55 protein-coding genes and 2 tRNA genes are annotated in these 48,761 nt (G+C 33.3%); 26 read left to right on the top strand and 31 right to left on the bottom strand.

All coding sequences use genetic code 11. The features are described from left to right. Positions 1-275 (bottom strand): hypothetical protein (locus tag HPY60_05965; GenBank protein ID NPV50726.1); only part of this gene is annotated, 275 nt, incomplete at its 3' end. 73 nt (positions 276-348) lie between these two features. Here HPY60_05965 and HPY60_05960 point away from each other — a divergent pair. From HPY60_05960 to truD, 3 genes are read left to right on the top strand one after another with little or no spacing between them, the layout of a single operon-like run. Continuing rightward, positions 349-1,191: a hypothetical protein gene (locus tag HPY60_05960; GenBank protein ID NPV50725.1), complete on the top strand. Its 843-nt coding sequence runs from the start codon at positions 349-351 to the stop codon at positions 1,189-1,191. An 8-nt stretch (positions 1,192-1,199) separates the two neighbouring features. Further along, a complete protein-coding gene (locus HPY60_05955; GenBank protein ID NPV50724.1) occupies positions 1,200-1,853 on the top strand; it encodes a hypothetical protein in 654 nt (217 codons plus the stop codon). A gap of 12 nt (positions 1,854-1,865) precedes the next feature. Continuing rightward, entirely contained in the window at positions 1,866-3,011 is a 1,146-nt protein-coding gene (gene truD, locus HPY60_05950; GenBank protein ID NPV50723.1) for a tRNA pseudouridine(13) synthase TruD, read from the top strand. Here the strand turns inward: truD and HPY60_05945 are convergent. After that, positions 2,992-3,483, bottom strand: a complete 492-nt coding sequence (locus HPY60_05945) for a TIGR00270 family protein (protein NPV50722.1) — start codon at positions 3,481-3,483, stop codon at positions 2,992-2,994. The genes truD and HPY60_05945 overlap by 20 nt on opposite strands. Before the next feature lie 173 nt (positions 3,484-3,656). Between HPY60_05945 and pan the strand changes: the two genes are divergently transcribed. From pan to surE, 3 genes are all read left to right on the top strand, one after another. Continuing rightward, a complete protein-coding gene (pan, locus tag HPY60_05940) occupies positions 3,657-4,865 on the top strand; it encodes a proteasome-activating nucleotidase (protein ID NPV50721.1) in 1,209 nt (402 codons plus the stop codon). A gap of 730 nt (positions 4,866-5,595) precedes the next feature. Continuing rightward, complete coding sequence (locus HPY60_05935) at positions 5,596-6,723, top strand: ORC1-type DNA replication protein (GenBank protein ID NPV50720.1); 1,128 nt, start codon at positions 5,596-5,598, stop codon at positions 6,721-6,723. Between the two features lie 34 nt (positions 6,724-6,757). Beyond that, a complete protein-coding gene (surE, locus tag HPY60_05930) occupies positions 6,758-7,543 on the top strand; it encodes a 5'/3'-nucleotidase SurE (GenBank protein NPV50719.1) in 786 nt (261 codons plus the stop codon). Here surE and mtxX read toward each other — a convergent pair. Further along, the gene (gene mtxX / locus HPY60_05925) at positions 7,537-8,274 is read right to left on the bottom strand and encodes a methanogenesis marker protein Mmp4/MtxX (GenBank protein ID NPV50718.1); all 738 of its coding nucleotides are present in this window, start codon (positions 8,272-8,274) and stop codon (positions 7,537-7,539) included. The two genes, surE and mtxX, sit on opposite strands and share 7 nt — an antisense overlap. Positions 8,275-8,413: 139 nt before the next feature. Here mtxX and HPY60_05920 point away from each other — a divergent pair, with 139 nt between their 5' ends. The 10 genes from HPY60_05920 (at position 8,414) to HPY60_05875 (ending at position 13,832) form a co-directional block, all read left to right on the top strand. Continuing rightward, the gene (locus tag HPY60_05920) at positions 8,414-8,608 is read left to right on the top strand and encodes a 30S ribosomal protein S17e (protein NPV50717.1); all 195 of its coding nucleotides are present in this window, start codon (positions 8,414-8,416) and stop codon (positions 8,606-8,608) included. Between the two features lie 109 nt (positions 8,609-8,717). Beyond that, on the top strand, positions 8,718-9,848 hold the full coding sequence (locus tag HPY60_05915) for an alanine--glyoxylate aminotransferase family protein (protein ID NPV50716.1): 1,131 nt from the start codon (positions 8,718-8,720) through the stop codon (positions 9,846-9,848). A gap of 131 nt (positions 9,849-9,979) precedes the next feature. Further along, positions 9,980-10,339 carry a 50S ribosomal protein L18e gene (locus HPY60_05910; GenBank protein NPV50715.1) on the top strand — a complete coding sequence of 120 codons (360 nt, stop codon included), beginning with the start codon at positions 9,980-9,982 and terminating at the stop codon, positions 10,337-10,339. Between the two features lie 4 nt (positions 10,340-10,343). Continuing rightward, positions 10,344-10,769, top strand: a complete 426-nt coding sequence (locus HPY60_05905) for a 50S ribosomal protein L13 (protein NPV50714.1) — start codon at positions 10,344-10,346, stop codon at positions 10,767-10,769. Further along, on the top strand, positions 10,766-11,170 hold the full coding sequence (locus HPY60_05900) for a 30S ribosomal protein S9 (GenBank protein NPV50713.1): 405 nt from the start codon (positions 10,766-10,768) through the stop codon (positions 11,168-11,170). The genes HPY60_05905 and HPY60_05900 overlap by 4 nt, the downstream gene beginning before the upstream one ends. Positions 11,171-11,174: 4 nt before the next feature. Continuing rightward, the gene (locus tag HPY60_05895; protein NPV50712.1) at positions 11,175-11,369 is read left to right on the top strand and encodes a DNA-directed RNA polymerase subunit N; all 195 of its coding nucleotides are present in this window, start codon (positions 11,175-11,177) and stop codon (positions 11,367-11,369) included. A 35-nt stretch (positions 11,370-11,404) separates the two neighbouring features. Further along, positions 11,405-11,482: transfer RNA gene (locus HPY60_05890), tRNA-Pro, on the top strand. Positions 11,483-11,508: 26 nt separating this feature from the next. Beyond that, positions 11,509-12,108 carry a hypothetical protein gene (locus HPY60_05885; GenBank protein ID NPV50711.1) on the top strand — a complete coding sequence of 200 codons (600 nt, stop codon included), beginning with the start codon at positions 11,509-11,511 and terminating at the stop codon, positions 12,106-12,108. Continuing rightward, entirely contained in the window at positions 12,108-12,716 is a 609-nt protein-coding gene (locus HPY60_05880; protein ID NPV50710.1) for a 30S ribosomal protein S2, read from the top strand. Before HPY60_05885 ends, HPY60_05880 begins: the two co-directional genes overlap by 1 nt. Further along, positions 12,717-13,832 carry a fructose 1,6-bisphosphatase gene (locus HPY60_05875; GenBank protein ID NPV50709.1) on the top strand — a complete coding sequence of 372 codons (1,116 nt, stop codon included), beginning with the start codon at positions 12,717-12,719 and terminating at the stop codon, positions 13,830-13,832. 23 nt (positions 13,833-13,855) lie between these two features. On the opposite strand, the gene HPY60_05870 is transcribed toward HPY60_05875, so the two are convergent. The 5 genes from HPY60_05870 to HPY60_05850 all read right to left on the bottom strand — a co-directional run bounded on the left by HPY60_05870 (position 13,856) and on the right by HPY60_05850 (position 17,943). Beyond that, the gene (locus HPY60_05870) at positions 13,856-14,473 is read right to left on the bottom strand and encodes a thymidylate kinase (GenBank protein NPV50708.1); all 618 of its coding nucleotides are present in this window, start codon (positions 14,471-14,473) and stop codon (positions 13,856-13,858) included. Then, positions 14,470-15,150 carry a phosphatidate cytidylyltransferase gene (locus HPY60_05865; GenBank protein ID NPV50707.1) on the bottom strand — a complete coding sequence of 227 codons (681 nt, stop codon included), beginning with the start codon at positions 15,148-15,150 and terminating at the stop codon, positions 14,470-14,472. The genes HPY60_05870 and HPY60_05865 overlap by 4 nt, the downstream gene beginning before the upstream one ends. A gap of 117 nt (positions 15,151-15,267) precedes the next feature. Next, positions 15,268-15,429: a hypothetical protein gene (locus HPY60_05860; protein ID NPV50706.1), complete on the bottom strand. Its 162-nt coding sequence runs from the start codon at positions 15,427-15,429 to the stop codon at positions 15,268-15,270. An 85-nt stretch (positions 15,430-15,514) separates the two neighbouring features. Continuing rightward, positions 15,515-17,722, bottom strand: coding sequence for a DEAD/DEAH box helicase family protein (locus tag HPY60_05855; GenBank protein NPV50705.1), 2,208 nt, complete (start codon positions 17,720-17,722; stop codon positions 15,515-15,517). Beyond that, the gene (locus HPY60_05850; GenBank protein NPV50704.1) at positions 17,722-17,943 is read right to left on the bottom strand and encodes an ArsR family transcriptional regulator; all 222 of its coding nucleotides are present in this window, start codon (positions 17,941-17,943) and stop codon (positions 17,722-17,724) included. The genes HPY60_05855 and HPY60_05850 overlap by 1 nt, the downstream gene beginning before the upstream one ends. Before the next feature lie 149 nt (positions 17,944-18,092). Here HPY60_05850 and HPY60_05845 point away from each other — a divergent pair, with 149 nt between their 5' ends. After that, positions 18,093-18,821 (top strand): lipoate--protein ligase family protein, encoded by a 729-nt coding sequence (locus tag HPY60_05845; protein NPV50703.1) that lies wholly within the window; start codon positions 18,093-18,095, stop codon positions 18,819-18,821. A 25-nt stretch (positions 18,822-18,846) separates the two neighbouring features. Here HPY60_05845 and HPY60_05840 read toward each other — a convergent pair whose 3' ends face one another. The 3 genes from HPY60_05840 to HPY60_05830 are packed head-to-tail and all read right to left on the bottom strand — an operon-like array spanning position 18,847 to position 21,012. After that, positions 18,847-19,224, bottom strand: coding sequence for a hypothetical protein (locus HPY60_05840; protein NPV50702.1), 378 nt, complete (start codon positions 19,222-19,224; stop codon positions 18,847-18,849). Further along, complete coding sequence (gene fliE / locus HPY60_05835; protein NPV50701.1) at positions 19,214-19,741, bottom strand: flagellar hook-basal body complex protein FliE; 528 nt, start codon at positions 19,739-19,741, stop codon at positions 19,214-19,216. The genes HPY60_05840 and fliE overlap by 11 nt, the downstream gene beginning before the upstream one ends. Further along, positions 19,738-21,012 (bottom strand): TldD/PmbA family protein, encoded by a 1,275-nt coding sequence (locus HPY60_05830; GenBank protein NPV50700.1) that lies wholly within the window; start codon positions 21,010-21,012, stop codon positions 19,738-19,740. The genes fliE and HPY60_05830 overlap by 4 nt, the downstream gene beginning before the upstream one ends. A 115-nt stretch (positions 21,013-21,127) precedes the next feature. Here HPY60_05830 and scpB point away from each other — a divergent pair, with 115 nt between their 5' ends. From scpB to HPY60_05815, 3 genes are read left to right on the top strand one after another with little or no spacing between them, the layout of a single operon-like run. Further along, positions 21,128-21,640 (top strand): SMC-Scp complex subunit ScpB, encoded by a 513-nt coding sequence (gene scpB, locus HPY60_05825; GenBank protein NPV50699.1) that lies wholly within the window; start codon positions 21,128-21,130, stop codon positions 21,638-21,640. Positions 21,641-21,672: 32 nt separating this feature from the next. Then, the gene (locus tag HPY60_05820) at positions 21,673-22,644 is read left to right on the top strand and encodes a methanogenesis marker 2 protein (protein ID NPV50698.1); all 972 of its coding nucleotides are present in this window, start codon (positions 21,673-21,675) and stop codon (positions 22,642-22,644) included. A gap of 35 nt (positions 22,645-22,679) precedes the next feature. Then, positions 22,680-23,276 (top strand): DUF1847 domain-containing protein, encoded by a 597-nt coding sequence (locus HPY60_05815; protein NPV50697.1) that lies wholly within the window; start codon positions 22,680-22,682, stop codon positions 23,274-23,276. 4 nt (positions 23,277-23,280) lie between these two features. Here the strand turns inward: HPY60_05815 and HPY60_05810 are convergent, their stop codons facing one another. Both HPY60_05810 and HPY60_05805 read right to left on the bottom strand, forming a co-directional pair. Then, positions 23,281-23,646 (bottom strand): NifB/NifX family molybdenum-iron cluster-binding protein, encoded by a 366-nt coding sequence (locus HPY60_05810; GenBank protein NPV50696.1) that lies wholly within the window; start codon positions 23,644-23,646, stop codon positions 23,281-23,283. 39 nt (positions 23,647-23,685) lie between these two features. Continuing rightward, on the bottom strand, positions 23,686-24,135 hold the full coding sequence (locus HPY60_05805) for a DUF134 domain-containing protein (protein NPV50695.1): 450 nt from the start codon (positions 24,133-24,135) through the stop codon (positions 23,686-23,688). 81 nt (positions 24,136-24,216) lie between these two features. On the opposite strand from HPY60_05805, the gene HPY60_05800 reads away from it, so the two are divergent. Beyond that, positions 24,217-25,215: a potassium channel protein gene (locus tag HPY60_05800; GenBank protein ID NPV50694.1), complete on the top strand. Its 999-nt coding sequence runs from the start codon at positions 24,217-24,219 to the stop codon at positions 25,213-25,215. Between the two features lie 4 nt (positions 25,216-25,219). Here HPY60_05800 and HPY60_05795 read toward each other — a convergent pair whose 3' ends face one another. From HPY60_05795 to HPY60_05775, 5 genes are all read right to left on the bottom strand, one after another. Next, on the bottom strand, positions 25,220-25,801 hold the full coding sequence (locus tag HPY60_05795) for a class I SAM-dependent methyltransferase (GenBank protein ID NPV50693.1): 582 nt from the start codon (positions 25,799-25,801) through the stop codon (positions 25,220-25,222). A gap of 91 nt (positions 25,802-25,892) precedes the next feature. Next, positions 25,893-26,165 carry a hypothetical protein gene (locus tag HPY60_05790; protein NPV50692.1) on the bottom strand — a complete coding sequence of 91 codons (273 nt, stop codon included), beginning with the start codon at positions 26,163-26,165 and terminating at the stop codon, positions 25,893-25,895. A gap of 4 nt (positions 26,166-26,169) precedes the next feature. Next, on the bottom strand, positions 26,170-26,931 hold the full coding sequence (locus HPY60_05785; GenBank protein NPV50691.1) for a slipin family protein: 762 nt from the start codon (positions 26,929-26,931) through the stop codon (positions 26,170-26,172). A gap of 91 nt (positions 26,932-27,022) precedes the next feature. Beyond that, on the bottom strand, positions 27,023-27,535 hold the full coding sequence (locus HPY60_05780; GenBank protein ID NPV50690.1) for a universal stress protein: 513 nt from the start codon (positions 27,533-27,535) through the stop codon (positions 27,023-27,025). 117 nt (positions 27,536-27,652) lie between these two features. After that, positions 27,653-28,072: an archease gene (locus HPY60_05775; GenBank protein ID NPV50689.1), complete on the bottom strand. Its 420-nt coding sequence runs from the start codon at positions 28,070-28,072 to the stop codon at positions 27,653-27,655. 53 nt (positions 28,073-28,125) lie between these two features. On the opposite strand from HPY60_05775, the gene HPY60_05770 reads away from it, so the two are divergent. Further along, positions 28,126-29,067, top strand: a complete 942-nt coding sequence (locus HPY60_05770) for a hypothetical protein (GenBank protein ID NPV50688.1) — start codon at positions 28,126-28,128, stop codon at positions 29,065-29,067. Here the strand turns inward: HPY60_05770 and pyk are convergent. Both pyk and HPY60_05760 read right to left on the bottom strand, forming a co-directional pair. Next, positions 29,056-30,456 (bottom strand): pyruvate kinase, encoded by a 1,401-nt coding sequence (gene pyk, locus HPY60_05765; protein ID NPV50687.1) that lies wholly within the window; start codon positions 30,454-30,456, stop codon positions 29,056-29,058. The two genes, HPY60_05770 and pyk, sit on opposite strands and share 12 nt — an antisense overlap. Positions 30,457-30,458: 2 nt before the next feature. Then, on the bottom strand, positions 30,459-30,959 hold the full coding sequence (locus tag HPY60_05760; protein NPV50686.1) for a hypothetical protein: 501 nt from the start codon (positions 30,957-30,959) through the stop codon (positions 30,459-30,461). A gap of 122 nt (positions 30,960-31,081) precedes the next feature. Between HPY60_05760 and HPY60_05755 the strand changes: the two genes are divergently transcribed. Together HPY60_05755 and HPY60_05750 are read left to right on the top strand one after the other, a co-directional pair. Continuing rightward, positions 31,082-31,166: transfer RNA gene (locus HPY60_05755), tRNA-Leu, on the top strand. 285 nt (positions 31,167-31,451) lie between these two features. Further along, a complete protein-coding gene (locus tag HPY60_05750; GenBank protein NPV50685.1) occupies positions 31,452-34,358 on the top strand; it encodes a hypothetical protein in 2,907 nt (968 codons plus the stop codon). Positions 34,359-34,593: 235 nt separating this feature from the next. On the opposite strand, the gene HPY60_05745 is transcribed toward HPY60_05750, so the two are convergent. The 7 genes from HPY60_05745 to HPY60_05715 form a co-directional block, all read right to left on the bottom strand. Then, a complete protein-coding gene (locus tag HPY60_05745; GenBank protein NPV50684.1) occupies positions 34,594-36,186 on the bottom strand; it encodes a hypothetical protein in 1,593 nt (530 codons plus the stop codon). A gap of 118 nt (positions 36,187-36,304) precedes the next feature. Beyond that, a complete protein-coding gene (locus tag HPY60_05740) occupies positions 36,305-36,511 on the bottom strand; it encodes a hypothetical protein (protein NPV50683.1) in 207 nt (68 codons plus the stop codon). 120 nt (positions 36,512-36,631) lie between these two features. Then, positions 36,632-36,898: a M48 family metallopeptidase gene (locus tag HPY60_05735; GenBank protein ID NPV50682.1), complete on the bottom strand. Its 267-nt coding sequence runs from the start codon at positions 36,896-36,898 to the stop codon at positions 36,632-36,634. Continuing rightward, complete coding sequence (locus HPY60_05730) at positions 36,885-39,791, bottom strand: HsdR family type I site-specific deoxyribonuclease (GenBank protein ID NPV50681.1); 2,907 nt, start codon at positions 39,789-39,791, stop codon at positions 36,885-36,887. Before HPY60_05730 ends, HPY60_05735 begins: the two co-directional genes overlap by 14 nt. Beyond that, positions 39,788-41,071 (bottom strand): hypothetical protein, encoded by a 1,284-nt coding sequence (locus HPY60_05725; GenBank protein NPV50680.1) that lies wholly within the window; start codon positions 41,069-41,071, stop codon positions 39,788-39,790. Before HPY60_05725 ends, HPY60_05730 begins: the two co-directional genes overlap by 4 nt. Continuing rightward, positions 41,072-42,583: an SAM-dependent DNA methyltransferase gene (locus HPY60_05720; protein ID NPV50679.1), complete on the bottom strand. Its 1,512-nt coding sequence runs from the start codon at positions 42,581-42,583 to the stop codon at positions 41,072-41,074. A gap of 35 nt (positions 42,584-42,618) precedes the next feature. Next, a complete protein-coding gene (locus tag HPY60_05715) occupies positions 42,619-43,557 on the bottom strand; it encodes a hypothetical protein (protein ID NPV50678.1) in 939 nt (312 codons plus the stop codon). A 144-nt stretch (positions 43,558-43,701) separates the two neighbouring features. Between HPY60_05715 and HPY60_05710 the strand changes: the two genes are divergently transcribed. Together HPY60_05710 and HPY60_05705 are read left to right on the top strand one after the other, a co-directional pair. Beyond that, entirely contained in the window at positions 43,702-44,124 is a 423-nt protein-coding gene (locus HPY60_05710; GenBank protein NPV50677.1) for a hypothetical protein, read from the top strand. Between the two features lie 49 nt (positions 44,125-44,173). Further along, a complete protein-coding gene (locus HPY60_05705) occupies positions 44,174-44,566 on the top strand; it encodes a hypothetical protein (protein ID NPV50676.1) in 393 nt (130 codons plus the stop codon). Positions 44,567-44,620: 54 nt separating this feature from the next. Here HPY60_05705 and HPY60_05700 read toward each other — a convergent pair whose 3' ends face one another. From HPY60_05700 to HPY60_05685, 4 genes are all read right to left on the bottom strand, one after another. Next, a complete protein-coding gene (locus HPY60_05700; protein ID NPV50675.1) occupies positions 44,621-45,892 on the bottom strand; it encodes a hypothetical protein in 1,272 nt (423 codons plus the stop codon). Further along, positions 45,885-46,805: an AAA domain-containing protein gene (locus HPY60_05695; GenBank protein NPV50674.1), complete on the bottom strand. Its 921-nt coding sequence runs from the start codon at positions 46,803-46,805 to the stop codon at positions 45,885-45,887. Before HPY60_05695 ends, HPY60_05700 begins: the two co-directional genes overlap by 8 nt. 28 nt (positions 46,806-46,833) lie before the next feature. Beyond that, on the bottom strand, positions 46,834-47,637 hold the full coding sequence (locus HPY60_05690; protein ID NPV50673.1) for a hypothetical protein: 804 nt from the start codon (positions 47,635-47,637) through the stop codon (positions 46,834-46,836). 41 nt (positions 47,638-47,678) lie between these two features. Continuing rightward, positions 47,679-48,761 (bottom strand): EVE domain-containing protein (locus HPY60_05685; protein NPV50672.1); only part of this gene is annotated, 1,083 nt, incomplete at its 5' end.

Below are 48,761 nucleotides of genomic sequence, written 5' to 3'. Positions count from 1 at the left end.
ATACCTTCTTCAAGACACCTCTTACAAACAAGCCTTGAATAATTCCAACATGAAGAGCATGCTTTTTGTCCACAAACAGGGCACCTTCTTTTGTTTTTGGAAGATTTTATTACCTTTTCACATATTGAACATTTTTCAATAAGATTTGGTGTTATATGTGGAAAATCCTTCTTTGTAGGCATCTTTATTTTAATTCTACAGTTTGAGCAAAGTAAATATTTTTCATCACCTTTGAAGAGTATTGTGGCCCTACAGTTGGGGCAAAGTATCTTCATAGTATTAATTTAATAGGTAATTTTAAATATTTTTAGGAATAAATAGTAGATAGGAACTTATTGGTGAGAAAATATGGCAAAAAATAACGATACAAAAGCCAAAAATCAAAAAAAAGATTCAAAGAAAAAATCAGTAGGATGGAAATGGCCTATAATTATCGTCCTATTAGTGGTGCTTCTATTTGCAGGTGTATTTTATGACGTTTATAGATTGGGAAATGATAATACTCTATTTCTTTTCGTAGATGAAGAGAAAGGTAATCCCGGAACGGTAGAAGTTTCTTCCATCATTATTTTCTCTAATTTGAGGCCAAAGGGAAGTAGTGTAGATATAGATCCATTATCAACAAATTCCGCCCTTAATTCTCTTGGAATAAATATAAACAATTCTTTGATAAAGGCATCTGATATACGAACTGGGGTGGACTACACAAAGCAAATTTCTAAAGGTCAGTCTGAAATTGACATTACAAGAGTAGTTGTTATAGATTCTGACACTTTAAAAGAATTAGTAGATGTTGTTGGATACGTGCCTATTGATTTTAAACAACAGATTGAGATACTAGGTCAAGAGAGAGATATTGTAGCAAAAGGTAATGTCAATGGACTAATGGCTAAACAGATTCTCCAGGGGAAAGCTTTTCCCATAGTTGATCCAAATACCATTAAAGATGTGCCAGAAACAAGTCTTTGGAGAGTCAAGAGCAAAATAATCGGTGAAATATCTCTAAATATGCTTGATTTGGCGGAATATGATAAACAAACAAGAAGAGATATATCTTATAAGATACTAGAATTATATAGGGAAGATAAAATAAAGGTATATAATAAAAATATTACGCTCATCCTGATTGATATCTTACCAGAAGGATTTGGGAGGATGATTATAGATTTTGCCGTTGATATAATAAGTTAGGAGGTTTTATGAAAAAAGAAGTATTTGTTGTAGCGACATTTGTTTTGGCAGTAGGTCTTGCAATAGCTGTTTATAATATTGGCCTTTTGAACAATCAGAATGCAGAGTTAACTCAAACTATAAATTCTCTAAATCAAGAAATAACAAAGCTTCAGGGGCAGCAGACAATTCTTGAAAACAGGCTAGTTGTATTAGAAACTGAAAAAGCTCAATATGATTCAGTTGTTAGAAACTATACCTTACAAATTCAAGATTTATTAAAGAAAAATGAAGTTTTACAGCTTCAATTAGAATCTTGGGATATCCCTGTAATATGGGTTACATCTGAAGTCCAATGGACATCTTCCACTTTTCATCCAAGTGACAATGTAAGGCTATCCTTCACTCTTACAAATACAAGTAATGAAACTGCCGAAAATATTAGGATATCCGTTCCTGAATCCTATATGAGGGGATTCCAATTAGTAAGGGTATCTGATCCAAGGGCTAGACTGATAAGCAATGAGATTACAGTGGATTCTCTCTCCCCCAGACAATCTATCAGCTTTGATGTCATATTAAGGACTCAATCGCCTGGCCTTTACAGCGGACCTTTGAGAATTAGATGGACTGGAGTAGGGGATTTCTTTAATTTGACAGAAATAAGCACTCGTGTTAGCTAGTGGGCTGTTTTGATGGAAATAAAAAAGTATCCAGAAGATTTTCAAGTAGAGGAAGTCATAAATACTAAAAATGGCAAATACCTTATTTTCAAAGTAAAAAAAATAAACAGGGACACTATTGATGTCATCCATGAACTTGCAAGAAAGACAGGTATACCTTTTGGAAAATTTGGTTATGCAGGACTTAAGGATCGGCATGCTATTACGATACAGAGTTTTTCTGTTGATAGAATCTACAACGATGCGATAAAGTCCTTAGAGCTAAAAGATGTTGAACTATTCGATTTCTCAGAAGGTCAAAAGATCGATATTGGTGACTTAATTGGAAACAAATTTAACATTTTAGTTAGAGACATTCCTGAAAATTTTGAGGAAGTTATAAAGCATAACATCCAACAGATAGAGAGCGACTCGGGATTTCCAAATCTTTTTGGCGAGCAGAGATTCGGAGGAAATGAAGAGGTTGGTTTGCATATTCTAAAAGGGGACTTCAAGGAAGCTATTGAAAAACTGTTGCTAAAAGAAAATCTTAGTAAAGAATTAGTTGATTTGATTAAAGATGGAAAATATGGGGAAGCAAATGAATCATATCCAAGATTGAGAAATGAAAGGCAAATTTTAGAGTATTTATCAAAATCTCCAGACTATTCGAATGCTTTTGTTGTTCTACCTCCTTCTACCTCTTCTCTTTTTGTTCACGCTTACCAGGCAAAGATATTCAATGAGGCCGTTTTGGAAAGAATAAAAGAAATACCATTAAATGAGGCAGAAATTGGGGACCTAGTGTCCATGGAAAGGGAAGGCCATTACTATAGGACACAAGTAAATAATTCTAATCTCACTCGAGTTAAAGAGGGCATAAAAAAAGGAAATATTAAAGTTATAGCTCCGTTAATTGGTTATGGATCCTTAATCCCTAAATCCCTTTTAGGAAAAATATCGATGGAACTTTTAGAAAAAGACGGAATAATAAAAGAGAGTTTTCGTGTCAACGAAGCACCATTTTTGGGATCTAACGGTGCTTATAGAAACATATTGGGCGACTACAGAGATCTTTCTTTTAGTATTGAAAAAGATGGAGCAAGATTCAAATTCTTCCTTTACAAAGGAGAATATGCAACAGTTTTCTTAAGATACCTTACTTCTTCTTTATCTTGATTATGTCGCCGATTGTTGTTTCCTTTAAACTTTGTTTTGATTTAGATATGTCAATTCCTTCGTCTGCTTTTTCTTTGAGTTTTATATTTAGGACTTTTTCTAGCTTCATTATAAGTTCATTTGATAGGGCAAAACCTTCTGTTTCAATATGGTGGATTATTGACTCTTTTTCATTCATTTTTCTAGCAAGGTCTTTTTGTGACCAACCTTTTGTTTCTCTAGCATCCTTTATAACAAGATGGTAGTCTTCTACTAATGTATAATCTTCCTTAGATTTTGGAGCTATTCCTGTCCTTGACCTTGAAGGCAACACTACGCCATCTGAACCCATGGCCCCTTTCCCAAACTTTGACCAACTCTGGCGGTCTGTTCCAAATCTAGAACATTTATCACAAACCTTTACACTGGCACCTTCAACTCTTATATTGAAAACTTTCCCTTGTATAGTCTTGCCACATATTTCACATATCATCTTATCAAAAGTTTTTCAAATTCAATATTTATAAGGGTTTTGAGTTTTTGATTACTATTAAAAATGATAATCACTATTGTAAGATTTTTTTAAAACAATTCTTACATTAATGACACTCAATGTAGAAACATTTATAAAGATGTGAAATCTAATACATCTTGTTTGGGGTGCTAATGGTGGACAGTAGTATTAAGTATCGGACAAAAAGACTTGACGAAGAAGATGTTTATGAAAATGATGTTCAATATAATGATAAGATAATAGAACGATTGAAACTTCTTGAGATACAAAATAGAAGTTTCATAACGGAAAAAATCCGATTGGAAAAAGAAAATGAAGGCCTCAAAAAAGAATTGGAAAGATTAAATGCACCCCCCTTAATAACAGGAGTTGTAGTTGAGGCTATAGATTCTTCTAAGGTTATAATAAAAAGTTCTAGTGGACCAAAATTTGTCGTTAGTGCATGTTCTAATGTTGATTTAAAAGATCTTATACCTGGAGCCTTAGTAGCGTGTAATCAAAGAAATCTTTCAATAATGGAAGTTTTACCCTCCTCAAAAGATCCTGAAGTTTGTGGGATGGAAGTAATGTCTAAAACAGGGGTAACTTACTTTGAAATTGGAGGTCTTAGGGATCAGATAAATAAAATTAAAGAAACAGTTGAACTACCCCTAAAAAGGCCTGAACTCTTTGATAAAGTAGGGATAGAGCCTCCGCATGGGGTCTTGTTACACGGACCACCAGGAAATGGGAAAACCCTAATTGTTAAAGCAGTTGCAAATGAAACAGATTCTACTTTCATTAGAGTTGTTGGATCAGAATTCGTTAGAAAATATATTGGAGAGGGAGCTAGAATGGTAAGGGAAGTTTTTAATCTTGCCAGAGAAAAAGCCCCTTCAATTCTATTTATTGATGAGATTGATGCTATTGGGGCAAGGCGTGTCGATACAGGCATAAGCGGCGATAGGGAAGTTGCTAGAACTATGATGCAGCTTTTAGCAGAGCTTGATGGCTTTGATCCAAGAGGGCAGGTAAAGATTATTGGAGCTACAAACAGAGTAGATATGCTAGACCCTGCACTTTTAAGGCCTGGCAGATTTGACAGATTAATTGAAATACCGCCCCCCACAAGGGAAGAGTGTCTTGATATCTTTAAGATTCACTCTAGAAACATGAATATCAAAAATCTTGATTATTCAGAAATTATTGGGCTAATAGATGGTTTATCTGGGGCAGAGATTAGATCTCTATGTACTGAAGCGGGAATGGCAGCCATCAGAGAAGAAAGGGACTATGTAACTTCCGAAGACTTTAAATGCTCAGTATCAAGAATTACATCATCAGAGTATCAGAATAATTCCCTAATTGGAATGTATGGATGAGGAAACCGACAGCGTCTGACTGATGATGAGAGATGGGCGGTCTGACATATTTTTTATTTTTTACTTATTTCTTATAGTAAACTTTATTTACCTTGGATTCTATTATATTAAGGGGATTATTTGAAAGGAGAGGAAATCGTAGATTTAATATTTGGGTATACTATATTTGTTCTTAGCATAGCCGCAGTATTTTTCTGCTATTATTTTGAAAATTTTGGTTAATTATATCTCAAATAATATTTTATTTTTATATTCTAAATACTATCTAAAAAAGAAAAATATCTGGAGAGATGATAGAAGTAACATTCCACAAACTATAATGGTCATAACTATAATCATCAGTTTCTTTCTTTCGTCAGATTTCATGAATTGATTAGTATATTTGGGATTAAATAGCTTTCTATTAACTATTCTAAAATTAATTATTTCTTAGAATTAGATAAAACCCTTTATTATCTAATTTTATGTAATTTTGAGCTATTTGCAGACTATAAATTAATAAAAAATAAAATATCTCACTAAGGCTTACTTTATATTGGGGCCATACATAAATTAATTGGTGATTATATGCAGGAATACAAAACTTCAAAAAAAGTTCCTTTTCCATTATTAATTGAAAAGGCAATAGAACATGCAAATGCTGAAAAAAGCGATAAGAATTTTGTCTTATCAAATATTTTCATGGAAGTAGCTAAAGTATAAAAACCTAAAATAATTTTTTTATTTAGTTATGTCAAGCAAAATAAAAGATATCTTGATGTGGGACGAATCCTTATTCAGAGCCCCAGAAGTTTTTGACCTTAGTTATATCCCCGATGTTTTTAAGTTCAGGGATAATGAAATTGAGGCAATTTCGCACAATGTAAAACCTCTAATCAAAGGAGACCTTCCAACAAATACAATCATACTTGGACCAACAGGTACTGGGAAGACAACGTCAGTTAAACTGCTATTTAAGGAGATTACCGAAGTCTCAAATGATGTCATACCGGTGTATATCAACTGCCAGTTCCACTATCGGGAATTCTCTATAATGTCACAAATTTTTAGAGGTATTTTTGGCTATCCTCCTGTAGAAACGGGTAAACCTTTAACGACTCTTTATGAGTATACTATGGGGGAATTACAAAAAAAAGGTAAAAGATTACTTGTTGCATTGGATGATGTTGATTTCTTGTTTCATGTAAATATTGCAGAAAATATTCTTTATAAAATTCTAAGGGCCCATGAGATCTTTCCAGGTGTCAAGACCGGGATTATTGGAATTGTTACAGACAATGCTTTTTCATTTAAAGTTTCAGAAAAGATTAGGACAGTATTCATGCCAAATGAAGTCCACTTTAAACCTTATTCTCAGTCTACAATAAAAGATATCCTTAGGTATCGTTGTGATATTGGATTATATCCTGGAGTAATGGAAGATGAAGTTCTAGATAAAATCTCCGAAATAACTTTTGATAAAGGTGACTTAAGACTAGGTATAAGGGGAATAAAAGAAGCAGGAATGTTGGCAGAAATCCAAGCAAGAAGAAAAATTAATACTGAGGACATTGAAAAAGCAATAGAACGTATTAGCTCTTCTCTACATGTTGAAAATGTTTTCGACGGCTTGTCTAAAACTGATAAAAAAGTCCTGAAAGTTATAGCAGAAAATTCGGGCAAGTTTACAAAAGCTAACGATTTCTTCAATATCTTGGCGGATGAAATGTCATACGAACTCTTTAGAAAAGCAACAACAAAACTTGAGAATCTTAAAATCGTTGATATTCAAAGGGCACAATCAAGAGGCCGAGGAAAGCAAAATCTGATCCACTTAAGAGTGCCTAAAGAGGCAATACTGGATATTATTAAGGAATAACCTTTAAAAGTAACTTATAGCCTCTTTAGTTCAAATGAAAATACTTGTAACTAATGATGATGGCTACGGAAGAGAAGGATTAAAAAAACTGACAGAAGTCGCAGAATCTCTGGGTGAAGTAGTTGTCATAGCACCAAAAGAAAATTGCAGCGGGATCGGACACAGTTATTCTATATTTAAAAAAATTGAAGTCGAAGGGTTGTATTTAGAAGACAAAAAAAGAACGGATTACATAGTTTCTGGAACGCCTGTAGACTGTGTAGCTCTTGCAATAAGACATTTCATGAGGGAAAAAATTGACCTAATCCTTTCGGGAATAAACCATGGGGAGAACATCTCTTATGATATCTACTATTCCGGAACTGTATCTGCAGCAAGAGAAGGAATTATAAATGGGATCCCCTCAATAGCAATCTCATCATCTGATTATTTTAATCCGATGTTCGATACGGCGACAAAATTTTTAGAAATACTATTTGACTCTTGGAATTTTAATAAATTGCCAACTGATACTCTTCTAAACATAAACGTTCCTTCTGTTCCTTTCAATGAATTAAAAGGCGTTGAGGTAACAAGGCTAGGAAGAAGGGTTTACTATGACGAACCTTTTGAAACAGACAAAGAAGAAGGCAAAATGTATTTTAAAGTATTTGGTAAACCCCCTGGAGGCTTTGTTGAAGAAGGCACAGATTATTCAACAATAAAACAAAACAAAGTATCATTAACCCCAATACATCTTGATGCAACTAATCACAATGAAATGAGATCTTGGAATAATGTGGTAAACATAGATAAGATAATTAATTCATTTAATCAGTAATTCTTAATAGCGTTTGCAAGAGCTATTGAAGAAATATACTCTTCTTTTGGTGCAGCTCTTGATGTATCGACAATTATTATGTCATCAACAGCTAAAGGATAGTATAACGCTCCGTGAGAACTTCCTCCCCCGAGGTGTATTAATGTCCTATAAACTAAATTACCTGAAATCCCGTCTGGAGCTAGTATAAAATTAGACGATGTTATTGCATTTTCAATTAAGATTTGAGCGTGATCTATACCGTATTTTTCTGCCAAAGCCTCAGCTTCTAGAATGCTTTTGTCAACCCTTTCAGACCTTCCTAAATCCTTAGTTCGCCCTCCAGATAGGGCGGATATTTTTGGTTCAACTTTAAATCTTTTTAACAAATCTTTAGCATATTCAACAAACATTTCTTTTTCTTTTAGATCCTCTCCTTCATCAATACCAAGAGGTGCAAAAAAGAAATATTTTTTGTCATAGGTTCCCAATAGGCCGATTCTATATATTTTATCTATCCCAAAATTACCCTTCACTTCTTTTAAAAACTCAGAACTTTGAAGAGTTCCCCTAACTATGGCGTCTATTTCACCTTTTTTAAGAGATGAAATAATTTTTGAAGAATCATCGAATACTTCAACATTACAAAAATCAACACTTTTTACTGCATCTTCAATTTTATCTGGATTTTCATAGGCCCCAATACCAATTGTAAGATTTGGATTAATTAGGTTATTTATAGTGTTGAGCATGAACGTTTAATATTTCTATTACTTAAATATTTTCTGTAATTCCTTAGATAAATGGGCCATACCTACTGGAAAAACTAGTATCTTGACGATAATTTTAAAAAGCATACTATGCCATTTCATTTAAAATGGAGGTGTAATGTTGGGAAGAATCAGACCATCATTCATTAAAAGAATTTCAAGACAGTTAGTCGAAAAGCACAGAAACGAGCTTACAAAAGATTTTGAAGAGAACAAGTTAATTATTAAAGACTTAATCGATGTACCTACACATAAACTTTTGAACAGGATAGCTGGCTACACAACAAGACTAATGACTCACAAAGAAATAATGTAATTTTGTTTTAATATTCTTGAGATTTATTCTATTCTAACACTTTTTAATTTACGGTTAGATAAGATAATCTTATATATGTTTATTTTGGTTAAAATAGTGTCGTGATTATATGAATGAAGACTTTTTACTCATGATACCTGGCCCAATACCAGTACATCCTAGGGTATTCAGGGCTATGTCAATGAAAATCATGCCCCATAGGGGCGAAGAATTTAACAAACTCTTCATGGAACAATCAGAGAGAATGAAAAAGATCTTTAAAACTAAAAACGATGTTTTCATAATAGCTGGTTCTGGAACAGCTGCAATGGACGCTGCAATAGCCAATGTCGTTCAACCAGGGGATAAGGTATTATGCATTACATCTGGCAAGTTTGGAGAGAGGTTTAGAGATATAGTAAAGGCTTACAAAGGTGCGGTAATAGAATTAAAGTACGAATGGGGAATGCCAATAAATACAAATGACGTCAAAGAAGCCTTAGAAAAAGATCCTTCTATCAAAGCAGTAACAATGGTGCACAATGAAACATCTACAGGAGTTAGAAATCCAGTAGCAGAAATTGGTAAAATAGTTAAGAATACTAAAGCTCTTTTAGTTGTTGACACTATTTCTTCTCTTGGAGGGGACAATATTGAAGTTGACAACTGGGGAGTTGATATATGTGCATCAGGTAGCCAAAAATGTATTGGATTACCTCCCGGGATGTGTTTTATTTCAGTTAGTCAGAAAGCATGGGATGTAATTGAAAAAACAGATGGAACATGTTATTATCTTAATTTAAAGAAGTATAAGAATAACAAATACAAAGCACCATATACCCAACCTGTATCAATGACTTACGGTTTAAAAGAAGCTTTAGACATTATCGATGAATACGGATTTGAGAACTGGATTAAGAAACATGAAAAATTGGCAAAGGCAACAAGAGATGCTGCAAAATCAATAGGCCTTACACTTTTCCCAAAAGATGAAAAGACATGCTCAAATACCGTTACCTCAATAATGGCTCCAGAAGGTATAGACGGCCAAGAGTTAGTCAAAGTAATGAGAGAAAAACATGGGATAGTCATAGCGGGAGGACAGGACCATCTTAAAGGAAAAATAATCAGGATTGGCCACATGGGAAGCGTTTCTGAAAAAGAAATAATATTGACCATGGCATGTTTACAGATGGCTCTAAAAGAACTTGGATATAAAACAGAACTTCCATCTATTCTAGCTCCAATGTCGAAAATATAAATTAATAATTTTTTAATATTTTTAAAATTATATCTTTATTCTAAAAATCATCGAAACGTTTAAATAGGGTATTAAAATATCAATGTTAATCTCAGGCGAGCGTAAGCGTAAGAGTTTGAGAGGTGAAACTAATGAAAAAACTAAATAAAACAAATCCAAATATATTGAGTCTTATAGATTTTTTTATAGACAAAGGCTATTCAGAAAAAACACCCTTGTGGATTGATCTTTCGAAGAGATTTAAAAGACCTACAAGGCATTTACCCCAAGTGAACTTATCGAAAATCAATAGATATTCACAAGATGGGGATACCGTAATTATTCCTGGAAAAGTATTAGGCAGCGGAGAGCTAGATCATAAAGTTACCGTTTCTGCATTTAAGTTTTCTAAATCCGCCATGGAGAAGATAAACAAAAATGGAAGGGCAATAACTCTTTATGAACTTTACAAAGAAAATCCAAGAGGTAGCGGTGTAAAAATAATGGAGTGATCTCATGATAATCGATGGAAAAGATCAGATTCTAGGCAGAATGGCATCAGTTGCTGCTAAAAAACTTTTAGAAGGGGAAGAAGTTTTTATAGTTAATGCTGAAGAAGTTATAATTACAGGAAATAGAGAATATTTCTTTGACCTTTACAAGAAAAGAGCACAGTTTAAAGACATAGCAAATCCTTTGAGAGGTTCATTTTTCCCAAAAAGATCTGACAGAATAGTCAGAAGAGCTGTGAGGGGAATGTTACCTTGGAAGAAAGACAAAGGAAGACAAGCATATAAGAAATTAAAGGTCTATGTTGGCATACCTGAAGACTTAACAGGTAAAGAATTTGTTAGATTTAATGAAGCAGATGTTTCAAAACTTAGAACAAAAAAATACTTTAAGGTAAAAGAAATATCAAGCTTCCTTGGGGGACGCGTATGAAAGTTATTCAGTCAGTTGGTAAAAGAAAAAAAGCAGTTGCAAGAGCGACTGTTAAGGAAGGTAAGGGGAGAGTAAGAATTAACAGCAAACCACTTCCAATAGTTGAACCAGAATTGGTAAGATTAAAAATGTTTGAACCAATTCTTCTTGCTGGAGACACAGCCAATACAGTTGATATTGATATTGATGTCCGTGGTGGAGGTATTATGGGACAAGCCGATGCATGCAGAATTGCAATAGCCAGAGGCATTGTCGAATTTACCCAGGACAACTCTTTGAAAGAAGCTTATTTAGGATATGACAGAATCCTATTGAGAGGAGATTCAAGGAGAACAGAAGAGCACAAGCCAAGTAAGTCTTCTAAAGGACCAAGAGCAAGAAGACAGAAATCCTACAGGTGATCTTTTGATAATCCCTGTAAGATGTTTTACTTGTGGTAAAGTTATTGGACATCTTTATGAGCCTTATTTAGAAAGGCTAAGCAAAGGGGAAGAAACAGAAAAAATATTAGATGACATGGGGCTAACAAGATATTGTTGCAGAAGAATGCTTCTAACTCATGTTGATCTAATAGACGAACTGCTCGACTATAAAATATAATTTTATATTTTAATAGTTTATAGTCGATTTCACATGGGACCGTGGGGTAGCTTGGACTAGCCTCTCACCTTGGGGTGGTGGAAACTCGGGTTCAAATCCCGACGGTCCCACCATTGGAAATGGAAAAGGAGAGGAAAGATTGACCGTAATAGAGGATATAAGAGCAAGGACGGTTTACAACAGTAATAGAGAGAAAAATATTGTAGAGATAGATATCTATACATCTTCAAGTTTTGGAAGGGCTTCTGTACCTTTTGAGGAAGATATTTCTGAAATTGAAGAAGTTGTATTGCCTGAGCTTGCAGGTTTGGATGCGATTGAACAGAAATCACTAGATGAATTACTTTGTGAAATAACGCCATATACTAAAATAAGATTTGCTTTGTCTTTGGCATCTGCCAAAGCAGCATCTTCTTTTTATTCGTTGCCTCTTTTTAGATACCTTGGAGGTATATACGAAGGAAAAATGCCTTTATTGAATATTGGGGGAAAAATATTCGATATGGATCTAAAAGAAATAAAGGCCAATCAAAAACCCAAAAGAATAGAGTTAGATACAATATCTCAGATATATGCGGCATCAAATGAGGATAAGAACTGTATTATCCATGCAGTTGATGAAGGCGTATGCCACATAGCTTTGGCATTTAATCTTAGGTATTTGGAAGCAATGGAAGATAATATCCAGATAATAAATGAACTAATAAGAATTAAAGAATATTTAGGAGAGGAGATTTAATGAGTGATGAAATGTTAGTACCCCTTGATTTGTACCTTGCATCTGGAATACACATTGGAACGACCCAAAAAACAAGGGACATGGAAAGGTACATATTTAGGATAAGACAAGATGGTCTTTATATCCTTGATATAAATGAAACAAATAAAAAGATTGAAAAAGTTGGAAAGTTTCTTGCCAAATTTGAACCTGAAAAAATTCTTGTTGTATCATCAAGAATTTATGGATTCAAGCCAGTATTAGCGTTTGGTCAGAAAACAGGCGCAAAAACAATCACAAAAAGATTCATTCCAGGATCTTTAACAAATCCAAACTGTGAGGATTTCATTGAGCCTGAGGTAGTCATATTGACAGATCCAAGAGCAGACTATCAAATATTAAGGGAAGCTGGACTTGCAAAAATACCCGTAGTCGCCTTATGCGACTCAGAAAACTATCTTTCAAACGTTGATTTAGTTGTGCCAACAAACAACAAAGGTAAAAAAGCCTTAGCACTTGTTTACTATCTTATTGCTAGGGAAATGATGAAAGCTAAAGGGCAAATAAAAGATGGTGAGGAGCCTCCATTCTCAATTGATGATTTTAAATCAAAGGATGAGGAGGATTAAATGGGAGAAAAAACAACAGTTTCTCTTATTAAAGCAGATGTTGGTGGATGGCCAGGCCATGCTTTGGTCCATCCAGATTTAATTCAAACAGCTAAAAAAGAATTAGAAAAAGAAAAAGGTAAGCTTCTAATTGATTTCCACGTAACAAACTGTGGTGACGACTTAGAATTAATAATGACGCACAGAAAAGGTGTAGATTGCGAAGAAGTCCATCATCTTGCATGGGATACCTTTGAAAAAGCAACAAAAGTTGCTAAAGAATTGAAACTTTACGGCGCAGGTCAAGATCTCTTAGCTGAAGCATTTAGCGGAAATGTGAGAGGGATGGGACCAGGAATTGCAGAGTTAGAATTTGAAGAAAGAAAGGCAGAGCCATTAATTGCGTTTATGATGGATAAAACTGACCCCGGAGCTTTTAATTTACCAATGTATAAAATATTTGCTGATCCATTTAACACAATAGGATTGGTCATAGATCCGAATGCAACTTCAGGATTTAGATTTGAGATATGGGATATCTTAGAAAGCAAAAGAGTATTCATGGACTGCCCTGAAGAACTTTACAAAATGCTTGCATTAGTCGGTGCTAAATCTAGGTATGTAATAAAAAGAGTATATCCCAAGAAGGGTGGAAAATTATCTTCAGATGAAGCTGTAGCAACTGTAAGCACTGAAAAACTTTATCAAATAGCGGGGGAATATGTAGGAAAAGACGACCCTGTAGCTTTAGTCAGAGCTCAGTCTGGTCTTCCTGCAGTAGGTGAAGTGTTAGAACCTTTCGCATTTCCACACCTTGTTGCTGGCTGGATGAGAGGATCCCACAATGGGCCATTGATGCCTGTAAGCCAAAAAAATGCGGTTTGTACTAGATTCGACGGGCCTCCAAGAGTAATTGCACTGGGATTCCAGATTGCTAATGGAAGGTTAATCGGGCCTGTAGACTTATTTGATGACCCAGCATACGACCTTGCTAGAAGAAAAGCACAAAGAGTTGCCGATTATATGAGGCGCCACGGTCCATTTGAACCACACAGATTGCCCTGTGAAGATATGGAATATACAACTCTTCCAAAAGTTCTTAGAGAATTAGAAAAGAGATTTGAAAAATTAGATTAAAAAAATAATCTAATTTATTTTTATTAATTTTGCATTTGTTTTGAAGTATCTAAAAAATTGGATTTATCTTTCCCATTGTCTAAAGTATCTAGAATAACTTCTATTTGTTTCTGGACTTCTTCTATAGAATAGCAAGTATTTATTATATTCCAATTACTTGCTAAATTTAATGCCTTTTCTCTTACTTTAACAAGATCGTCAAGATTCTCAAACATCTCTTTTTCATTTCTTTTGGCAAGTCTTTTTAGAGATTCCTGCGGTTCAACATCCAAAAAGAACATATAATTTGAAGTGGGGAGAATTGTAGCAAAAAATTTGTATAATAATTTGGCCAAAGGTAAAGGCAAATAAGCTACGCCCATAAGGTAACGTACAACAATCAAAGTGTCATCACCTTTTCCATAATATTTCCTGACTGATCTAATAACGTCAAAAGCATAGTAGATGGAAGCTTTAATATAATTTAATTTACCTTTACCTAAAAGTGAACTCTTAGCTTTTATTCCAAAATTATTGTCGTCTTCTGGATGAGAACGTAGTATTACTTTATCTCCTTTGTTCAAATACCTATTACGAATTAAATTAGCATGGGTATCTTTTCCTGCCCCATCTAATCCGTCAATTATAATAAATCTCATTATACCACCATCGCCAGTAAGTAATAAAGAATAGTTGCAGAAAAACAAGCCGTCAAATTATCGAGGCCTTTAGGTGTAACAGCTTCAAAGAAAGTTGCAACAAAAGGAACAAAAATTAAAATAACATAATTCATTGGGACTATTGTTACACTTGAAAACAAGTAATTGTAGAATTTTAATGCAATCCACAAAACAGAAACTAGTGTAACAAACATTGCAATTGATCCTTCGATACTTTTTGTTTCACCAAAGAAATGATATTTCCTTTTGCCAAATCTAGTTCCAATTAAGGATGCCATTCCATCCCCATATGACATCGCAGCTATACCTACAGCAATAATCCAAGGTTTATCGAAGAATAAAAATGCAAGAATTGTCCAAGAAATAGCGTAGTACACTAAGCCAAGCCCATGTCCAGATGAAGAAATTCTATCCTTGATATTTAGCGGTGAGTAGGGGCTCATTAAAAAAGTCAGAGGTATAAAAGGTGCCGCTGCTAGAAAAGTAATTGCAAATCTAGTTTCAAAGATGGGCAATATAAACATTATATTCCCAACCATTATATGGAGAAATTTACGACTGAGTACTTTATATTTATATAAAATTTTTTCAGAGATAAAGAGTAAAACAGCCACATAGCCATAGACTATTATTAGGCCTAGTATATCGCCGGATAACATTGTTTAGATTTTATAGATTTTATATATAAGGCTATTGTATAATACGATTACGCTGATTTTCGAATTTTAATTAACTAATAGATTGATTAGAAAAGTATACAAAATTAAAAATAAAATTTAGAGAAACTTACTTCCTTCTTCAAGAAGTCTGTTTGCGACATCTATTTCAATAGATGCTAGAAAGAAATTTCTCTTTTTTATATTTACTTCAGCCCTATCTTTCATTCTTTTTGCCTGTTTAAAGAATTTTCTTGCTTCATCATCGTTTTTTCCTCTCATAACTAATCACCTATTACTGCTAATATAAATTATTGCTTTTTAATATTTAAATCTTTTGGTTAATTATTGATTAGCAATAAAGAAATTAAATTTCTTCATACTGAGAATCTATAACATCTCTTATCTTCTTAGCCTTAATTTCTCCAACGCCTTCAACGTCCTTGAGTTCTATTTCATCAGCGTTGAAAACTCCAAGAACGCTGCCAAACCTTCTCAAAAGCCTCCTTGAAAGAACTGAAGATACCTCTGGAAGGCCTTCTACTATAAATAGCTGTTTTTCTTTTAAACTCATTACTTTTTTTTCACCCCTAATTGCGGGCAGTCTATCTTTTTCTTTCTGCTCCCTTAATGATATCTCTACAAGATAATTTGCTGTTTCTTCCGGGGTATTAGTAAAAATAACTCTAACTCTGAGATCAACCATGGCGGATATAATTGCCCCACGTATGGATTTTTTATCCATATTTCTTACTGAATAGACATCTTCTCCTTCAACTATTAATAAGGGAACTTCATAAGCGTTTGATAGAGATAAAATTTGTGGGAAAAGAGTTCCTTTGATAAGAGATTCTATAAAATCATGAGAAGATTTTCTTTCAACCCCTATTCTATTAGATAAGATATAGTCGCCTACGTCTAAACGATTTACCTTAATCCTTGCAATCTCTGATAGTATTTTTACCACTCTTTTGTCTTCTCTGTCGTCCACTATTATTTCTGGCATCACCAAAAAATCCTTTAATTTACTCTGACCCTTCTCAGCCATAGACACCCCTTCATTTTTAGTAAAATCTCGTTTTAGTTCCATTACAGTATGTTTCATCTGTCTTTCTTTCTTTTTACTTGCCCAATAATATCCTTCGTCTCTTGTTTTTTCCGCCATAAGAATTACGACTTCTCCACTTCTTCTTCTAGCAGTTCTACCTCTTCTTTGAATTGATCTTATCTCTGAAGGAACAGGTTCAAATAATATCACCATGTCTACCTCTGGTATATCAAGCCCCTCTTCTGCAACGGAGGTGGCAACAAGGACATTAAATTCTCCTAATCTAAATCTTTCAATTATCTCTTTTTGCTTTTTCTGAGATAGGCCTTCATCCCCTTTTTTTGAAGCTTGACCAACAAATCTTTCAACATTCACGCCTTCAAATTTACTTAACTCTTTCACGATTCTCATAGTAGTATCTCTATAATGTGAAAAAATTATTATGTTCTTGCCTTTTTTTACTTCATTGACTACAATTTCATATAATTTTGAAAGCTTTGGATGTTCAATACCTCGTTGACTAAGATTATCGGCCATTGTCAATATCTTCATTATATTTTTTTCAGAAAGTAATTCAATAGAAGAACGACTTTTGCCTTCTCTCATTCTTTTAAAATAGGATATCAAGGGAGATATCCCTTGAGTTTCTAGTAGCTCCAGAGCGTGATGTATCTTTAGGGCCTTTGCTTGAGATTTGAGAGCCCCATAATAAACTGATTTTTCTTTTAATGGCACTTCTTTAATTTTATTGTTTATTTTTGGTACTGTAGCAAGTATTTCTTTCTTTGTCACTTCTAACGATGAAAAAAATCCTAGATCTTTTAGATCTTTAATTTCCTTTTTTAGTAAAATTTCGAGTAACTTTTTAATTTCTAGAAATTCTTCTGGAAGTTTTACAGAAATCCATGAAATATCTAATTCTTGAACATATGATTTTACATCAGGCGAATTTTCATTTCTAATTTCAATATTTTCTATTCCAAGATTTTTGATTATATCCTGCATCTTTTCTTTGTCAGATGCAGGGGATGCAGTTAATCCTAATATTCTTATATCTTTTGAGATTGCCTTTTCCGCTATGTATGTATAAGCATAATCCCCCGTTGCACGGTGCGCCTCATCAAAAATTATAAGTCCAAATTCATCTAGGTCTATTTTTCCAGTTAGAATGTCGTTTTCTATCACCTGTGGAGTCGCTATAATAACTAATGATTCTGTATAAAGATCCTCCCTTTTTATAGGGGATACAGTTCCAGTTAGAAGAGAAAAACTTTCTTTTTCAATATTTAATATCTCTGAAAATGATTTTAAATGTTGTTCCGCTAGTGGTTTAGTAGGTGCAAGGACTAAAACTTTTTTTTCTTTAGATTGAAGGGTATACGCCGTAAGTAGAATTGCTATGTATGTTTTTCCAAGCCCAGTTGGCAAAATAACTAAAGTGTTTTTATCTTTACTTTTTACAAAAATAGTTTCTTGATAGGCTCTAGGTGAAATCTCCCCTTTGAGTAAGGGGTGAGACAAAGGCATTATCTTACCATCTTTTCATACTTCTTTTCAGTATCATCCTTTTTCTTTATTTGCCAGACTATCATATCGTCTTTTTTTGTACTTTCAACTTTTCCTTCTTCCTGTAATCTCAACAAAAGAGATTTTGTTTTCATTAAACTTTCCTTAGTTTTTTCACTTATGGCCTCAGCAGAAAGAGGAGATTCTTCATTCTCAAGCAGTTTTAAAATTTTTTGATACATAAGATGCCTCCTAAAGCCCTTAACGAGGGAAGGGAAATCTAGCACTAGAGGTGAAAAAATATGAGAGGATTCTAAATTTTTCCTCCATTTCCCTTCCCAATCAACAAGATTGCGTAAACATATAAATACTTTTCTATAGTAACTTCTTTGTGAGATATTTAAAATATAGGGAAGAAGATGGATTTCTTTCAATGGGATTGGATGAGGCTCTATTATCACTAAGGGCAAAAGATAAAATAATCGATACATTCAGATTCTATTCCTTCTTTCCTTCGTGTGTGTCAATAGGTTACTTCCAAAGATTAGAATCTTCAATTGATCTTGATTACTGCAATAAAAATAATATTGACTATGTCAGAAGAATAACGGGTGGAGGAAATGTTTTCCACGATTCAGAAGGCGAGATAACCTACTCAGTTGTTATGTCAGAGAAAAATGCTCCAGAAAATATTTTAGATTCATTTCATTATATATACGGGGGAGTCATCAAAGGATTAAATACTCTCGGAATAAATGTAGAATTCAAACCTCTAAATGATCTTACATTGAATTCAAAAAAACTTTCTGGCTCTGCTCAAACGAGAAGATTGGGAGTTATTTTACAACATGGAACCCTAATGTACAATACAGATCTAGAGTTAATGGAAAGAGTTCTTAGGATATCTGATAAGAAAATTGAAATAAAGAAAAGAGTTACAAATCTTTCCATTGAAGGGTACAGTTTGAATAAAAAAGAATTACTTAAATGTTTAAAAGAAGGATTTGAAGAAACTTTTGGGAAAGCTAAAGAAGACAATATTTCTAAAGAGGAATTAAGCATTGCGAGAAAATTGTCCTTAGATAAATATCAATCAGACGAGTGGAATCAAAAAAGATAGTTACTAATGTCTTTATTATATTATCTCAAATTGTTTTAGGCACTATCTTATCGATAAATTCGTAAGGGTCTTCTGCGTAGATTTTAACTTTAAGTGCTCCCAGAGGCGAAACTTTTGATAGATTAACCCTACCTGCAAATGCAGCTTGTTTATTCATAGAAAAAGAAATCTTAGTCCCACGAGTACCTTCCCTTAAGACCATATTGACACTATCTCTAATAGCTTCAGAGTATACTAATTCGATGAATCTTGAAATAACATTTTCTTCTTCAGAATAACCAATAATTTCATTATCTTTTTCTTCTAGAGTGATATCCGGGAATATATTTAATATTGACATTTTTACCTTTTCGACATCTTCTGTTGGTTTTACTTCAGCAAATACTTTCAATTTAAAGCCCATATTTTTTAATCACCTTGTCAATATTTATCCTGAATTCTTCTATGCTGCCATTGTTATCAATAATAATATCTGATAACGCTAGAGCTTCGCCTAACCCCCATGAAAGCTCTCTTAAATCTCTTTTATGAAATTCTTCAAAAGTTTCAGGATCATCTTCCCTTTCTCTATTTTTCAATCGTTCGAATCTTAATCTAGGCGATGTATGTATGCCCACCAAGAAAAAGTCAATTTCATCCCTAAATCTTTCAATTTCCATTATTCCTCTTATGCCTTCAATCAAAAATTTATCATCATGAGTTTCTCTTATTTTGTCCAAAGTCAGAATTGCAATTGCATCAAGACCTTCTTTATCTCTAAGCATCTGTGCAACTTTTCCACTTTCTTCGAGTGGGTACCCTCTTTTTACAGTTTCTTCCCTTACTATATCGCCCATAGATATGAATCTGTATCCAAAATTCAAAGCAATGTTAACAAATTCACTTTTTCCCGAACCTGGCATCCCAACTACTGCTATCAACCAACCACCTTTGCTTCCGATATAATTGATGGAGTTATAATTCCTCCGGTATTTTTAGCCTGCCCACAAACACCTTTAACTTTGTTTAGAAATTCGAAAACATTACCCGCTATCATACCATGTTTGATTGGATATTTTTTTTCTCCATTTTCAACGTAAAAACCACTAGATATTTCAACTGAGAAATCCCCCGAAATGGGATTTGCTGTGTGTGCACCTCTCAATTCATTGATAATAAATCCATTTTGGATATTCTCTATATTTTCCCCTTCTATAATGAAATTGGAAATTCCAATAGAAGGCAGAGATTTATAATCCCTTTCAGAATTGCCGGTAGATTCGACATCAAACTTTTTTGCGTAAAAATCATCGAAAAGATAACCTTTTAATATTCCTTTTTCTAAAACTACGGTTCTTTTTGTGGGATTACCATCACCATCGAAATTTCCAGAAGCCACCCCATAATCAAGAGTTCCATCGTCTATAATTGTGAGATTTGTTATTTTTTCACCTATCTTTCCCTTTAGAAAACTTCGATTTTTATCAACACTTTCGGCAAAAAGATGGGATATAAATGTATTAGAAAGTAAAGAAGAAACAGCTTCAGGTTCTAATATAACATCACAATACATTGATTGTATTTTTTTTGCATTACTCGTTTCTTTTGCTTTAATTGCAGCATTTTCTCCAATCTTATTAAAATCAAACTTATTTCTCATAATAGTATAATCAAAGCCGTTGGACACATCTTCAGTTTTATATAATGCCGATATGTATCCAAAAAGAGTTGCATATTTTTGGTAAAGAGAAATGCCAGTTGAAGTTGAAATTGCTTCTTCGTAGAATGTAATATTTACGCTCCCAGAAGAGGGAATTCCATGATTATCTTCACATCCCTTGATCATGTCTATTGAGAATCTCATTAAATCCTCAGAAGTTATATTATACAATGATTTGTTCACGAGATCTTTACTTCTTATTTCCTTTGGGGCGGGTAGACTTACAAAGTCTTCTCTCGGCCTTGATACTTTGAGAACTTTATATGCAGTCTTAATGCAGTCTTCTAAATTATTTAAATTGTTTGTAAAGGAAAATCCTTGTTTCTTACCTTCAACAACCCTTGCTCCAACACCTATTGTTTCTTTTTCTTCACCAATCTCCACATTATTTTTTTCTATATCGTAAGAAATTACTTTAATTTTCTGAGCAAAAACTTCCCCATCAGAATTAATAAATCCCATTGTTTTATGGGCAATTTCTTCTAAATTCATCTTTACACCTAATTAATCAAAGTTTAGTTCATTAAAAAAGTTTCTTATAATATTTATTTATTTTTCTTATTAATAAACCTGTAAACCATTTAAATATAATCATTAATATTAACTTATGGACATATTAAAGGACAAGGCTTCTGTAGAAGCAATTCTTTTCATTTCAGGTGAACCTGTTCCAATTTCTAAATTACAAAAAAAACTTGGCATGAAAGATAGGGAGTATGTAGAAAGCTTAATTGAAAACCTTTCTAAAGACTATCGAGAAAGAGGTAGTTCAATAGAGGTTGTTAGGGCCGTAGAAGATAGATATACCATGCAAGTAAAAAATGAGTATTCCTTATTAACTGCTGATTTTGCTCCCAAGTCTGAAATAAGGGGGGCAGTGCTGAAAACTTTAGCTATTATAGCATACAAACAACCTCTAAAAAAATCAGATTTAGTCAAATATAGGGGGAGTCAGTGTTACGAACATGTTAAGATCTTAGTTGAAGCAGGTTTATTAGATGCCGAGCCTTGTGGTAAAACAAAGATACTTAAAACAACACCCAAATTTTCAGAAATATACGGACTTGAGTCTTCAACCCCTACCGAGATTAGGAAGTTTATGGAAAGTATTTTGAAATAAAAACTTTTATAAATACCTTATCCTTTAACCGCATGTTGAAAAACATGGCAGACCTAAATAGAATTGTTCAAGAAATCAGGAATTATGAGGGTGTTAAAAGAAAAAATCCAATTAAACACCTTATAAATCAATTCAAACCCTTTTCTAATTATGGTAATACTGTTATTGATTTTGGCGATGATGCTGCTGTTTTAAAAGGGGATTGTAATTATTTACTTTTTGCTGCCGATGGAATTTGGGCAAATCTCTTAAATGATCTTTTTTGGGCAGGGTACTGTGCTGTACTTGTAAACGTAAATGATATCTATGCAATGGGGGGTAAACCCATCGCTATGGTCAATATTATGTCTTTAAAAAAGACTGATAACTGTAAGGATTTACTTGAAGGAATTAAGACCGGGTGTGACAAATTTAAAGTCCCAATGGTAGGGGGACACCTCCATCCGGATACTGAAACAACAACAGTATCTGTTTCAATAATGGGCAATGCATCAAAGATACTTTCAAGTTTCTCTGCAAAAGAAGGAGAAGATATAATACTAGCAATGGATATGGACGGTCGACGTTACAATAATTTTCTTAACTGGGACACAACTCTAAAAAAATCTTCTGAAGAATGTCTATCAAAGCTTAGCATAATGAATGAAATTGCTGAAAAAGAACTTTCATTTGCAGCTAAAGACATCTCTAATCCAGGAATATTGGGAACAATCGGAATGCTTCTTGAAACTTCCAGAAAAGGCGCAATTATCAATGTTGATGAGATACAAAGACCTGAAAATATGGAATTTATAGACTGGTTAAAGATTTACCCCGGATATGGATTCACTTTGACTTCAGCCCCTGAAAATACAGACAAAATTTTAAATCTTTTTAAACAGCAAAAAATTGAAGCCAGAGTTATAGGAAAAGTTACAAATGACAATATAATGAGCTTAGTTGATAAAAATCAAAAAAAGACTTTATTCGATTTTAAAACAGATATAATTACGGGCATAAAATAAGTAACTTTTTTAAATTAGTTTTTTTATCTCTTTTCATGAGATGTAACGATTGTGAAGACTCATTTTGTATGGATGGCATCAACTGCTATGATAAAGAAATAAGAGACTATGCCGAAAAAGAAATAAGAAAAGAAGAAAATCTCAATTTTTACATAACTTCAACTGAACTTGAAGTCGATGCATATATGAAATTACCTCGAGTACTGGAATTAATTGAATTTTCTAAAAGAATGAACTACAAAAAACTTGGCATAGCTTCATGCGTAGGATTAAAAAATGAATCTCAGGTTCTTACGGATTTACTCGAAGAAAAAGGATTTGAAGTTTCTCTTGCTATATGTAAAACATGTGGTATTGGCAAGGGCGAATTTGGAGTTACTAAAACTTTATCTGGAGAGCTAAGTGAATCTTCTTGCAATCCTGTGGGCCAAGCTAAATTATTGGAAAAAGAAGAGACTGAATTTAATATAGTCATGGGGCTTTGCGTAGGTCACGATTCATTGTTTATCAAATATTCAAAAGCACCAACCACAGTTCTTATTGTAAAGGATAGGGTCTTAGCACATAATCCTGTGGGCGCAATTTATTCAAACTATTGGATTAAAAAGATAAAGAACTACAAACTGGAATAATTATTTATGATTTACTACAGGATGTGCTTTCACTAGAAAATCTTTCTAATTGACCTTTAATAAAATTGTCAACAACATCCTGAACTTTTTCTCTTTTTGTAAAAAACATGTCAAATCCTTGACATTTAAGAACTTCCATTGCTCGAGGTCCAAGATTGGAACAAATTACAATTCCAACATTTTCTTTAAGAAGTAAGTCTACAGGGCTTTCAGATCCTCCAAAATGATCGCTAGTATTATCAATTATTTTTACATTTCCAATTCTGTTTTCGATTATCTCAATAACCGTGTAAGTTGGGGCCATACCAAAATGATTAAACACTATATCTGAAAGACCACCTTTCGAATCAGTCGGTATTGCAATTTTCATATACTTTACCTTTTAAGCCAAAATTATCCTTAATTAATTCTAAAGCTCATTCATATTATTTCTTTTGCAGATGTGGATTTTACTATTAATATTTTTGACATTAGTTCCATTACATTTTGGGCATCTCACTGTATTTTCTTCAGAATTAATATTAATTTCCCATAAATGATTACAATTTAGACATTTATATTCATCTTTTCCCATTTCATAGTCTCCACCAAAAATCTCTATCGCTTTAGAATTAACTAAAGCGTCAGAAACTTTATTCCTTGCTTCTTTAAGAATTCTATGAAATGTTGGTTGAGATACGCCCATTTTTTCAGAAGCTTCCGTCTGCTCTATTCCAATTAAATCTTTGAGTCTAATAGCCTCAAGCTCTTCAAATGTAAGTCGAATAATGTCAAGTTGTTCAAGGGGTACACCCCTTGGCTTAAAATAACGTGCATTTGTGTCCACATAAATGCATCTTTTTTTTCTCGCTCTTGGCATAGTATGTAAATATTTTTTTCAATTAAAAAACTTATCCCTTATTCATAATAAATTTAAATATATGAATATAAACATAATATCATGAATAAAAAGTTTATTTTTGTTTTAATTGGACCAATATTTTTAATTGTCTTAGGGACGATAGGTTTTCATTATTTTGAAGGTCTGTCTTTTGTAGATTCCCTTTATTTAACAGGTTCTACAATTACAACAGTTGGTTATGGTGATATTCATCCTCAGTCTAGTTTAGGCAAGATATTCAGTCTCTTTATCATGTTTGGTGGAATAGGAATAGTATTGTACACATTAACTTTCATTGTAAATTTTATCGTAGAAGGAGAATTAAAAAATATTTATGGGGGGCGAAAAATGGGATCATCATTGAAAAAAATGAAAAATCATTATATTATTTGCGGATATGGAAATGTCGGCGAAAGAATTGCTAAAAGATTAAAAGAATCTAAAAAATTTGACATAGTAGTCATCGAAAAAAATAAGGAAACTTGTGATAAAATAAAAATTGCCAACATACCTTATATCGGCGGTGATGCAACAGACGAAAAGGTGCTAATTGGAGCGGGAATTACTAATGCTAAAGGGCTTGTAACGACTGTTTTAGATGATGCTGAAAATGTATATATTGTTATAACTGCAAGATCTTTGAATCCTAATTTACATATTGTTGCCAGGGGATCTTCAGATAAAGTACGAGAAAAACTATATCGAATTGGGGCAAATAGAGTAATAATGCCAGATGACATCGGTGCACGTATAATGGCAGAATCTCTAACAAGACCGTTTATAATTGACTTTATGGATTCAATGACCGAAGAAGGGGACATTAGTACGGAGTTTATCAGCGTTAAAATAGAGAAAGATTCAAAAGTTAAAGATCTTACTATAAAGGAAACAAAACTGGGTGAAACTTTCGGAGCATTTATACTATATGTAAAAAGGGGAGATAAATATCTAAACTCACCTAGGGCAGATACAAAGATTGAAGAAGGGGATGTTTTAACTATGCGTATATCCAAAGATTATGAAAAAGAAATATTTGAATATCTTGGAACTAAGATCTAAAAATCTATTTTATTTCCAATTCATATATTACTGGTTTAAATACTAAATATTTATTTAGAAATCTAACATTTAAAATTTTTAATCCAAGATTATTAAATAAAATTCTCCATTCTGAATCTTTTCTGTTCGAATTGATTCCATTTAATTCAAGATTGATTAAACCATCTACAAATTTAGTTATTAATTTATCAATTCTATTAGTATATATATCTTCTAAAATTATTATTCTATTCTTAGTTACCCTCATTACTTCCTTAATTAATTCTTTTTGATGATTAGTATGATGCAAGACTGTTAATATCATACTAAGCTCAAAGGTATTGTCAGCAAAAGGCATTTTTTTACCATCATATACCACAGGCGTAATCCCTTCTACAATACTAGTATTTTTAATATCTAGGGCCACAACATTGAAATCCCTTTCTTCAAGAATCTCTAATACATTACAACTACCACAACCAACATCTAAAATTATTTCTTCTTTCTTAAGAAATTCTTCAAGAGAAAGGTATAGTATTTCTGCTCTTTTTCTTGCAAACTTGTATATGATTTTTTTTAGGAATTGATTTTTGTTATAATATTTCATTGCCTCTCAATGATTCTTTATCATTTCTTATTTTTAAATATTAGTGTCTCAAAAAATGAATCTTTTGCTAACCCAAAAAATAAAAAATAAATTAAATAATTTTTTTAAAGAATTCCGTCTTTGCTCCACCAAATTGGTTTGGCCAAAATACACCTTCATTCTGGCCTATTCCAAATATATCGTATGAAACGTCGCATCCTGGGAAATCCTTCTTCCCTTTATATTCTACAACTTCCCCTAACTTCAATTCTTTAGTGATTGTCTTAAATTCTGACACGCAATTAGTTTCTGTCCAGGATATTGAACTGCCTTCTTTGATAATAAGGTATTTCATTCCAACTTCAAATTCCATTGAAATCGACATTAGATTATTTTTTCTGTTCTTTTTTATTTTGTAGGAATTCCATCATTTCTTCAGGGAACGGAAAGACTATTGTAGAGTTTTTCTCAGAAGCTATTTCCGCTAAAGTTTGATACAATCTTAACTTTAATGCGGCTGGTGATTTGTCTATTATGTCTCCCGCATTTGCCAATCTTTGTGCAGCCTGTTCTTCCGCTTCTGCGAGAATTATTCTTGCCCTTCTATCTCTTTCAGCTTCTGCTTGGTGTGCCATCGCCCTTTTCATATTGTCTGGAAGTTCTATATCTTTTATTTTTACATCAGTTACCTTTATTCCCCAGGGATCTGTTTCAATATCAACAATTGTTCTTATTTTTTCACCAATTTCTTCTCTCTTGGCAAGGATTGTATCTAAATCTGATTTTCCTGCCATATCTCTTAGGGCAGATTGTGAAAGCTGAGAAATGGCAAATTTGTACTGTTCGACTTCTAGTATGGCTTTGTCGGCATTTGTTACTTTAAAGAATACTACTCCATTTACCTTCATTGGAACATTGTCCTTAGATATTACTTCTTGAGCGGGGATATCAACTGTAACTACCCTTAGATCCACTTTCTCTATTCTATCTACTATTGGAATTATCCATTTTAACCCAGGTTGAAGGATTCCAACAAATTTCCCTAATCTAAATTTCACAGCCCTTTCGTACTGTTTTATCACGCGTATACCTGCTAAAATATATAGCAATATAGCAGCTACTGGAGCTAATAATATTGGATTAATCATCATAATTAATTAGACTTTCAAATATATAATTTTAACTGAAATAATTTATATATATTTTTAAATAAAAAAGATATTTATAAAAAATAAACTTATTCTAAGGAACAACAGTAACTCTGCAATGGGCGTATCTTGCCACATCTTCTGCAACATGCCCAATAAGTAATCTCCTTAATCCTGTCAGCCCGGTTTTACCGACAACTATGACATCTGCTTTATCATCTTCAGCTTCTTGGACTATAGTATCTACAACTTTCCCCATTTTCATAACTGTCTTTGGTTTAATTCCTTTGCCTTCAGCGTATTTTGCCATCTCTTTCAGTACGTTGCTTCCCCTCTTACACAGTGGTTCATCCATCCTACAGGCAAGCTGTTCTTCAAAGAATGGAGAGTATCTTTTTATATCTTCTGTACCTTTTATTTTGTCTTCCCATTCGGGTAAGTAATGATCCATAGCTTCATATGTTAGGCCTAATTGTTCTACGTCTACTACATAGAGTAGTGTGACCTGTGCTCCAAACTTGTTTGCTATCCAACTTGCATACTCTAAAGCTTTTTCCGCAGCTTTAGACCCATCTACGGGAACTAATATTTTATTTATTTCAGACATAATATCGCCATTTATTTATTGTTTTTCTTCTATATAAATATTTCGATTATTTTAAAATTTCTAATAATCTTTTCCAAAATCAATATACAAATTATTAAATTATGTATGATATTATTGTCATATATCAAGAACAAATTGTGAATAGAAATCTCCATTTATTTTTTCTAACTTAAACAAAGAATATGTGATAGCTTTTACGTCCATTTCTAAATTTTTCCCAATGAAATGGTCCCCAAAGACCCTTGCATTAAGTGATTTCCCTTCCTTGGAAATTTCAACTTCAAAAGATGAAAAAAGAATTCCCTCACTATCTCTTATTATTAGTAGCTCAGTAAGCCAATTAATTAATAAGGATGGTAGATCGTTCCCTGTGACAATGAGTTTTTTTTCTATTATTTTTTTCATTAAATTAGGATTTATCATTAAGCTCGTAACTGCAATGGCGGCATTTTCAAATAATTCATCAATGTCTTTACCCCAAACTCTAACGCCAATATCTGCCGTAACTTCAAAGAAATCAAATTTATAGCCATTCATCATATAACTTATAAGAATAAAGCTTTTAAAATATCCTATTAACTATTTATTATATGAGAAAACTCTATGCCATAGTATTTATAAGTTTTTTAACATTTGGCGTTTTTTCACTCAATGGCATAACTGCGCCAAATGAGAAAATGAAAATCTATTTTGAGAAAGAACCTTCATTTTATGCAGGAGATAGTGGGGAATTTACTCTAGTTTTTGACAACACAAGTAACAGCATTCTAAAAAACGTAAATATTTATGTAAAAGATGAATATTTTGAATTTGTTAAAAATAAATTTATTTATTGTGAAATACAACCAGGCGAAAAGAAAGTTGAAAAAATTCAGTATACTGTAAGAGCAATAGACCCTGGAACATACCCCTTAAAAGTAACAACACAATACTCCTATCAAGTTTTCTGTTCTGGATTACAGTGTGACTATACCTCTGAAGGATTCTTACAAGAAGTTCCATTTAAAGTTGATGGAGTAAGGACTCCAATTATTGATTTAAAAGTAAGAAGTTTTGAGATAAAGGAAACGCCTTATACTTTACCAATCTTCATTGTTAATAGGGGGGCAGCGGTGAAGAGTTCCTCTATGATATTAGAATATGATAAATCAAAATTTAGTTTTGAGTATACTGAGGATGTTGGGGCAATTACATCCTTAACAAAAAAAGACGTTATAGTAACTAAAATACCAGAAGTTCCAGGAGATTATTCAATCTATCTAAATTTAGAAATAAAAGATATAAATAATAAATCAGCATATCTTAAGTTTCCAATAAAATTAGCAGTGAAGAATGTAGAAGTTGTCGAATTGGATAATACTCCAAATGAAATAATAACTGAAACTAATACTACGGAAGTTATGACTGAACAAACAACTTCAACTCAAAAATCCCAAAAGTCTTTTTATATGATGGTGCAGGAAACTGTATTAGTCTTGGCTTTATTTGGTTTGATAGCAACTTTTTCCTTGATGTTATTATCAAGAAGATAGGACTTCTCCTATTTCCCTTATTTCTAATAAGTTAGTCCTTTGTTTTTTTGTATTACTAACACCAGCAGTAAAAATAAAAAGGTCATTATCTTTTAATCCTTCATTTTTCAAATATTTGGCAGCATGAAAAACGGCTTCTGAAATTCCACCCTTTTCCCTGTCTATGTAAACTTCATTTATCCCCCATACTACTGAAAGCTTTCTAGCAGTAGCTGCATTGTTTGTCATACCGTAAGTTGGAACTGATAGTTTATGTCGAGACACCATACATGCAGTATAGCCAGATCTTGTTGAAGTAACGATTGCCTTGACATCTGATAATAATACGGCTTTAGCGACAAGGGAAGATATTACATCTGCAACCCTTTTAGAAGGGCCATATTCTGATCTCGGTTTAAGTTCCTTTTCAGTTTCAATTGCTACCTTAACCATCATTTCTACACTTTCTATAGGATATTTCCCAATAGCAGTTTCACCTGATAACATAACTGCGTCCGCTCCACTATAAATTGCACTTGCTATGTCCTCTACTTCAGCTCTCGTCGGCCTTGGATTTTCTATCATTGAGTTTAGCATCTGGGTTGCAACAATCACCGGTCTGCCTTTTATATTGCATTTCTCGATTATAGATCTTTGTACGCTTGGAATTTTAGAAAGATCAATTTCAACCCCTAAATCCCCTCTTGCAACCATTATGCCTTCTGAATATTCAATTAACTCATCTATATTCTTGATTCCAAAGCTAGACTCTATTTTAGAGATTATCCACTGTTCACCATCATTTTCTTTTATTATCTCTCTTGCCTTGATTATGTCCTCTTTAGTCGATGCAAATGATAACGCTATGAAATCAACTTCATTTTTAACCCCAAATTTGATGTCAACTAATTCATTTTGAGTAACAGCAGAAGGGCAATATTCATCTCCTGGAATATTTATACTTACTTTTTGTCTTAGATTGCCTTCATTTAAAGCTTTAAGATGAATATCTTTTTCTTCAATCCCAACAACTGAAAAAATCAAAGTACCATCATCAACTAGAACTTTATCGTTAGGTTTTAAGAATTTAGATATATCGTTCTGTAATGGAATTATGTCCTTTCCATGATTAATAGAAAAGATATATTCTTGTCCAGTGTTGATGTGAATTGTGTTATTAAATTCCCCCACCCTTATATCTGGACCTTTGGTATCTAATAAGATCCCAATTTTTTTGTTAGTATCTTCAGATACCTCTTTTAATGTCTTGATTACTTTTAGATGTTCAGAGTGGGTACCGTGAGAGAAGTTTAATCTTGCTACATCCATTCCTGAAGCAATAAGATTGTTTATCATCTCATAGTTTGAAACGCTGGGGCCTATTGTGCATACAATCTTCGTTTTCTTCAAATTCAGAATTCCTCCCAAGCAATGTCGAATTCGATTTCTAGATTCATTATTTTATCAATAACTGACTTCAGTGTCATATCCTTTGATTCGTCAGAAATATTCATTAAAAATCCTAAATTTCCTTTATTAATAAGAATTGGAGTTATTTTATCGATACTAATCTTTTTACCAAGAATATCTTTTTCAGGAAAACTATCGGGATCAATTTTAATTTTTGTTATCAATATTGAACCTTTGTCCTCTGTTATGCCTTTGATTTTTTCTTTTAATCTTTTTTCTATTTCGGATATTGATATATTCCTATGTTGCCTACAATAGTGAACTGAATGGATTGTATATATATTTTTTTCACCAGTATATTCTAAAAAACCAATACTACTATCACCAATATCACTGCCCTTGTGTCCTGGAAAACTACAATTCTTTGCTTCAAGTGGATCGATAGAGAATACTTTCATTACTCCAAGAATATCTTTTGCCCTATCGGCCATTAAATGTTCCATTTGTTACACCTTAAAAATAATTATTAAATTAGTATAAAAGTTTCACTGTATTTGATTGACGTATGGATTATCGTTACATTTATAAGGGATTTCAAAATATATGGCTTGGATTTAATAAATAAGCGGGGGTTGCCGAGCCTGGTCAAAGGTGCAGGGCTTAGGACCCTGTGATGTAGGTCTTCCTGGGTTCAAATCCCAGCTCCCGCACTTCTTTATAAAACAAATGCGTATTGATATTAGGCCATTTTTACCATATTTTAATTAATAGGATAGATTTTCTAAAATAAAGTCTAATTATAATCTATTTGGCCTTAAAATTAGGGCCAAATTCCATAATAAGGATATTTTTAATATAATTATTATTTGAAATACAACTATGCCGAGATAAGGATAATCAAAGGCTCAAAAATATTTTAGCCATGTTTTCAACGGATACTAATTTTAGGGCCAAACTCCTAATAATCACTAAGGCCTCGGGTAAGGTGGCCTGATATGTTACTGTTCTCTTATTGGGAGAAGAGTGGAACTGTTAAGCATGAAGATATAATTCATGATATCTACTATGATGACACAGACATCCAAGAATATCTAGAGTACACAAGTAATTATCCAGTTTCTCATACTTGTTTAGACTATCCCATGATAACTAATGAAGATAGAGAAAAAAAATTTCTTGAAGATCTTAGGGCGTGTGCAAAGGATAAGCGTTTTCAATATCTTGACCTAAACAATGCCGTACTTGTATATGAGAATCTAGATGCCCTAAATTTAGGGCCAAAAACACCGATGGAAAGATTATTCTTTCTTAAGGGATTTCACTTGGCCATGCTAGAAAGTTTTGATATAGCTTCAAACGGGCAGCAGCCAACTTCTATCGAACTAGTCACTTTAGATTGGGAGATAAATCAGCTTGCAAGAGTAAGTATTATCCTCTTAGAACTAATCTACGAAAAAATATTCACGCCGGTACTAAAGATTGTACACAAAGATGGAGATGGGTGGCATCATGTCCATAGGACAATTTCAAAAGATAAGGCCGTTGATTTTTTGTTCAGGAATTCTCCAATAATTTATAGAAATCAGAAAGTACCAAAAACTATCCTGACCCTATCACTTAGGTTAAACTATCCTCTAATTGATGAACTGGCCCAAAAAATATATCTTAAGGAAGTTGTATTCTTGAAGGATGCACCTAGCTTTTATGGAGATGATCTAAAAGTTTATGGACCTTATAAACAAGGAGATATTGGAAAGATACCAAAAAGAACCTACGAGATTCTTATCGAAAATGCAGTCGTAAAAGATGCAGTTTCCGGTCCAAAGACACTAATGGATTGGGCTTTGACCTATTATGATGCAGGATTAAACATTTTGCCTCTAGTGCCCCGTGATAAATTCCCAATTATCAAATGGGAAAGGTATGAGAAAGAGAGGGCAAGAAGGGAGGATGTCATTTCTTGGTGGACAAAACAACCTGAAGCAAATATTGGGATTATAACTGGAGAAATAAATGATTTAGTAGTAGTCGATGTGGACGGAGAGCAGGGTAAAAGATCATTAGAAATACTGTACAACAAGGAAATGCCATTAACAGCAGTAACAAAGTCAACAAGAGGAAAACACTACTATTTTAAAAACACAGACAGATGGGGCAGTCATATTGGGATATATCCTGATATCGACATAAGAGGCGAAGGGGGCCTTATAGTAGCACCCCCAAGCATACACCCTAGCGGAAAAGAGTATAGGTGGATTAATCACATACTTGAAACAGAAATAGCTGAGATGCCTAATGAGCTAGTTGAAGCCTTCAAGGAGAAGCTTAGAAGTAAGCCAAATATATTCGAAGGCAAGATAAAGCAGGGTGAGAGAAACAAGGCTTTAACATCAATATCTGGAAGTTTAAGAAACATCGGCCTTGATCCAGAGCATGTCAGAGCTACACTCCTAGCAATAAACCAAGTTAGAATGCAAGAGCCTTTGCCAGAAAAAGAGGTATCGAAAATAACTACAGATTTTCAAAAGAGTTTTTTCACTTTGAGTGATATGGGAAATGCAGAGCGCATGGTGAAATATTATGGCGAAACTATAAGGTATTGCAGCCCTCTTGGACGATGGTACATATGGAACGGGGAGAGATGGGAAGAAGACTCCATAAAAAAGATTAAGCTCATAGCTATGGAAGTTGCAAGATTTATTTTTTCTGAGGCTTCTATGGAGCCGTACCTAGAAAATCAGAGAAAGTTATCCAACTGGGCGTTGACATCTCAGATGGAGCCAAGATTAAATGCAATGGTAAACGCTACAATGGCTATGGTGCCTATAACTCCAGATGATCTTGATAAAGATCTGTTTCTTCTAAATGTTCGAAATGGAACAATCAATCTAAAGACAATGGAGTTTGATGAAACACATTCTAAAGATAGCTATATCACAAAAATTGTCGATGTAGTCTATGATTCTGAGGCAAAATGTCCTTTGTGGGAGAATTTCCTTCATGAAATTTTTGAAGGAGATATGGAACTAATTTCTTACATCCAGGAGCTAGTTGGATACAGCCTCACAGGAGATACAAGTGAGCAAATACTTATCTTTCTTTATGGTGGGGGCCAAAACGGGAAATCTACCTTTATGAATGTTCTAAAAGGCTTACTTGATGATTATGCAAAGCAGACTGACTTTTCAACTTTTACAGTTAGAAAGAACGATTCTGGTCCTAGAAATGACCTTGCAAGGCTCAAAGGATCTAGGCTTGTGAGCACGATAGAAATTGAGGAGGGAAAGCAGCTTGCAGAAAGCCTTGTTAAACAGGTAACTGGTGAGGATACGATTAAGGCCAGATTCTTGTATTCCGAAGATTTTGAGTTTCTGCCAAACTTCAAGGTCTGGCTAGTTGCCAATAATAAGCCGATAATCAAGGGTGGTGACTATGCGATATGGAGGAGGATTAGACTCATACCGTTTAATGTTAAAATTCCTGAAGAAAAGAAGGACAAGGAACTTGGTAAAAAACTAAAGGCGGAGCTCCCAGGCATTTTGAACTGGGCACTTGAAGGATGCAGAAGATGGCAATCTGAAGGACTAAAAACTCCAAAGTCAGTAGAACTTGCAACAAAAGAATATGAGGAAGAGATGGATCCAATAAAGGAGTTTTTGGAAGATATTTGCACAACAGAAACTCTAGGAAAAACAAAGACTGGAGAGCTTTACCAGATCTATGAAGAGTATTGCGGCTTTGTAAAAATAAATCCAATTCCAAACAGAGTATTTGGAAGAAGACTTGCCCAGATAGGAATCAAAAGATCAAGAGATCACAACGGCAGATACTATGATGGAATTGAAATTGATAATGATAAACTTGAAAGGATGAGGGATAGCTTTAGGCCAAATTTATATTAATCAAATAAAGTGACATATGTGACATCAATGACACTATTTTCAGGAAACTTTTATTATTCGCCCTATTATAGGGGCTTTTATTGTTTTTAATATTTGGATGACACGTTTGACACGGAATATGATGAACGTATTTTTGATATTGATTTTCCTATTGTATTAAAAATCATTATTTTCAAATATATTAAGATATAGAATAAACTAAATATATTGAGATATTTAAAATATACTGAAAAAATCATTCAAAATCTTGTGTACGCCTAGAATAATGAGTTATGGAGTCTAAGACCTCTTTGATTTCTTTTTTATTTTTGGATAAATTCATTAATTTCACACAACAATCAGTCAGTATTATTTTTATCTCAGGATTATTGCCCAAATGCTCTTTAGCAATCATTTTTAGTTCATCAATGTATATTTCATGTCCCTTTTCTACCGACATAATAAGAGAATCACAATATTTTTTGATTATAATTGGTAATATGTCGTTAATATCTACTTTTATTCCTCTAAACAAGTATGAAGGACCGTGAGGTGCTTTATAGAAATAAAAAAATCCTAAGTTCATGTTATTTTTTAAACATTCTATATGGATAATCCTTAAACTATCTATTATTTTTTCTACTAAATCTATTCTCAAATCGCCTTTTTTATTCGTAATAACACTGCGAAGTAATTCTGTTAAATTAGATTTAGCCATTATAATTATTTCCATTTTGTTATCATCTGAGGATCTAATGGACAAGTTTTCATAATGTTTCAATAAATCTATAAATATATCATAAATTTCTTTTTGTCTAAAAAGAGCTTCACTTTGGGGCATTTTATCAATATTTTTTAATAAATTAATCATATATTTTCTTAGAAAAACATCGTATCGATTAATAAGATATAATCCTTCTTTTATTATTTTAAAACCTGCATCTTTGAAATTATCGGTAAATGAAAAAATTAGAGTGGTATATTTTTCCGTTAGTTTTATTTTCAAGATTTGTTGAAAACACGAGTTTATTTCTCCTAGGTAAACCATAATCATATGGTCATTATTATTTTTCTTTACTTCTGCCCAAATTAAACGATCAATTTTGATAAAATAAGTATCAAAGTCATTCATTTTTTGAAATCTATCGATACTATCTGAATCATCACATATCTCAATTTTGTCTATGGATTCTATTATATCTCTATATTTAGCATATAGACATTCTATTGATTTTTCAAATGCTTTTAAATCATTATTATCTACAGCTTTAAGTATGATTTCTTCAAGTTCATTGAATATATCGTTTTTAATTATCTCGTTGGTATATTTTGTAGGAATTTTATTAGAAACCCAGTTTACCACATCTGTAATTCTAAAGTTATTTGTCATAAAAAATAAATATGAAACTACATAAACTAAAGACCACAGTAGTGCTAGGAAGGATATATAATAAGTAAATTTACTATTTGATAGGTCGGTCATTGAAAAAATCGTTATTCCTAAGATAGAAATACAATATGTTAATAAAAGACCAACAATGTAACTTCGTCTAATGTATGATTTTATTATTAGTGGGGTTATATATTTCGAGATGTTTTGCACTAGAAGGATAGTCAAGGATATTGAAATTGCAAAAATAGTTGCTAATATCTGGACTATTGTATTTAGAATTTCTTTGTTAGTATTAATATTTAAAAGTAGATTTAGAAAAAAAACTGGTAAAATCATTATTAAAATTGAACCTATAAACAATATTCCATACTCTAACTTATCTCTAAATAAGTAATCAATAAATCTCTTAAAAAAAGAAATATCTTCTTTATTATTAGTATTATTTGAAGTAGACATAAATATCTTAAAAAATCTTATTATATAATTTTTATGGGCATAAACTTAATTTATCATTTTTCTCTTATAAATAAGGCAATTAATTTCTGAGATTATGATAATAGTTTGTAATAATCTGTTATAGGCCTAAATATCTTCTAAAATTATAGAATAGCCACACAGGTATACCTATTCCTAAACAAAGATAAGAATATGGTCTAAAAAAATCTGCTACTCCATATTGGCCCAATCCAATGGCGGCTCCAGATAGAATAACTAATAGAAATCCTACCCCTATTATTAATCCTAATATACTATTCGGTGTCCAATTAATTCTTAATGGCATTATATTATTATGCCCTTTTCCCTATATATAAGAATATGGAAAAAAATAGGGAAAATAGGGAAAAGATAGTGTAAACATGGAAAATAATAAGTGTAAAGGTACGATATAAAGTATTTATTGCTACTCTTTCTTCTTATAGGCCTTTAATGTTGTCTTAAACATCCTGCCATGTGTTGGATATCTAAGATGCAATAATTCATGGATAATAATTTCTCTCCTAATATCTTTAGGCTTTGATAAAAGTGATAAATCAAAAGTGAGCCTTCCATTAATCGAGCAACTTGCAAGTTTTCTTGTCATAGTCCTAAACTGAATGGACTTAGGCGTGACTTCAAGTTCTTTTGCAATCTCTCCTACCTCTATCTTGAAATCCTCACGTGTTATCATTTGGTACACCTTTTAGAAGGTTCATAGTTTCCTTTGCAAGGCTATTTAGCTCCTTTGGATCTTCTATGCCTCCATGGATTAGCATCTGATATATCGCTTTTCTTATCTCCCTCTCATGTTGTTCGCTTTCCTTCCATGAAGGGTATTTTTCAAATGTATCTTTTAACTCCCAAGAGAGCTTTTCAGCATTATTTATTTTTTTATCCCTAAGTATCCAGTAAACAGAGAATATTTCAAGTGGCATCTTTAGTTTTTCCTTCTCTTCTTCTGCCTTTTCTATCTCTTCTGTAAGTCTCAATAACCCATCAAGAGTCTCTTTTGTTTCCGTTTGTCTTTCAAGATAGTGGGAGACTATCTCCTCTGCCTTCTGCCCAATAGAAAGAAGGTATGGAGAGCCTTGAACATTTTTTCCAATGAATAAATCAAGAGATTTGTAAGTGTTAAAAATCTTAATCTTATCTGGTCTCTTTTCCTTTTTTATCTTTTCAATAGTATCACTATTGATTTCATATATATCAAATCCGCCCCTTACATCGCTAGAAGAAGTGTTGGCTTGGACAAGCTCCATCGTTTTCCTAGAAATCTCTTTATCAATTGGCACATGAGGCTCGTACATCTCTCTAACAATCTCATAAATTCGTGTGAGCTCTATCATGTCCTGGATAAATGGCCTTAAAAATGAGTCTGGGGATAGTATTTCATATGATGTTTCAAGCTCCTTATACTCTTTGTAGAAGGATTCTCTTGCATTCTTATCAAGAAAATGATCTATTATTGCTTCAGTCTTTTTATCCCCTGACAAACCTTTCCCAATTAATAGATATTTTTCACTGAGCTCTTTGTGCAATTTAATAAAGTGGTCTTTTATCGTTTTTATGTCATGAACTGCTCCAGTAATGTCCGTCTCATCAAATGCTAGAGCTTTCTTTAGATTTGAGAAGATCCCAACGAAATCCAAAACAAATCCGGACCTTTTTTTCTTTCCATTTTTGTCCTCATAAGGCCTATTGACTCTCGCTATAGCCTGCAGCAAAACATGATCCCTCATCGGTTTATCTAGGTACATGCAGTAAAGGATAGGTGCATCAAAACCTGTCAAAAGCTTTTCAGTCACAATCAATATCTTTGGTAGCTTTTCAGATGATCTAAATGACTTTCTTATCTCTTTTTCCTCTGTTGTGCTGAGGTGGTATCTTGATAGCTCTTCACTATCGTTTTGCGCAGGGCTATAAACTACGCTAGAATATTCTTTTGGGAGATATTTATCTAAGGCAGATTTGTATAAGGCGCATGCTTCTCTATCAACTCCAACAAGAAATGCCTTGTACCCCATAGGCTCTATGTAGTCTTTGTAGTGCATGGCAACATACTTTGCAATTTCATCTATTCTTTGAGGAGATTTCATCATTGTTTTTAGAGTGACGGCCCTCTCCAAGATCTTATTAAGCTGATCTATATCGCTTAACCCTTCAGCCTCCTTTAGATCAAGAAACTCTTTTTCAAGAACTTCCCTATCTACGAGGAGTTTATTTGGGGCCAAAGTATAGTTTAATGGCACAGTCGTGCCATCATCTATTGATTCTGCTATGCCGTATTTATCGAGGTAACCTTTTGGTAGATCATCTTTTCCAAATGTAATAAATGTACTTGACCCGTGAGACGTTCTATCAATTGGAGTTCCAGTAAATCCAAGATAAGTTGCATTGGGAAGGGCTCCCATCAGATAGTTTCCAAGCTTTCCGCCTGTAGTCCTGTGTGCTTCATCCACCAAAACAAAGATATTGCCTCGTTTGTTTATGTTTTCTGGCATACCCTCAAATTTGTGGATCATCGAAACTATTAGACCTCTTCTGTCTTCAGATAATAAGCGCCTTAAATGATCCTTGCTTTCTGCAACTTCCAAGTAATCTATACCTATAGATGAGAGATTTCCAAAAAGTTGTGATTCAAGCTCATTTCTATCTACAAGCATTAAAACAGTTGGATTTTGAAGCCCTTGATTTTCTAACAGTGCTTTAGCAGTTAGGATCATTGTGTATGTTTTACCTGATCCCTGAGTGTGCCAGATGAGACCACGCTTTTTATTTGGGTCAGAGACTCTTTCAACTAGCTTTGAAACTGCCCTCATCTGGTGTGGCCTCATGACAACTTTCTTTAGCTCGTCATCAGATCTTGAAAATAAAATGAAGTCAGAAATTACTTTGGAAATATGGGCCCTATCAATAAATGCCTTAACAATCTCTTCAAAGTTTCCTTTCTTTTCGTCTTTCCAGTTAAGAAGACCTTTTTCAGAGATATTCCATGTAGGGCTGTAAAAATACCTGATAAGATGAGTAAGTGAATATATTTGGAGGATTGCCATAAGTTCTGGCCCTTCTCTGTGGTATCTTTTAATCTGCTTAAACGCTTTAGTAATTCCTTCCTTAACATAAGGGCCTTTTGCCTCGATAATCACGACTGGAAAGCCGTTTATGAAAAGGATGATGTCGGGCCTTATTCTATACTTGCCATTTGTATATTCATACTCTTCTGTGATGTGAAACTTATTGTTATTGATATCTTTAGTATCTATAAACTTGATATTTTTCTCACGTTTTTCTTCCTGAACAAATACAGTCTTTAGTCCTTTCAAATGTTCCCAGGCGTTTAGATTTCCTTCAATTGTTGGCTGAAGCTGCTCTAGCTTTCTTATTAGCTCCCTAGCATTTTCTCTTGTGATAGAATCGGGATTAAGTTTGATAAGCTGATCAATAAAAATATCTCTTAAGATCATACCAGACTTACCATTTCTAAGGGCTTCTGCTTCTTCTGGAGCTAAGTATTCCCATCCAGACTCTACTGCATATTTTATGAATGGCCTCTGAACAGATGGCCTTTCAGCCCCAGTTGTCAGGCTACCTCCCCCCCTACTCTAATCTTTCCAGTCATCAGATCATTTAACATAGACTGGAACAGCTTTTCTAAGGCTTTGGCCTTATTTTCTTCTGCTTTTATTTTACGATCAATTTCTGAAAGGATATCAGCTATTTGTTTCTGGATTGGAAGAGGTGGAAGTGGAATAATGAAATTACTTAATCTAGAACGTGACAGATTTGGTATTGTAGTTTTATTACCCTCCTCAGAGTATAATCCTCTCATTAACATCCCAAATTGCATCCAATACATATAAAATTCTGATTTTATTTTCAGGCCATTTTTTACCCTTAATCGGTGTAAATGATTTTGATGGCAACACTCAGATATTTGTTCGTTCCACATTGCTGTTCTACCAATGTCCCCTCCTTCACAAATGAGCAAATCTTTAGATTTTAAAATAAGAGATTGTAGCTGTTTTTCAGAAAAATACATACTATCCAAGATAGACAAATCAATTTTGCCCCAGAAAACATTTGAAGTTCTTAAAAAAGGCCTTAAGTATTTGCCTGGACTTGACTCGCGACAAAGTGTAATGCCTTGTTGTATTTCAAATATATCCCCAAGTCTAACAATCTCCCAATCATCAGGTATTAGCCCTACCTCACTTTCCTTTATTTTTACATTTTCTGCTTCACTTACCGATACTGGGCCATAAGTAAAAAGATGATTCATCAGAGATTTCTTGAGTTCTTTTGTAGAATTGATTACAGCTTCATTTTTCTCTATGCTTTCTTGAACTGTAGAAAGCACATTGGCTATTGCTATTTGTTCAGGGAGTGGAGGAAGTGGAATTGAAAGATGTTTTAATTTAGACCATGAAGTCCGTGGGTGATTAACTCCCGTCATGGTCTTTATGGCATATCTAATAAAAAAATCATGATGGATAAAATAAGCTAAGAATATATTATCGATAATATTAGTATTCGGCTTTAATACAACTATATCTGTTGAGCAGATGCCTTTCCTATCACATATAACTGACTTGTCTAAATATGGCCTTAATTTGCCATATAAAATATCTCCTTTATAAAAAATATTTTTAGTGCTTTTAACTTCAGAAGAGTTTCCCCAATTATTCATTTTTATTTGACTTGGAATAATATGTTCTAATCCAACATATATTCCATTTAATGAATATTTGGGGAGTATCGTTTCATTTCTTATAGATGCTATTTCTTCTAATCTCACAACTTCCCATTCTTTAGGTAAAGGTCCAATTTCAGTTTCTTTGAAATCTTGAGAAATTATTCTTTCCATCTATTCAAGCCCCAGCTTATCCAATACCTCTCTAAGTTTTTTATCAGCCTCTTGCCTTTCTTCCTCTGCTTCACTAACGAGGACATAAGCATCTTCTACGGATAAGGCCTCATTTCCGTTTGATTTTGAAACATATCTTGAAGGGCTTAGATTGTAGTCATTTTTTATTGCCTCTTCCTTAGTTATGATCTTACTAACTCCTTCCTCTTCAACCCAGTTATGGTATATATTTGAAAGAAAGGGAACATACGTAGTTTCATCAATAAAGTTTTTTGGTCTTCCTTTTGAGAACTTATCTGAAGCATTAATTAGTAAAATCTCATTTGGTCTTTTCTTTTTTCTATTCATTACAAGGATTATACCTGGGGCGCTTGTGTTATAGAATAAATTGTCTGGGAGAAGGAATACCGCTTCGACTAAGTCCCTATCAATAAACTCTTTTCTTATGTCTCGCTCTCTATTTCTTCCCTGATTTCCGCTACCTCTAGAAACTGCACCTGTATCAAGGACAACGGCCATTTTTCCTTTTTCGTTTAATGAGGAATACATGTGCTGTATCCATCCCCAGTCTGCGCTACTTGTTGGAGGAAATCCAAGGCTAAATCTTTCAAATGGATCGTTTTCATAGGTAGGTTGATCAAACTTCTGATTCCACATTGGATTTGCTGTTACTATGTCAAAGGTATCAAGAGACCCATCAGAAGTTGTAAAGGCAGGGTTGTGCATAGTATCTCCAAGAGATATGTCTGCTTCCATGTCATGAATAAAGACATTCATTTTTGCCATTGCAAATGTAGAAGGAAGTATCTCTTGCCCATAAAATCTTAAAGTTTTTGATTCATCATTTTTGGCCTTAAATTTAAGATAGCATTTGATTAGAAGTCCGCCTGATCCGCAACATGGGTCATATACCCTCACATCTGGCTCTGGGTCAAGTATATGGGCCATAAGGACCCCCACTTCTCGTGGCGTATAGAACTCTCCTGCACTCTGACCACTGCCCTCTGCAAATTTTCTCAAGAGATATTCGTATGCCCTTCCAAGGATATCTGGCTCAACATCTTTTAGGCCAAGCCGATGCCTTCCTAGCACATCTATTAGTGACTTAAGCTTGTCTTCACTTATGACACGCTGGCCTGCAGCAGTTTCATTGAAATCCTTTGAGTCTATAACACCTTGAAGTTTTGGATTCTCTCTTGCAATTGCCTTTACTGCAGTTGTAAGATTTTCACCGACGTCTGTTGTTAGCTTAGAAATATAATCCCATCTAGCTTCCTTTGGAAGATAAAATCTAACAAGCCCGTGATCTTCTTCAATTAATTTTAGGGCCAGTTCTTTATTGCCATAGCTTTCAACGAGCTTATTAACTTCATCATCAAAAACATCAGATAATCTCTTTAGAAAAATTATGGGTAGAATGAAATCTTTGAATTTTGGAGCATCTATTTCTCCTCTGATCTTACATGCTGCTTCCCAGAGCCAGTTTTCAAGTGTTTTTATGTCTAAGGCCAATGTATCACTCCATAAACTCAAAATCAGGTAGATTATTAATGTTTCTTTTTTATTAGTTTAATAAGTGCATCTAAAATATAGACTTTATCATATTTTTCATTGTAAACATCACTCTTGGCTAGATCAATTGTAACTCTGTTCAAGAAATCCTTAAAATCAATATTTTCTTCTGCCAGTTTATTGATTGCATCCCAATCCAAGTCTGTATTAAATCTTGGTTGAAAAAGTATTTCGCTATCGTCAGGTGATTCGATGTCTATTTTAATCACACCGATACCAAATGACATTGATAATCTTTTAAGTTCTGATAAAAAATCTGGGTCTTCATCAATTTCAGCTGCAACTAGATATCCATTGTTTGCCCAAGAAGAATTGGAAACTGTTTGAAAAAATGCTTCTCTTAAATTAGAGAAATTTAATTCTCTTTTCAGCTCAAAAGAATAAAATCTCACATAAGGTGTACCTATGGCTTTTGACAAGTCCACTACTTCTTTCTTCCATTCTCCTAAAGGCAGATAGACTCCAACTATATCAGGGTGTAGCCATTGTGCGTACTTTTGTTTAGTTGATTTCTCATGGTAGATAGTTTTGGTATAGATCCTATAATAAGTATGGACAAAATATGTAAGAAAAGGGTGCAATTCTCTTTCTGTAAAAGCGAGTTTTTTTTCAGTTTCTTTGATAAATCCTATTGGTTTATTATCTAATTCTTCTATTTCCTTTTGACTAAGGTTAGCTCTCAGATTAAACGTTTGAGGACTTGTGCCCATTTTAATAAATGGGGTATTTTCATCATTTTTCATACTTACATATATTTGAGCGCCCATAGTTCTCCATGGAGTCCTGCCTTTTGTTAGAACAAGAGAAGCGTATCCTTTTTCATCTCCTATCTTCCATATCTCTTCAGCAGTCAACGCTTTATTTTCTTCAAATAGTACTTTCTTAGCAAGTTCAAGAAAAGTCAATTTTTCCATTTGTCTCACCTAGAAAATTAATTGTATATATACAAATCGTATTTCACACTTATAAGAATATGGAAAAAAATAGGGAAAATAGGGAAAAATAATTCTTTTCCAGATAGTATTAAAAACACACACTATGAATGTAAAGGGATTGCTATGACACGAGTGGAAGAATCAGTGCCAGTTACAAAAGAGAACATAGACAATATTCTAAAATACCTTCCGCTCTTTGAAGACAATAGAAATAAATTCTTCATTGAGGCACCACAGGATAAACCCGGTGTTCTTGTGCTGCCTTTTTACCTCTTAACAGGCATTGGGCTAAAATTCTACGAGGATCTTTACAAAGAAGGATTTGTAACTAATTTCAGGTGGATGGACTGGATTGCAGAAGCAGGGGAATATTCTGCTAGTGATGAGAAGCTCTCTAGGGCAGATCTAAAGGATATCCGAAGACTCCTTACAATAATAGTAAGACAGGACAGATTCTGCGAGGGCCTGCTTGAAGAGACTATAGAAAGCGGCTTGGTGCTGAAGATCCTCAGGAGATTAAAGGAAATAAGAGATGAGATGGATTAGAACTTTATTGTTCAATTAAGAATAAATAGTATAATCACTGAAGGTAAGTATGGGCTGTTCTTATAATGTGATATGCAAAAAATGCGGTGCAGAATACAGGATATCTTCAGGAGGGGGATTTACTTTTCACAAGCTGCACTGCGATCGATGTGGGATGGAAAAAGATATATTCTTTATGGAACTTGGCGACCTTCACAATGGATACCTCAAGGGATTAAAAGTACCCTATTGTATGGCTACCGCTAAACATGACAAATTCGTGCAAGAAAACTATACAGGGGAAGTAATATATAAAGAGCAGTACCACAGAGAAATTGAAAAGTATGCGGGCAACTGCGAATGCGGCGGAAAGTATAAATTTAACGCTCCCACAAGGTGCCCAAAATGCGGGGCTGCCGAATCTGAGCCTGCTCTTGATGAGGGCATTATAATGTATGATTGAAAGTAAGTGCTCCAATAAAATCTGGCCCTAAAATTAATGCTTCTTGATTCCCTTTCACTCTTGTTCTTTTAGGCAATCTAAAATAATTTCTTTTATCTGAGCTTTTATATTTTGTATGTATTCTCCAAACTCCATATCTTTTTCAATATGTAAATCTACAGTTCTTGTGTATAAGATTATATTTTTCCCATATGGAGTAGTAATATCTCTCCTCAAAATAAGTTTCTTATCGATATCACTTTCTGTTTGCGGATAAATAAGACAAGCTGCTTTAGCGTTAGGGATTGCAAGACAATATGATATAATTTGGTAATAGTCAGCATTCTTATCCTCTCGTTTGTACTTTGTGTCGAGGATCAATGGATAGTTGTCCCTGCCTTTTCTTAGTACTAAGTCTGGCCTTGTCAATATTTTTCTTTCTTTGACAAGGCTGGAAAAACTTGCTTGGCTTGTTATAGAATAATCAGAAAATTCCTTTTTTACCACATCTTTTACAATCTCAGTGATGAAATCTTCATAAACTTTATTCATATTCACAATGAAATTAAATCCTCTAGACTCTCCCTTATGTATAGATCTAATGAACTTCTCTTCTAAAATCAATTTTGAAAACTGTATTATTGCAGAATAATAATCATTTAGTCTATTAAAACAGATACTATCACAGTCTAACGGAGAAACGTTAGTTAAATCTACTATATCCTTTAGAATAAATTCATATCGTATAAGTTCAGATTTTAAGGGCTGATTAAACCTAATTAACGGAGTCAATAAATTTAGACTTCTCAAAACAATCTGATTTTCTAAATTGTTAAATGTCAAATCATCATAAATACATGAAAAATTGGGCCTACTATCAATGTGATTTTTCATCTGGCCCTTAATAGAAAGTTTTCCTTTTAGATAGTTTAGATTTTCGTGTTTTTCAACATAACTTTTTAGAAGGCCTTTTTCTACTATCGCTTCTAATTCATTTAAAAAAAGTCTTCCGATAATATCAAAGAAATTTACCCCTTCTTTTATTTCGATAGATATCTCAGGATCCATTAGTAGTTCTTCTTCAGATTTTAAGAAGCTCAGCATGTAAAAAAGATTTGTTTTTACTTTTGTAGAAAAGTGGAGTCTGACGTTTTGAAGTTGGATTATGCCAGAATAAGAGGTATTCTTAATGCAAACTTTTTTTTCTTTATTAAAAAATAAATCATATGGCAATTTATTTTTATATTTGAAGAAATCGCTTTCTAAGTAGTCCCAGTCTCTAGACACATCAAAGTTTTCTATTTCTTTTTGCCTATACTCTTCAATTGTAACTATTTCGTCACTCATTTTTACCAGATTCTATAATCTCCTTCAAGAAACTCTTTAGATCTTCGCTAGAAGAAAACTCTTTTATTCCATCGACTTTATTGATCCAATTATTGGATTCTTCTCTGAGCAATAGATCGCTTATCTTCTCATAGTTTCCATAGCAGTACTCTTCTAGAAGTGGGAGTATTTCATTTTGCCATACTCTAATTATATCATTTGTTTCCTTAATTGTGAAAAAATAAGAATGCCCTATTTGTTTATCTCTGCCAACAGTTCTTTCTTCACATATTCTTTTGTTGATTATTTTTACACATGCTATAGAATCAGTAACTAAATCATAAACTCCATCCTCAAATTCATCTTTTTTTTCTTCCACATATTTTGTAACTAATTCAAAGTCAGGCATTAATTCCTTAAATCCAAATCTTCTCCTAAGGGCAACATCAATTAGAGCAATACTTCTATCCGCAGTATTCATCGTTCCAATTATGTATAGATTTGGTGGAACTCCAAATAGATCATTTGAATAAGGCAGTTTAACAACAAGGGTATTATCTGATCCAAGTCTTTTGTCACTTTCTAAAAGAGTTATTAATTCACCAAAAATTTTGGATATGTCTCCCCTATTTATTTCATCTATAATAAGAAGATATTTTTTCGCATTTTCAAAGTCTATTTCTTTGCCAGATTCAATTTTTGTTTGATAATCGCCAAATACTTCATTCCATGTAGAATTTATTTTTAGATCATATCCTATGGCGCTAGCCAAAGCTCTTTTACACATTTCTTTGAAAATACCTGCTTTCAGTTTGTATTGTATTTTTTCTGTTGGAACGCCCTCTTTTTCTGTATGGGCAGTTATTCCCTCCATAAACTCTTCATATGAGTATGAGGGATGAAATGTAATAAATTCAATCTGCCCATTTTTCATATATTCATCAAATTTTCCATTTACATTATCACTCACTGTTATCACCTCTTTCAATAAAATTAAGTGCATATTCTCTTGCAAAATAAGTTTTACCTGTACCGGGTGGACCATATAAAATAATTTGTTTTTTCTTTTCTAATAGTTCCCAAAAATTATTGGTCGGGCCTTCAAGCCCTATTGTATTAATCAGATGATTTAGAAATGAACCTATCTTATAGCTACTCCATGAACTAAAAAATTCTATACTTTTTATTTTATTTACTAATCTATGATTTGAATTTATTGGATGATTTGGATCAAATTCAAAATCAAAAAATTCACAGGCTTTTTTAACTCTTTTAGGTGACATTGTGGTAGTTATCTTTTCAGAGTTGTACATAAAAATAATTTTAGATTTTACTATTGAAGATAGGATTTCAAGTTCATCGATAGCGATAAAATTGTCTTGTTTTGAGTAATCCAATATTTTTACTAGTGAATCCCTAACTTTATTGAATTCTAATTTCGCCTGATTATAGTCAACATTTAATTTTTTGCCAACCATATACATTTGCTTTGGAAATAGTTTGTCATTAGTATAGATATAAAATTTTGAAGCTATATTACCTTTGATACTGACACCAGGAAGTTCTTTGAATTCAAGTAAATATGAAAATGTATCCTTATTTTTATTTCCGAGAACATATTCTTCTAAGGTAAGATTTTTTATTTTTTCATAATTAAACTTAGCAGTAAACTCTTCAATTCCATTTTTAGCCTTATTAGGATTATAGAAAGGCGGGGGGTTCTTTTCAAAATCCTTGGCTTTTTCAATAATATTATTAATGTTCATATTATACCCTACTCTTAACATATTTAACACATAAAATTATTTCACGTATTTTTTGATATAAATTCAATTGCATACTCCCTAGCCTTGTAGGTCTTACCAGTACCGGGCGGGCCATACAGGATGATTTGCTTCTTTGACTGGAGTAATTGGACAACTCCCGTAACTCCTAAATTCTTATCAAATGTGTAACTAGTTAGTTTATCATATTCCTCTTTAGATAGTTCTACTAAAGTAGTTCCGAATTTCCCTTGAAAAGGGACATCAACTTCTCCAGTCCAGGTAAATCTTACTTTCTTTCTATGTTTGTATTCACTTGCCGCTTGTTCAAAATAGTAATCTCCAATTACTTCTCCAATTCCAATAATTTTGCTTTTCCCTTTATTGATGACTAATTTGTCACCTACTTTAATTTCTTTTAAAAACTGCCATAATTTACTTGTTTGTGTCTCCTGAAGACTATCTCCAAAATTGTAATTTTTTAGGATTTGAAATAACTCTTCTTTGGATTTGACATTAGAAAGATTAGGGGTATTTTTCCAGCCCACTGCCACATATTCTCCACTTTTCATCCCAGGCCAAAGTCTTGCATTTTCTCCAGGTGCAATTTGCCAATAACTAACTAACAAATTGTTAAGAATTTTAGAACCCAGATTTGTAAAATCTCCAGTTTCATTTAAGATTCCAAGATATACTAAAAAATTCTTCATTGCAGGGATGTGGGAATGATCATCAGATTTAAAGTTAACATCTAAAGCTAGTAAGTAGTCTAATATTTCTCTGTTGTTCTTTAGATTTTTAGAAAAGGCTATGATGGTATTCTTAATAAAAAGTTCATTATTCTCTAAGTAATCTATTAACTTTAAACATTGCTCTATTGCAGATTCATCTGGCTGATTTTTTTTATCTGAGATTTTAGGTATAGTTAATGCATTTTCAGTTGGCCTTAGATCATTGAAATTATTTCTTGTGATAAGACCGCATCGAGTGAGCTCATAAATCATTTGTTTTATTCCTTGCAGACTTCTATCATATCCCGTCTTATTAAAAAGGTCCAGCAGTCCGTTATCGTCCTTAATATACTTATTTTGAATGATAATATCCAATGCGACGTGTGTATTAGTATT

The organism is Methanofastidiosum sp. (assembly GCA_013178285.1).
Lineage (GTDB): Archaea > Methanobacteriota_B > Thermococci > Methanofastidiosales > Methanofastidiosaceae > Methanofastidiosum.
This window is presented reverse-complemented; position numbering and strand designations above follow the sequence as displayed.

Excerpts from the sequence above, each read along its gene's own strand:
- HPY60_05960 (NPV50725.1), top strand. The coding sequence starts at position 349 with ATGGCAAAAAATAACGATACAAAAGCCAAAAATCAAAAAAAAGATTCA.
- HPY60_05955 (NPV50724.1), top strand. The coding sequence starts at position 1,200 with ATGAAAAAAGAAGTATTTGTTGTAGCGACATTTGTTTTGGCAGTAGGT.
- truD (NPV50723.1), top strand. The coding sequence starts at position 1,866 with ATGGAAATAAAAAAGTATCCAGAAGATTTTCAAGTAGAGGAAGTCATA.
- HPY60_05945 (NPV50722.1), bottom strand. The coding sequence starts at position 3,483 with ATGATATGTGAAATATGTGGCAAGACTATACAAGGGAAAGTTTTCAAT.
- pan (NPV50721.1), top strand. The coding sequence starts at position 3,657 with ATGGTGGACAGTAGTATTAAGTATCGGACAAAAAGACTTGACGAAGAA.
- HPY60_05935 (NPV50720.1), top strand. The coding sequence starts at position 5,596 with ATGTCAAGCAAAATAAAAGATATCTTGATGTGGGACGAATCCTTATTC.
- surE (NPV50719.1), top strand. The coding sequence starts at position 6,758 with ATGAAAATACTTGTAACTAATGATGATGGCTACGGAAGAGAAGGATTA.
- mtxX (NPV50718.1), bottom strand. The coding sequence starts at position 8,274 with ATGCTCAACACTATAAATAACCTAATTAATCCAAATCTTACAATTGGT.
- HPY60_05915 (NPV50716.1), top strand. The coding sequence starts at position 8,718 with ATGAATGAAGACTTTTTACTCATGATACCTGGCCCAATACCAGTACAT.
- HPY60_05910 (NPV50715.1), top strand. The coding sequence starts at position 9,980 with ATGAAAAAACTAAATAAAACAAATCCAAATATATTGAGTCTTATAGAT.
- HPY60_05905 (NPV50714.1), top strand. The coding sequence starts at position 10,344 with ATGATAATCGATGGAAAAGATCAGATTCTAGGCAGAATGGCATCAGTT.
- HPY60_05900 (NPV50713.1), top strand. The coding sequence starts at position 10,766 with ATGAAAGTTATTCAGTCAGTTGGTAAAAGAAAAAAAGCAGTTGCAAGA.
- HPY60_05880 (NPV50710.1), top strand. The coding sequence starts at position 12,108 with ATGAGTGATGAAATGTTAGTACCCCTTGATTTGTACCTTGCATCTGGA.
- HPY60_05875 (NPV50709.1), top strand. The coding sequence starts at position 12,717 with ATGGGAGAAAAAACAACAGTTTCTCTTATTAAAGCAGATGTTGGTGGA.
- HPY60_05865 (NPV50707.1), bottom strand. The coding sequence starts at position 15,150 with ATGTTATCCGGCGATATACTAGGCCTAATAATAGTCTATGGCTATGTG.
- HPY60_05860 (NPV50706.1), bottom strand. The coding sequence starts at position 15,429 with ATGAGAGGAAAAAACGATGATGAAGCAAGAAAATTCTTTAAACAGGCA.
- HPY60_05855 (NPV50705.1), bottom strand. The coding sequence starts at position 17,722 with ATGCCTTTGTCTCACCCCTTACTCAAAGGGGAGATTTCACCTAGAGCC.
- HPY60_05850 (NPV50704.1), bottom strand. The coding sequence starts at position 17,943 with ATGTATCAAAAAATTTTAAAACTGCTTGAGAATGAAGAATCTCCTCTT.
- HPY60_05840 (NPV50702.1), bottom strand. The coding sequence starts at position 19,224 with ATGGGCTTTAAATTGAAAGTATTTGCTGAAGTAAAACCAACAGAAGAT.
- HPY60_05830 (NPV50700.1), bottom strand. The coding sequence starts at position 21,012 with ATGAATTTAGAAGAAATTGCCCATAAAACAATGGGATTTATTAATTCT.
- scpB (NPV50699.1), top strand. The coding sequence starts at position 21,128 with ATGGACATATTAAAGGACAAGGCTTCTGTAGAAGCAATTCTTTTCATT.
- HPY60_05820 (NPV50698.1), top strand. The coding sequence starts at position 21,673 with ATGTTGAAAAACATGGCAGACCTAAATAGAATTGTTCAAGAAATCAGG.
- HPY60_05815 (NPV50697.1), top strand. The coding sequence starts at position 22,680 with ATGAGATGTAACGATTGTGAAGACTCATTTTGTATGGATGGCATCAAC.
- HPY60_05810 (NPV50696.1), bottom strand. The coding sequence starts at position 23,646 with ATGAAAATTGCAATACCGACTGATTCGAAAGGTGGTCTTTCAGATATA.
- HPY60_05805 (NPV50695.1), bottom strand. The coding sequence starts at position 24,135 with ATGCCAAGAGCGAGAAAAAAAAGATGCATTTATGTGGACACAAATGCA.
- HPY60_05800 (NPV50694.1), top strand. The coding sequence starts at position 24,217 with ATGAATAAAAAGTTTATTTTTGTTTTAATTGGACCAATATTTTTAATT.
- HPY60_05795 (NPV50693.1), bottom strand. The coding sequence starts at position 25,801 with ATGAAATATTATAACAAAAATCAATTCCTAAAAAAAATCATATACAAG.
- HPY60_05790 (NPV50692.1), bottom strand. The coding sequence starts at position 26,165 with ATGTCGATTTCAATGGAATTTGAAGTTGGAATGAAATACCTTATTATC.
- HPY60_05785 (NPV50691.1), bottom strand. The coding sequence starts at position 26,931 with ATGATGATTAATCCAATATTATTAGCTCCAGTAGCTGCTATATTGCTA.
- HPY60_05780 (NPV50690.1), bottom strand. The coding sequence starts at position 27,535 with ATGTCTGAAATAAATAAAATATTAGTTCCCGTAGATGGGTCTAAAGCT.
- HPY60_05775 (NPV50689.1), bottom strand. The coding sequence starts at position 28,072 with ATGAATGGCTATAAATTTGATTTCTTTGAAGTTACGGCAGATATTGGC.
- HPY60_05770 (NPV50688.1), top strand. The coding sequence starts at position 28,126 with ATGAGAAAACTCTATGCCATAGTATTTATAAGTTTTTTAACATTTGGC.
- HPY60_05760 (NPV50686.1), bottom strand. The coding sequence starts at position 30,959 with ATGGAACATTTAATGGCCGATAGGGCAAAAGATATTCTTGGAGTAATG.
- HPY60_05750 (NPV50685.1), top strand. The coding sequence starts at position 31,452 with ATGTTACTGTTCTCTTATTGGGAGAAGAGTGGAACTGTTAAGCATGAA.
- HPY60_05745 (NPV50684.1), bottom strand. The coding sequence starts at position 36,186 with ATGTCTACTTCAAATAATACTAATAATAAAGAAGATATTTCTTTTTTT.
- HPY60_05740 (NPV50683.1), bottom strand. The coding sequence starts at position 36,511 with ATGCCATTAAGAATTAATTGGACACCGAATAGTATATTAGGATTAATA.
- HPY60_05735 (NPV50682.1), bottom strand. The coding sequence starts at position 36,898 with ATGATAACACGTGAGGATTTCAAGATAGAGGTAGGAGAGATTGCAAAA.
- HPY60_05725 (NPV50680.1), bottom strand. The coding sequence starts at position 41,071 with ATGGAAAGAATAATTTCTCAAGATTTCAAAGAAACTGAAATTGGACCT.
- HPY60_05715 (NPV50678.1), bottom strand. The coding sequence starts at position 43,557 with ATGGAAAAATTGACTTTTCTTGAACTTGCTAAGAAAGTACTATTTGAA.
- HPY60_05710 (NPV50677.1), top strand. The coding sequence starts at position 43,702 with ATGACACGAGTGGAAGAATCAGTGCCAGTTACAAAAGAGAACATAGAC.
- HPY60_05705 (NPV50676.1), top strand. The coding sequence starts at position 44,174 with ATGGGCTGTTCTTATAATGTGATATGCAAAAAATGCGGTGCAGAATAC.
- HPY60_05700 (NPV50675.1), bottom strand. The coding sequence starts at position 45,892 with ATGAGTGACGAAATAGTTACAATTGAAGAGTATAGGCAAAAAGAAATA.
- HPY60_05695 (NPV50674.1), bottom strand. The coding sequence starts at position 46,805 with ATGAAAAATGGGCAGATTGAATTTATTACATTTCATCCCTCATACTCA.
- HPY60_05690 (NPV50673.1), bottom strand. The coding sequence starts at position 47,637 with ATGAACATTAATAATATTATTGAAAAAGCCAAGGATTTTGAAAAGAAC.